This window comes from Streptomyces sp. NPDC059740 (assembly GCF_042733155.1).
In the GTDB taxonomy this organism is placed as follows: Bacteria; Actinomycetota; Actinomycetes; order Streptomycetales; family Streptomycetaceae; genus Streptomyces.
The window spans coordinates 1-57,671 of sequence record NZ_JBHWGP010000024.1 but is presented as its reverse complement, the minus strand read 5'-3'; the positions used below and the strand labels follow the sequence as shown (position 1 = coordinate 57,671).

At 73.9% G+C, this 57,671-nt stretch carries 45 protein-coding genes (1 of these 45 running past the window's edge); 30 read left to right on the top strand and 15 right to left on the bottom strand.

Annotated elements, in window-relative coordinates; all coding sequences use genetic code 11:
* The 5 genes in view from ACFV3R_RS23890 to ACFV3R_RS23870 are tightly spaced (at most 5 nt apart) and all read left to right on the top strand, a layout consistent with a single transcriptional unit that may run on beyond the window.
* Window positions 1–1,493 carry the 3' portion of an ABC transporter substrate-binding protein gene (locus ACFV3R_RS23890; RefSeq protein ID WP_385586663.1) on the top strand. It extends 118 nt beyond the left edge of the window, so only the last 1,493 of its 1,611 coding nucleotides appear in the window; the start codon falls outside the window, past its left edge; its stop codon occupies window positions 1,491–1,493.
* A gap of 5 nt (window positions 1,494–1,498) precedes the next feature.
* Entirely contained in the window at window positions 1,499–2,452 is a 954-nt protein-coding gene (locus ACFV3R_RS23885; RefSeq protein ID WP_385586661.1) for an ABC transporter permease, read from the top strand.
* Window positions 2,449–3,324: an ABC transporter permease gene (locus ACFV3R_RS23880; RefSeq protein WP_385586658.1), complete on the top strand. Its 876-nt coding sequence runs from the start codon at window positions 2,449–2,451 to the stop codon at window positions 3,322–3,324. The genes ACFV3R_RS23885 and ACFV3R_RS23880 overlap by 4 nt, the downstream gene beginning before the upstream one ends.
* Window positions 3,321–4,373, top strand: coding sequence for an ABC transporter ATP-binding protein (locus ACFV3R_RS23875; RefSeq protein ID WP_385586655.1), 1,053 nt, complete (start codon window positions 3,321–3,323; stop codon window positions 4,371–4,373). The genes ACFV3R_RS23880 and ACFV3R_RS23875 overlap by 4 nt, the downstream gene beginning before the upstream one ends.
* Window positions 4,370–5,461 (top strand): ABC transporter ATP-binding protein, encoded by a 1,092-nt coding sequence (locus ACFV3R_RS23870; RefSeq protein ID WP_385586652.1) that lies wholly within the window; start codon window positions 4,370–4,372, stop codon window positions 5,459–5,461. Before ACFV3R_RS23875 ends, ACFV3R_RS23870 begins: the two co-directional genes overlap by 4 nt.
* Before the next feature lie 121 nt (window positions 5,462–5,582).
* On the opposite strand, the gene ACFV3R_RS23865 is transcribed toward ACFV3R_RS23870, so the two are convergent.
* On the bottom strand, window positions 5,583–6,164 hold the full coding sequence (locus ACFV3R_RS23865) for a TetR/AcrR family transcriptional regulator (RefSeq protein ID WP_385586649.1): 582 nt from the start codon (window positions 6,162–6,164) through the stop codon (window positions 5,583–5,585).
* A 277-nt stretch (window positions 6,165–6,441) separates the two neighbouring features.
* Between ACFV3R_RS23865 and ACFV3R_RS23860 the strand changes: the two genes are divergently transcribed.
* The 7 genes from ACFV3R_RS23860 (at window position 6,442) to ACFV3R_RS23830 (ending at window position 16,072) form a co-directional block, all read left to right on the top strand.
* Window positions 6,442–6,993: a 2Fe-2S iron-sulfur cluster-binding protein gene (locus tag ACFV3R_RS23860; RefSeq protein WP_385586645.1), complete on the top strand. Its 552-nt coding sequence runs from the start codon at window positions 6,442–6,444 to the stop codon at window positions 6,991–6,993.
* Window positions 6,990–7,982, top strand: a complete 993-nt coding sequence (locus tag ACFV3R_RS23855) for an FAD binding domain-containing protein (protein ID WP_385586642.1) — start codon at window positions 6,990–6,992, stop codon at window positions 7,980–7,982. Before ACFV3R_RS23860 ends, ACFV3R_RS23855 begins: the two co-directional genes overlap by 4 nt.
* Entirely contained in the window at window positions 7,979–10,114 is a 2,136-nt protein-coding gene (locus tag ACFV3R_RS23850) for a xanthine dehydrogenase family protein molybdopterin-binding subunit (protein WP_385586639.1), read from the top strand. The genes ACFV3R_RS23855 and ACFV3R_RS23850 overlap by 4 nt, the downstream gene beginning before the upstream one ends.
* Complete coding sequence (locus tag ACFV3R_RS23845) at window positions 10,107–11,279, top strand: XdhC family protein (RefSeq protein WP_385586636.1); 1,173 nt, start codon at window positions 10,107–10,109, stop codon at window positions 11,277–11,279. Before ACFV3R_RS23850 ends, ACFV3R_RS23845 begins: the two co-directional genes overlap by 8 nt.
* A 187-nt stretch (window positions 11,280–11,466) precedes the next feature.
* Window positions 11,467–13,047: a PucR family transcriptional regulator gene (locus tag ACFV3R_RS23840; RefSeq protein ID WP_385586633.1), complete on the top strand. Its 1,581-nt coding sequence runs from the start codon at window positions 11,467–11,469 to the stop codon at window positions 13,045–13,047.
* A 183-nt stretch (window positions 13,048–13,230) separates the two neighbouring features.
* On the top strand, window positions 13,231–14,502 hold the full coding sequence (locus ACFV3R_RS23835) for an aminotransferase (RefSeq protein ID WP_385586631.1): 1,272 nt from the start codon (window positions 13,231–13,233) through the stop codon (window positions 14,500–14,502).
* Between the two features lie 157 nt (window positions 14,503–14,659).
* The gene (locus ACFV3R_RS23830) at window positions 14,660–16,072 is read left to right on the top strand and encodes an amino acid permease (protein ID WP_385586628.1); all 1,413 of its coding nucleotides are present in this window, start codon (window positions 14,660–14,662) and stop codon (window positions 16,070–16,072) included.
* Window positions 16,073–16,144: 72 nt separating this feature from the next.
* Here the strand turns inward: ACFV3R_RS23830 and ACFV3R_RS23825 are convergent, their stop codons facing one another.
* Together ACFV3R_RS23825 and ACFV3R_RS23820 are read right to left on the bottom strand one after the other, a co-directional pair.
* Window positions 16,145–16,741 carry a nuclear transport factor 2 family protein gene (locus ACFV3R_RS23825; protein ID WP_385586625.1) on the bottom strand — a complete coding sequence of 199 codons (597 nt, stop codon included), beginning with the start codon at window positions 16,739–16,741 and terminating at the stop codon, window positions 16,145–16,147.
* Between the two features lie 133 nt (window positions 16,742–16,874).
* Complete coding sequence (locus ACFV3R_RS23820; RefSeq protein WP_385586622.1) at window positions 16,875–17,852, bottom strand: amidohydrolase family protein; 978 nt, start codon at window positions 17,850–17,852, stop codon at window positions 16,875–16,877.
* Between the two features lie 99 nt (window positions 17,853–17,951).
* Between ACFV3R_RS23820 and ACFV3R_RS23815 the strand changes: the two genes are divergently transcribed.
* The 4 genes from ACFV3R_RS23815 to ACFV3R_RS23800 all read left to right on the top strand — a co-directional run bounded on the left by ACFV3R_RS23815 (window position 17,952) and on the right by ACFV3R_RS23800 (window position 23,489).
* Window positions 17,952–18,761, top strand: coding sequence for an IclR family transcriptional regulator (locus ACFV3R_RS23815; RefSeq protein WP_385586619.1), 810 nt, complete (start codon window positions 17,952–17,954; stop codon window positions 18,759–18,761).
* A 166-nt stretch (window positions 18,762–18,927) separates the two neighbouring features.
* Complete coding sequence (locus tag ACFV3R_RS23810) at window positions 18,928–19,623, top strand: PepSY domain-containing protein (protein ID WP_385586616.1); 696 nt, start codon at window positions 18,928–18,930, stop codon at window positions 19,621–19,623.
* A 480-nt stretch (window positions 19,624–20,103) separates the two neighbouring features.
* Complete coding sequence (locus tag ACFV3R_RS23805) at window positions 20,104–21,942, top strand: gamma-glutamyltransferase family protein (protein WP_385586613.1); 1,839 nt, start codon at window positions 20,104–20,106, stop codon at window positions 21,940–21,942.
* Between the two features lie 221 nt (window positions 21,943–22,163).
* Window positions 22,164–23,489, top strand: coding sequence for an ammonium transporter (locus ACFV3R_RS23800; protein ID WP_385586610.1), 1,326 nt, complete (start codon window positions 22,164–22,166; stop codon window positions 23,487–23,489).
* Window positions 23,490–23,508: 19 nt separating this feature from the next.
* Here the strand turns inward: ACFV3R_RS23800 and ACFV3R_RS23795 are convergent, their stop codons facing one another.
* From ACFV3R_RS23795 to ACFV3R_RS23770, 6 genes are all read right to left on the bottom strand, one after another.
* Window positions 23,509–24,351, bottom strand: coding sequence for a carbohydrate ABC transporter permease (locus tag ACFV3R_RS23795; protein WP_385586607.1), 843 nt, complete (start codon window positions 24,349–24,351; stop codon window positions 23,509–23,511).
* A complete protein-coding gene (locus ACFV3R_RS23790; protein WP_385586604.1) occupies window positions 24,344–25,330 on the bottom strand; it encodes a carbohydrate ABC transporter permease in 987 nt (328 codons plus the stop codon). Before ACFV3R_RS23790 ends, ACFV3R_RS23795 begins: the two co-directional genes overlap by 8 nt.
* Window positions 25,327–26,598, bottom strand: coding sequence for an ABC transporter substrate-binding protein (locus tag ACFV3R_RS23785; protein WP_385586601.1), 1,272 nt, complete (start codon window positions 26,596–26,598; stop codon window positions 25,327–25,329). Before ACFV3R_RS23785 ends, ACFV3R_RS23790 begins: the two co-directional genes overlap by 4 nt.
* A gap of 566 nt (window positions 26,599–27,164) precedes the next feature.
* Window positions 27,165–27,878 (bottom strand): DedA family protein, encoded by a 714-nt coding sequence (locus tag ACFV3R_RS23780; protein WP_385586598.1) that lies wholly within the window; start codon window positions 27,876–27,878, stop codon window positions 27,165–27,167.
* 260 nt (window positions 27,879–28,138) lie between these two features.
* Entirely contained in the window at window positions 28,139–29,698 is a 1,560-nt protein-coding gene (locus ACFV3R_RS23775) for a PTS ascorbate transporter subunit IIC (protein ID WP_385586595.1), read from the bottom strand.
* 22 nt (window positions 29,699–29,720) lie between these two features.
* Window positions 29,721–30,545 (bottom strand): PTS sugar transporter subunit IIA, encoded by an 825-nt coding sequence (locus ACFV3R_RS23770; RefSeq protein WP_385586578.1) that lies wholly within the window; start codon window positions 30,543–30,545, stop codon window positions 29,721–29,723.
* A gap of 382 nt (window positions 30,546–30,927) precedes the next feature.
* Between ACFV3R_RS23770 and ACFV3R_RS23765 the strand changes: the two genes are divergently transcribed.
* The 7 genes from ACFV3R_RS23765 to ACFV3R_RS23735 all read left to right on the top strand — a co-directional run bounded on the left by ACFV3R_RS23765 (window position 30,928) and on the right by ACFV3R_RS23735 (window position 41,129).
* Window positions 30,928–33,471: a polysaccharide lyase family 8 super-sandwich domain-containing protein gene (locus ACFV3R_RS23765; RefSeq protein ID WP_385586575.1), complete on the top strand. Its 2,544-nt coding sequence runs from the start codon at window positions 30,928–30,930 to the stop codon at window positions 33,469–33,471.
* Between the two features lie 126 nt (window positions 33,472–33,597).
* A complete protein-coding gene (locus tag ACFV3R_RS23760) occupies window positions 33,598–34,716 on the top strand; it encodes a substrate-binding domain-containing protein (protein WP_385586572.1) in 1,119 nt (372 codons plus the stop codon).
* A gap of 293 nt (window positions 34,717–35,009) precedes the next feature.
* Window positions 35,010–36,293, top strand: coding sequence for an ABC transporter substrate-binding protein (locus ACFV3R_RS23755; protein ID WP_385586569.1), 1,284 nt, complete (start codon window positions 35,010–35,012; stop codon window positions 36,291–36,293).
* A 21-nt stretch (window positions 36,294–36,314) separates the two neighbouring features.
* The gene (locus ACFV3R_RS23750) at window positions 36,315–37,304 is read left to right on the top strand and encodes a carbohydrate ABC transporter permease (protein WP_385586566.1); all 990 of its coding nucleotides are present in this window, start codon (window positions 36,315–36,317) and stop codon (window positions 37,302–37,304) included.
* A complete protein-coding gene (locus tag ACFV3R_RS23745; protein WP_385586563.1) occupies window positions 37,301–38,197 on the top strand; it encodes a carbohydrate ABC transporter permease in 897 nt (298 codons plus the stop codon). Before ACFV3R_RS23750 ends, ACFV3R_RS23745 begins: the two co-directional genes overlap by 4 nt.
* Window positions 38,198–38,247: 50 nt before the next feature.
* The gene (locus tag ACFV3R_RS23740; RefSeq protein WP_385586761.1) at window positions 38,248–39,225 is read left to right on the top strand and encodes a hydroxyacid dehydrogenase; all 978 of its coding nucleotides are present in this window, start codon (window positions 38,248–38,250) and stop codon (window positions 39,223–39,225) included.
* Window positions 39,222–41,129 carry a DUF2264 domain-containing protein gene (locus tag ACFV3R_RS23735; protein ID WP_385586560.1) on the top strand — a complete coding sequence of 636 codons (1,908 nt, stop codon included), beginning with the start codon at window positions 39,222–39,224 and terminating at the stop codon, window positions 41,127–41,129. Before ACFV3R_RS23740 ends, ACFV3R_RS23735 begins: the two co-directional genes overlap by 4 nt.
* A 101-nt stretch (window positions 41,130–41,230) precedes the next feature.
* On the opposite strand, the gene ACFV3R_RS23730 is transcribed toward ACFV3R_RS23735, so the two are convergent.
* From ACFV3R_RS23730 to ACFV3R_RS23720, 3 genes are all read right to left on the bottom strand, one after another.
* On the bottom strand, window positions 41,231–41,716 hold the full coding sequence (locus ACFV3R_RS23730) for a DUF6098 family protein (protein ID WP_385586556.1): 486 nt from the start codon (window positions 41,714–41,716) through the stop codon (window positions 41,231–41,233).
* Window positions 41,717–41,804: 88 nt separating this feature from the next.
* A complete protein-coding gene (locus ACFV3R_RS23725) occupies window positions 41,805–42,668 on the bottom strand; it encodes an SDR family NAD(P)-dependent oxidoreductase (protein ID WP_385586553.1) in 864 nt (287 codons plus the stop codon).
* Window positions 42,669–42,974: 306 nt separating this feature from the next.
* A complete protein-coding gene (locus ACFV3R_RS23720) occupies window positions 42,975–43,619 on the bottom strand; it encodes an ADP-ribosyltransferase (protein ID WP_385586551.1) in 645 nt (214 codons plus the stop codon).
* A 235-nt stretch (window positions 43,620–43,854) separates the two neighbouring features.
* Between ACFV3R_RS23720 and ACFV3R_RS23715 the strand changes: the two genes are divergently transcribed.
* Together ACFV3R_RS23715 and ACFV3R_RS23710 are read left to right on the top strand one after the other, a co-directional pair.
* The gene (locus ACFV3R_RS23715; protein ID WP_385586548.1) at window positions 43,855–44,274 is read left to right on the top strand and encodes a GNAT family N-acetyltransferase; all 420 of its coding nucleotides are present in this window, start codon (window positions 43,855–43,857) and stop codon (window positions 44,272–44,274) included.
* Window positions 44,275–44,522: 248 nt separating this feature from the next.
* Window positions 44,523–45,128: a dienelactone hydrolase family protein gene (locus tag ACFV3R_RS23710; protein WP_385586545.1), complete on the top strand. Its 606-nt coding sequence runs from the start codon at window positions 44,523–44,525 to the stop codon at window positions 45,126–45,128.
* A gap of 319 nt (window positions 45,129–45,447) precedes the next feature.
* Here the strand turns inward: ACFV3R_RS23710 and ACFV3R_RS23705 are convergent, their stop codons facing one another.
* Window positions 45,448–47,043, bottom strand: coding sequence for a glycoside hydrolase family 43 protein (locus ACFV3R_RS23705; RefSeq protein WP_385586542.1), 1,596 nt, complete (start codon window positions 47,041–47,043; stop codon window positions 45,448–45,450).
* A gap of 675 nt (window positions 47,044–47,718) precedes the next feature.
* Between ACFV3R_RS23705 and ACFV3R_RS23700 the strand changes: the two genes are divergently transcribed.
* Entirely contained in the window at window positions 47,719–48,942 is a 1,224-nt protein-coding gene (locus ACFV3R_RS23700) for an MFS transporter (protein WP_385586539.1), read from the top strand.
* 261 nt (window positions 48,943–49,203) lie between these two features.
* On the opposite strand, the gene ACFV3R_RS23695 is transcribed toward ACFV3R_RS23700, so the two are convergent.
* The gene (locus ACFV3R_RS23695) at window positions 49,204–50,172 is read right to left on the bottom strand and encodes an aldo/keto reductase (protein WP_385586536.1); all 969 of its coding nucleotides are present in this window, start codon (window positions 50,170–50,172) and stop codon (window positions 49,204–49,206) included.
* 377 nt (window positions 50,173–50,549) lie between these two features.
* Here ACFV3R_RS23695 and ACFV3R_RS23690 point away from each other — a divergent pair, with 377 nt between their 5' ends.
* The 3 genes from ACFV3R_RS23690 to ACFV3R_RS23680 are packed head-to-tail and all read left to right on the top strand — an operon-like array spanning window position 50,550 to window position 55,324.
* On the top strand, window positions 50,550–52,412 hold the full coding sequence (locus ACFV3R_RS23690) for an MBL fold metallo-hydrolase (protein ID WP_385586533.1): 1,863 nt from the start codon (window positions 50,550–50,552) through the stop codon (window positions 52,410–52,412).
* On the top strand, window positions 52,409–54,262 hold the full coding sequence (locus ACFV3R_RS23685; protein WP_385586530.1) for a hypothetical protein: 1,854 nt from the start codon (window positions 52,409–52,411) through the stop codon (window positions 54,260–54,262). Before ACFV3R_RS23690 ends, ACFV3R_RS23685 begins: the two co-directional genes overlap by 4 nt.
* A 9-nt stretch (window positions 54,263–54,271) precedes the next feature.
* On the top strand, window positions 54,272–55,324 hold the full coding sequence (locus ACFV3R_RS23680) for a LacI family DNA-binding transcriptional regulator (RefSeq protein ID WP_385586527.1): 1,053 nt from the start codon (window positions 54,272–54,274) through the stop codon (window positions 55,322–55,324).
* Window positions 55,325–55,390: 66 nt separating this feature from the next.
* On the opposite strand, the gene ACFV3R_RS23675 is transcribed toward ACFV3R_RS23680, so the two are convergent.
* A complete protein-coding gene (locus ACFV3R_RS23675; RefSeq protein WP_385586524.1) occupies window positions 55,391–56,827 on the bottom strand; it encodes an MFS transporter in 1,437 nt (478 codons plus the stop codon).
* A 189-nt stretch (window positions 56,828–57,016) separates the two neighbouring features.
* Here ACFV3R_RS23675 and ACFV3R_RS23670 point away from each other — a divergent pair, with 189 nt between their 5' ends.
* A complete protein-coding gene (locus tag ACFV3R_RS23670; RefSeq protein ID WP_385586521.1) occupies window positions 57,017–57,355 on the top strand; it encodes an ArsR/SmtB family transcription factor in 339 nt (112 codons plus the stop codon).
* The last annotated feature ends 316 nt before the right edge of the window (window positions 57,356–57,671 follow it).

Sequence of the window (57,671 nt, the reverse complement as noted above, 5' to 3'; positions counted from 1 at the left end):
GACCGGTCCGCGACGGCGGCACCCTCACCGTCGCCCTCAACGCCGACCCCGACAAGCTCGACCCGACCCTGGGGCAGACCCTCGCGGGACGCACCGTCTTCGCCGGCATGTGCGAGAAGCTCTACGACGTGGACGCGGAGGGGAAGGCCGTCCCGCAACTCGCCACCGCCGCGCCGAAGATCACCGACGGCGGGCGCACCGTCACCTTCCACGTGCGGGGCGACGCCACCTTCAGCGACGGCACCCACCTCGACGCCGCGGCCGTGGTGACCTCGCTGACCCGCGACCGCGACCTGCCCGGCTCGGCCCGCGCCACCGAACTCGGCCCCCTCAAGCGCATCGAGGCCGTCGGGCGCTACGGCGTCCGCCTCACCCTCAAGCAGCCCTACGTGCCGCTGACCGCGGCCCTCGCCGACCGGGCCGGCATGGTGATGTCCCCCGCCGCCCTGCACCGGTACGGCAAGGACTTCACCAACCACCCCTCCTGCGTCGCCCCGTTCCGCTTCGTCGAACGCGTCGCCGGCGACCGCATCGTCCTCGCCAAGGACCCCCACTACTACGACGCCGACCAGGTCCACCTCGACCGCATCATCTACAAGTCGATACCCGACGGCACCGTCCGCCTGGCCAACCTGCGCTCCGGGGACGTCCAGGTCGGCGACCAGATGACCCCCGTCGACGTCCGCAGCGCCCTGACCGAACCCGGCCTCCAGCTCTTCAACTCGCCCTCACTGGGCTACCAGGGCATCGGGCTCAACGTCGGCAACACCCGCGGCCTCGGCCGGCCACCCGGACACCTCGACACCCCGATCGCCCGCGACGTGCGGGTCCGCGAGGCCTTCGACCTCTCCCTGGACCGCGAGACCATCAACAAGGTCGTCTTCCAGGGCATGTACGAACCCGCCTGCGGGCCCGTCTCACCCGGCTCGGCCCTCGCCCCCGGACCCGACCCCTCCCGCTGCCCCCGCCGTGACGTGGCCAGGGCCCGCCGGCTGCTGAAGGAGGCAGGCGTCCACACGCCCGTCCCCGTCGAGCTGAAGGTCTCCACCACCCCGGAGTGGAACCGGATCGGGCAGGTCGTCCAGTCCATGGCCAAGGAGGCCGGCTTCCAGGTGACGCTGCGCCCCACCGAGTTCACCACCATGCTCCAGGAGACCGACGACGGCCACTACGACGCCTTCAACAGCGGCTGGTCCGGCCGCCTCGACCCCGACGGCAACATCGCCAACTTCCTCCAGACGCAAGGTGCCATGAACGCCTACGGCCTCTCCGACAAGCGCGTCGACGCCCTCATAGCCCTCGGTCGCACCCAGACCGACCCCCGGGCCCGCGCCCGCACCTACGACGAACTCACCCGCCGCGTCGTCGCCGACCACGCCCTCATCTACCTCTACCGGCAGAAGAACTACGTCGTGGCCGGCAAGGACGTGGCGGGCGTGCGGGTCTACGGCGACGGACTGGTCCGTGTCGACCGGGCGGGGTACGTCAAGTGAACCCCATGGCCCACCACCTCCTCGTCCGCCTCCGGCAGTCCCTCATCACGCTGGTCCTGGTCTCCCTCGTCGTCTTCGCCGGCGTCCGGGCCCTGCCCGGCGACCCGGCGCTCGCCCTCGCCGGCGAGGAGCGCAGCCCGAAGGCGCTCGCCGCCGTCCGCCACGCCTACGGCCTCGACGACAACATCGCCGTCCAGTACTGGCGTTTCCTCTCCCACGCCGTCACCGGCGACCTCGGCACCTCCTCCCGCACCGGGCAGCCCGTCACCCACGCCATCGCCCAGGCACTGCCCGTCACCCTCGAACTCGCCGCCCTGGCCCTGCTGCTGGCAGTGGTCCTCGGCATCGGCGCGGGCGTGGTCGCGGCGGTGCGCAAGGGACGGCCCGCCGAGTGGTTCGCCAACGCGCTGGCCCTGCTGGGACTGTCCATCCCCTCCTTCTGGCTCGGCATCGTCTCGGTCCTCCTCTTCGCCATCGCCGTGCCCGTCTTCGCCGCCTCCGGCTTCGTTCCGTTCGGCAGCGACCCGCTGGACAACCTCCGCCGCATGGTCCTGCCCGCGATCGTCCTGGGTGCCGGCCTGGCAGCCGTGGTCATGCGCCAGACCCGGGCCGCCATGCTCGACTCCCTCTCCGCCGACTACGTGCGCACTGCCCGCGCCAAGGGCCTGGCCCGCCGGCAGGTCGTCGGCGGCCACGCCCTGCGCAACTCCCTGGTCACCGTGGTCACCGTGCTCGGGCTGCAACTGGGCCACCTGATCTCCGGGGCTGTCGTCACCGAGCAGATCTTCGTCCTGCCGGGCTTCGGGAAGCTGACCCTGGACGCCGTCTTCACCCGCGACTACGCCGTCCTGCAGGGCGTGGTGCTGTGCACCTCCACCGCCTACATCCTCATCAACCTGGTCGTCGACGTCGTCTACTCGCTCATCGACCCCCGCATCCGGATCGGAGCCGACCGATGACCGCCGTCGCCGCGGGACCCACCCGCCCCCGCCGCGCCGGTGCCGCCCGGCTGGGCGCGCTGCGCCGCAACCCCCTCGCGCTGACCGGCGCCGCTCTCGCCGCGCTCTTCGTCCTCGTGGCGCTGGCGGCCCCCCTGGTGGCGCCGGCCGACCCGGCCGCCCCCGACTTCGCGCACGTCCTGGCGCCGCCCGACGGCAGCCACTGGCTGGGCACCGACGACCTCGGCCGCGACCAGCTCTCCCGCGTCGTCTACGGGGTGCGCGCGTCCCTCCAGGTAGGGGTGCTGGCCGTGGCACTCGCCTTCGTGGCCGGCGTCCCTCTCGGCCTCCTCGCCGGGTACTACCGCGGACCGGTCGACGCGGTCGTCTCCCGGGTCACCGACACCCTCCTCGCCTTCCCCTTCCTCGTCCTGGCCGTCGGGCTCGCCGCCATCCTCGGCCCCTCCCTCGCCAACGCCACGATCGCCATCGGCGTCTCCCAGGTGCCCGCCGTCATCCGCATCACCCGGGCCGAGACGCTGCGGCTGCGGAACGCGGACTACGTGGCGGCGGCGATCGCCGGGGGCGGCGGGGACGGCACCGTGCTGCTGCGCCACGTCCTGCCGAACACCACCTCCGCGCTGCTCGTCCAGGCCACCGTCGGCATCCCCACCGCGATCCTGGGCGAGGCCCTGCTCAGCTTCCTCGGCCTCGGCGTGCAGCCGCCCGCCCCCTCCCTGGGCGTGATGCTCTCCGACGCCCAGTCCTTCCTCGCGCCCGCGCCCTGGATGGCCGTCTTCCCCGGCCTCGCCGTCGTCGCCGCCACCCTCGCCTTCAACCTCCTCGGCGACGGGCTGCGCGACATCCTCGACCCCCGTGGAGCCACCCGATGACCGCCCCCGCGACCGAGCCCGCCCTGAGCGTGCGGGACCTCTCGGTGACCTTCACCGCCAACCGCCCCGGTGCGCCCGAGGTCCACGCGGTCGACCACCTCTCCTACGAGGTCGCACCCGGCGAGATCCTCGCCGTGGTGGGGGAGTCGGGCTGCGGCAAGTCCGTCACCTCGATGGCCGCCATGGGGCTGCTGCCCGGCAACGCCCGCGTCGAGGGCTCCATCCGCCTCGCAGGACGCGAACTGGTCGGCGCCGGAGAGCGGGAACTGGGCCGGGTGAGGGGCCGGGACATCGCCATGGTCTTCCAGGAGCCGATGACCTCCCTCAACCCCGTCCTCACCGTCGGCCGGCAGATCACCGAGGTCCTCCGCCGCCACCAGGACCTCACCCGGGCGCAGGCACGCGAGCGTGCCGTCGAACTCCTCGACCTCGTCGGCATCCCGGCACCCGGCAGCCGGGTGCGCGAGTACCCCCACCAACTCAGCGGCGGCATGCGGCAACGCGTCATGATCGCCATCGCCGTGGCCTGCGACCCGGCCGTCCTCATCGCCGACGAACCCACCACCGCCCTCGACGTCACCGTCCAGGCCGGCGTGCTGGACGTCCTGAAGTCGCTGCGCACCCGCCTGGGCACGGCCGTGGTCCTCATCACCCACGACCTGGGCGTCGTTGCCGACAGCGCCGACCGCGTCCTGGTGATGTACGCCGGCCGCTGCGTCGAACAGGCCCCCGTGCAGCAGCTCTTCGACGCCCCGCGCCACCCCTACACCCGCGGGCTGCTGGCGGCGGTGCTGCGTCCCGGCGGCGAGGGCAAGCGGCGGCTGTCGGAGATCCCCGGCCTGGTGCCGAGCCTGGACACGCAGCCGGACGCCTGCACCTTCGCCCCCCGCTGCGTCCGCGCCGACGACGCCTGCACCGCCGCCCGCCCCCCGCTGGCCGCCCCCGCAGCAGCCGGCGCCCCCGCCCCCACCACCGGGGCCCCGCACCGGGTCGCCTGCCACCACCCCCACGACGCCCTCGTCCCGAGCCCCCAGGAGGCGGCGAAGTGACCACAGCCCCGACCACCGGCACCGGCCGCCCGCAGGAACGGCCGGACCCGGTCCCGCCCGTGCTCGAACTGCGGGACCTCACGCGCCACTTCGGTGCGGCCGGACGGGCCGTACGGGCAGCGGACGGGGTGACCCTGACCGTCGGCCGCGGCGAGGTCCTCGGCCTCGTGGGCGAGTCCGGCAGCGGGAAGTCGACCGTCGGACGGTGCGCCGTACGCCTGGACGAGCCCACCTCCGGAAGCGTGCTCATCAACGGCACCGACGTCACCCGCCTCTCGCGCAGGGCCCTGCGCCCGCTGCGCCGCCACTTCAACCTCGTCTTCCAGGACCCCTCCGCCTCCCTCGACCCGCGGATGACGGTCGGCCGCATCGTCACCGAACCCCTGCGCCTGCACGGCATGCTGCGCTCCACCGCGGCCCGGGAGCGGGCCGTGGAACTGCTCTCCCAGGTCGGCCTGCGCCCCGAGTACGCCGACCGCCACCCCCACCAGCTCTCCGGCGGCCAGCGCCAACGCGTCTCCATCGCCCGTGCCCTGTCCGCCGAACCCGACCTCCTGGTCGCCGACGAACCCACCTCCGCGCTCGACGTCTCGGTGCAGGCCTCCGTGCTGAACCTGCTCGCCGACCTCCAGCGCGACCGCGGCTTCGGCTGCCTGTTCATCACCCACGACCTGGCGGCAGTGGAGTACCTGGCCGACCGGATCGCCGTGATGTACCTCGGCCAGATCGTCGAACAGGCCCCGGTGGCCGAGCTGTTCGCCGCCCCCAAGCACCCTTACACCCAGGCGCTGCTCTCCGCCGCCCCGCTGCCCGACCCCAGCGCCCAGCGCACCCGCCGCCGCATCGTCCTGACCGGCGAGCTGCCCAGCCCCCTCGCCCCGCCGCCCGGGTGCCGCTTCCACACCCGCTGCCCCCTGGCAACCGACCGCTGCCGCACCGAGGTGCCACGCCTGCGCCCGTTGCCCGGCGTGGGCCGCGAGGTCGCCTGCCACCTGGTCGCCGACGACGGCACCGCCCCGGACGCGGCGGCGCCGCGGGGTGCGGAGGAGGCCGGGGACCCGGCGGAACGGGAGGGGACGGCGGGCTGACGGTGGGACCCCGGCCACCGGGCCGGGAGCGCCCACCGGTCCAGAGGCGTGACCGGTGCGGACGGGGCTACCGCACCACCGCTTGCCGCCGGGGACCGGTGCCGCCGGGGACCGGAGGCCCTCAGCCCCCCGCCGCCCCCGCCCGCAGCCCGTCCATGACGAGGTCGAGCAACCGGGTGGCCTGCGCCTCCCGTTCGCCCGCCGTGCCGAGCTGCCACAGGCCGGCGATGGCCAGGAGGAAGTCCTCCGCCGAGACCCCCGGCCGGATGGTCCCGGCAGCCTCGGCGGCGCGGAGCAGGAGGTCGGCCGCCGCGGTGAGCGGGGCGTGCCCGGGTTTCGCCCGGCCGCTGCCGGGAGCGCTGGTGGCCAGCCGCAGCGCGTCGGCGAGACCGGCCTTGGCCATGGCGAACCCGGCGAGGCGGTCCATCCACTCCCGCAGTGCCCGGTCGGGCGAGTGGTCCGCCAGCAACACCGTCGCGCTCTCGGCGACCTGGTGCATCTCGTGACGGTAGATCTCCAGGACCAGCGCCTCGCGGTTGGGGAAGTTGCGGTAGAACGTACCCTGCCCCACCCCGGCCGCCTTCGCGATCAGACTCAACGGCGTCTCCGCACACCGGGTCAACTCCACCAGGGCGACGGCGAGAATCCGTTCGCGGTTGCGTTGTGCGTCGGAGCGCAGCGGTGTGCCTTTCGACTGTGACACCGGTTCTCCTCTCGGGGGCTCGCCGCGAGCCCGGGCCTTGCTGAGCGGACAGTTGTCCGCTAACTTCTGGAAAGCGGACGGCTGTCCACTTGTCTTTACCACAGTGCGCCCCGAGCGGCGAGTCCTTGTGGCTCACATCCCGGGGCGCGACGCCCTCACCCACCGTCCGTGACACGACAGCGCCACCGGCGGACACCCCCGCCCTCCGCTTTCCCGACTGGTCCGCCCGCCGGCACTGAGCCGGTACACGCTCCCACTCCGCGAAAGAAGGCTGCACATGGCCGCATCGACGACCAGCGCCGTCACCCTGCACGTCAACGGCGACACACACTCGCTGACCGTCGACCACCGCACCACCCTGCTCGACGCACTGCGCGAGCGACTGTCGCTCACCGGCACCAAGAAGGGCTGCGACCAGGGGCAGTGCGGGGCCTGCACCGTCCTGGTCGACGGCCGCCGGACCGTGGCCTGCCTGCAACTGGCGGTCGCGAGCGAGGGACGTGAGATCACCACCGTCGAGGGACTCGCCGACGGCGCAGACCTCCACCCGGTGCAGCAGGCCTTCCTCGACCTCGACGGGTACCAGTGCGGATACTGCACCCCCGGGCAGATCTGCTCCGCCGTGGCCGTCATCCAGGAGCACGCCGCCGGCTGGCCGAGCGCCGTCACCGAGGACGTCCGCCCCGAAGCCGGGCCCCCTCCACTGACCGCCCAGGAGATCCGCGAGCGGATGAGCGGCAACCTGTGCCGCTGCGCGGCCTACGTGTCCATCGTCGAGGCCGTCGCCCAGGCCGCCACCGCCGAGCAGGGCAAGGGGGCCGCGGCGTGAAGGAGTTCGGATACCAGCGGGCCACCGACGTCGCCGGTGCCCTCGCGGCGCTCGACACCCACCCCGGGGCCCGGTTCCTGGGCGGCGGCACCAATCTCGTCGACCTGATGAAGACCGGCGTCGAACGCCCGGCCCACCTGGTCGACGTCCGCGACGTGCCGCTGCCAGGCATCGAGCCGACCGCCGACGGCGGCCTGCGCATCGGTGCGACCGTCACCAACAGCGACCTGGCCGCCCACCCCGAAGTGCGGCGCCGCTACCCGGCGTTGACGCAGGCAGTGCTCGCAGGCGCCTCCGGGCAGCTGCGCAACATGGCCACGGTCGGCGGCAACCTCCTCCAGCGCACCCGCTGCGGTTACTTCACCGACGTGTCCAAGGCCTGCAACAAGCGGGTGCCGGGCAGTGGCTGCCCGGCGATCGAGGGGGAGCACCACAACCACGCCGTCCTCGGCGCCTCCGCGCACTGCGTCGCCGTGCACCCCTCGGACATGGGCGTGGCACTGGCCGCCTTCGACGCGGTCGTCTCCTACGAGACCCAGGACGGGCCGGGCGAGACCCCGATCACCGAGTTCTACCTGCCCGTCGGGGACACCCCGCACCTGGAGACCGTGTTGCCGCCCGGCGCCCTGATCACCGGCGTCACCCTGCCGCCGGCCGCCGTGGCGAGCCGCTCCCGCTACCGCAAGGTGCGCGAACGCGCCTCGTTCGCCTTCGCGATCGGCTCGGTCGCCGCCGCGCTGGACATCCGGGACGGCGTGGTGCGCGAGGCCCGGGTGGCCCTCGGCGCAGTCGCCTCCCGGCCGTGGCGGGCCCGGACGGCCGAGCAGGTGCTCACCGGGGCCGCAGCCGACGCCGAGACCTTCGCCGCCGCCGCCGAGGCGGAACTCGCCCCGGCCCGGCCGCTGCCCCACAACCGGCACAAGGTTCCCCTGCTGCGCAACCTCGTGACGGCCGTGCTGACCGAACTCGCCGAGGAGGCCGCCCGATGACCACCGCCACCACACCGAGCACCACGACCGCGGGCGCCGTCGGCACCTCCCACACCCGGGTGGAAGGCCGCGACAAGGTCACCGGAGCGGCCCGCTACGCCGCCGACATCCCGTTCGCCGGCCTCGCACACGGCTGGCTGGTCCTCTCCACGGTGGCCCGTGGCCGCGTCCTGGCGGTGGAGGCCGACCCGGTGCTCGCCATGCCCGGTGTCCTGGCCGTCCTCCACCACGGCAACGCACCCCGCGTGAACACCGACTACGTCGGGATGCTCGGCACCCCCGACAAGACCATCGCGGTCTTCCAGCACGACCGGGTGCCGCACGCGGGCTGGCCCGTCGCCCTGGTGGTCGCCGAGACCCCCGAGCAGGCCCGGGAGGCGGCGGAGACGCTGCAGGTGCGCTACGAGGTGGAGCCCCACGACACCGATTTCGCCGCCGACCGCCCCGACGCCTACTCGGCGGACGGCCACATGCCGGGAGTGACCGAGAAGGGCGACCTGGCGGCCGAACTGGCCGCTGCGAGCGTGGTGGTGGAGGCCGAGTACACCACGCCCGAGGAGCACCACGGCATGATGGAGCCGCATGCCGCGACGGCCCGGTGGGACGGCGGACGCCTGGAGGTGGTCGACTCCAACCAGGGCGCCACCTGGGTGCAGGGGGAGCTCGCCAACCTCTTCTCCCTCGACCCGTCCTCGGTCCGGGTGCGCTCCGAACACGTCGGCGGCGGCTTCGGCAGCAAGGGCATCCGCGCCCACCAGGTGGCCGCCGTCATGGCCGCCACCGTCCTGGACCGGCCGGTCCGCGTCACCATGACCCGCCGGCAGATGTTCTCCCTCACCGGCTACCGCAGCCCCACCCGGCAGCAGGTCCGGCTCGGCGCCGACTCGGAGGGCCGGCTGCACGCCTTGGAGCACTCCTGCCTCAACCTCACCTCCAGCTTCCACGAGTTCGTCGAGCCGGGCGCCGGGGTGCCGCGGGTGATGTACGACGCGGACGCCCACCACACGGCCAACCGGGTCGTGCGACTGGACGTGCCCACCCCGACGTTCATGCGGGCCCCGGGGGAGGCTCCCGGGTCGTTCGCCATCGAGTCGGCGCTGGACGAACTCGCCGAGAAGTGCGGCCTGGACCCCATCGAACTGCGCGCCCGCAACGAACCCGAGCGCGGCCCCGTCTCCGGACTCCCCTTCAGCGGCCGCAACCTGCTCGCCTGCTTCCACGAGGGCGCCCGCCGGTTCGGCTGGGCCGACCGCGACCCGCGCCCCCGGGTGCGCCGGGAGGGGCGCTGGCTGGTCGGCACCGGCACGGCGGCGGCCTCCTTCCCGTCGAACGCCGGGCCCTCCACGGCGGTGCTGACGGCGGAGGCCGACGGCACCTTCACCGTCCGCATCGCCGCCGCCGACATCGGCACCGGAGCCCGCACGGCACTGACCCTGGTCGCCGCCGACGCGCTGGAGGTGCCGCCGCAGCGGGTACGGGTGCGCATCGGGGACAGCGACTTCGGCCCGGCGATGATCGCCGGCGGTTCCATGGGCACCCGCTCCTGGTCCTGGGCGGTCTCGATCGCCGCCGCGGAACTGCGCGAGCGGATCGGCCCGGGCACCGACATCCCGCCCGAGGGCATCACCGTCCGATCCGACACCACCGAGGCCCTCGGCACCCTGGCCCGCAAGGAACGGCACTCCTTCGGCGCCCAGTTCGCCGAGGTCGGCGTGGACACCGCCACCGGCGAGGTGCGGGTACGCCGCATGCTGGGCGTGTTCGCCGCAGGCCGCATCGTCAACCCGCTGACCGCGCGCAACCAGCTCGTCGGCGGCATGGTCTGGGGCATCTCCATGGCCCTGCACGAGGAGGCGCTCCGCGACCAGGCCTCGGGGACGCACGTCGGCGCCGACCTCGCCGGCTACCACGTCGCCACCCACGCCGACGTGCCGCGCGTCGAGGCGCACTGGGTGGACGACCCGGACCCGGCCGACCCGGTGGGCATCAAGGGCGTCGGCGAGGTCGGCATCGTGGGGGCCGCGGCCGCGATCGCCAACGCCGTCTGGCACGCCACCGGGGTACGCCACCGCCACCTGCCGATCCGGCCCGACCGTGTCCTGTCCGCCGAACCGGGGGCGCCGGATGCTTGACCTCGCCGAAGACCTGCTCCGCTGGGTCGAGGAGGGGCGCGGGTTCGCGGTGGCCACCGTCGTCGGCGTCACCGGCAGCGCGCCCCGCGGGCCGGGCGCGGCGCTCGCCGTCGACAGCGAGGGCACGGTCATCGGCTCGGTGTCCGGCGGCTGCGTCGAGGGAGCGGTGTACGAGCTGTGCGCCCAGGCGCTCCGCGACGGGCGCAGCGTCGTCGAACAGTTCGGCTACGACGACGAGGACGCCTTCGCCGTGGGACTGACCTGCGGCGGCACCATCGAGGTCCTCGTCACGCCGGTCACCGCGGACGCCCCCGCCAGAGGGCTGCTGCGCTCGGCGCTCGCGGCGGCGGCCGAGGCGGCCCCGGTGGCCCTCGTCCGGGTCGCCGCCGGTCCGCCCGAACTGCTCGGCGGCGCCCTGTTGGTACGCCCCACCGGGGCCGGCGAGGGCACGCTGGGCGGCACGCCGGAGCTGGCGGCCGCGGCGGTGGCGCAGGCCCGCCCCCTGCTGGAGGCGGGGAGCACCGGCACTATCGCGGTGGGGGAGGACGGGTCGTACTGCCCCGGCGGCCTCACGCTCCTCGTCGAGACGTCCACCCCGCCGCCCCGCATGATCGTCTTCGGGGCGGTCGACTTCGCCGCGGCCCTGGTCCGCGCCGGCAAACTCCTCGGCTACCACGTGACGGTGTGCGACGCCCGACCCGTCTTCGCCACCCGGGCCCGCCACCCCGAGGCGGACGAGGTGGTGGTCGACTGGCCGCACCGCTACCTCCGCCGCACCACCACCGACGCCCGCACCGCCCTGTGCGTGCTGACCCATGACGCGAAGTTCGACGTCCCCCTGCTCCAGGAGGCGCTGCGCCTGCCCGTCGCGTTCGTCGGCGCGATGGGCTCCCGCCGCACCCACGAGGACCGGGCCCGCAGGCTGCGCGAGGCGGGCGTGAGTGAGGCGGAGCTGGCCCGGCTGCGGTCGCCGATCGGTCTGGACCTGGGAGCCCGCACCGCGGGGGAGACCGCTCTGTCGATCGCCGCCGAGATCGTCGCGACCCGCCGGGGCGGCACCGGGACGCCGCTGACCGGTTCGGCGAGCCCGATCCACCACGAGGAGCGGGAGAGCGGAGCGCTCCTGACGCGCGGCGCCGTCCGGTCGACGCCCCGGACAGGGTGACGCCCGGGCCGCGCGGACTCGCGCCGGCGGCGGCGTGCCTCCCCGTCCCGGCGGCCGGCCGGGGTGCAGCCGCCGCCGTCCGGGGCCGGCCGCGGGGCGGGGGAGCGGCGTCTTGTAGCATCCCCGCGTCCGTGGCGGTCCAGTAGGCAGGCGGCTCGTGGAACCCTGTGCGCGATACGGCTCCTCGGTGCCCCTGGAGCGACTCGTGGAGCGGCTGGGCCCGACGCTCTCGCCCGGGCCCGGCCAGGGGCCGGCCGCCGGCCGGAGCGTCAGCTCGGTGGTGCTGCACGACCCCGTCGACCCGCCGTCGGTCACGCCTGGGGCCTTCGTGCTCGGAGCCGGCCTCGCGGATCCGGGTGAGGTCGCGGCGGCCGTCCGCTCCTTCGCCCGGGACGGGGCCGTCGCCCTCGTCCTGCGCGAGCCGGTGGAGCGGGAGGCGGCGGTCCGCGCGGCGGCCGCCGAGACCTCGGTGGCGCTCTACGGCCTCCCCCGAGGGGCCTCGTGGCTGCAGGTCGCCTCCCTGGTGACCGCCTCCCTGAGCCCGCTGCCGACCCACGTGAGCGGCGGGCACGAGCCGGGCACCGATCTCTTCGAGCTCGCCAACTCCCTGGCGGCGCTCCTCGACGCCCCCGTGGCGATAGAGGACCCGTCCTCCCGCGTCATCGCCTTCTCCTCCGACCAGACGGGGGCGGACGACGGGCGCCACCGCACGATCCTGAGCATGCAGGCGCCCACGGACGTCGGTGAACTCCAGCGCCGGCACGGGATGCTGCTGCGCATCCACGCCTCCGAACGCCCCGTCTACATCGACGGCGTGATGCCGGGGGCGATGCCGCGGGTTGCGCTGCGCATCCGGGCCGGCACCGAGCCCCTCGGGGTGATCTGGGCGGTCGTCAAGGAGCCGCTGACGGCCCGGCGCGAGCAGGGCCTGATCGAGGCCGCACAGGTCGTCGCCCTGACGATGCTCCGGGCCCGGCTCGACGCCGACGCCCTGACCCGGATGCGGCTCGGGCTGGTGCTGAGCCTGCTCGACGGCGGACCGAACGCCCGCCGGACCGCCCGGCAGCTGGACTTCGGCCGCAGCCCCGTGTGCGTACTGGCCTTCGGCGCGCGGGCGGTGGCGGAGGGGGACAGCTGCGCAGCCGAGGCCGACCAGCAGCGCACGGCGAGCGCGCTCACCATGTACCTGGCGCCGGTCTGCCCCCGGGCGGCGGCGGCGCTCGTCGGTTCCGTCCTGTACGCCGTCGTCCCGCTGCGGGAATCCGGTGAGCCGGGCAAGCGGGAGGCGGTCCGGATCGCGGAGGAGTTCCTCGCGCGGCTGGACTCGCCGCAGCCGTACTACGCCGGGGTGGGAACGGTGCTCGCCGACGTCACCGACCTCGCGTCCGCCCGGTCGGCAGCCGACGCCGCACTGCGCGTCCTGCGGGAGCGAGCCGCCGAGGGCCGCCGGGTGGCGGCGCTGGAGGACGTGCAGGTGGAACACATCCTGCTGCGTGTGACCGACGCCATGGCGGACGAGCGCACGGTGGTCGGCGGCCCGCTGCGCGCACTGCGGACCTACGACGCGGAACACGGCGGCTCGATGGTCGCGACACTGCGGGCCTGGATCGACGCCTTCGGGGACGTGACGAAGGCCTCGGCAGCCGTCCGCGTGCACAAGAACACCTTCCGGTACCGCCTCGCACGCCTGGAGCAGATCGCCCGGGTCGACCTCTCCGACCCCGACGTCCGCTTCGCACTCGACCTGCAACTGCGCGTCCTCACCTGAGGTCCGGCCGCCTGGCCCCTTCGTGCGCACGCACAAGGACGGGCGGGTTTTTCGTCCTGCTGCACGGAGATCGCCACCGGGGCGGCAGCCAGGATGACTGCCACCGGGACGACGGGCCCGCCGGCACCTCCCACCGCGCGCTCCGCCGCCCCCGGTCGCAGAGCCGACAGAAGGGAAGACGCGGTGGACATCCTCACCCGCACCGACGAACCGTCCGCACACCTGGAGCGCGCCCGGGCGGACTACGCGGCGCTGCGCGCACGCGGCCTCGCCCTGGACCTCACCCGCGGCAAGCCGTCCGGCGCACAACTCGACCTCTCCGCCGGTCTGCTGAGGCTGCCGGCCGGTCACCACCTGACGCGGGACGGCCAGGACACCCGCAACTACGCCGGGGACCGGGGGCTGCCGGAGCTACGCGAGATATTCGCCCCCCTGCTGCAGGTGCCGGTGGACCAGCTCCTCGCAGCGGGCAACTCCAGCCTGGCGCTGATGCACGACTGCCTGGTGCAGGCCCTGCTGGACGGTGTGCCCGGCGGCCCGGGGCGCTGGCTGGAGCAGGACCGCCCGGTCTTCCTCTGCCCCGCCCCCGGCTTCGACCGGCACTTCGCGCTGTGCGAGCGCTTCGGCATCTCCATGACCGCGGTCCCCATGACGGACGAGGGCCCCGACATGGACGTCGTCGAGCGCCTGGCGGCCGCCGACCCCGCGGTGAAGGGCATCTGGTGCGTACCCAAGTACAGCAACCCGGAGGGAGTGACCTACAGCGACCGGACCGTGCACCGGCTCGCCCGCATGCGGACGGCGGCGCCGGACTTCCGGATCTTCTGGGACGACGCCTACGCCGTCCACCACCTGACCGAGGAGCACGTCGAGGTCGCCGGCATCCTCGACGCCTGCGCCGAGCACGGCAGTGCGGACCGGGCGCTGGTCTTCGGCTCCACCTCCAAGATCACGCACGCCGGAGCAGGCGTGGCCTTCTTCGGTGCCTCCCCCGCCAACGTCGAGTGGAAGCTGGCGTACGACCGCGGGCGTTCGATCGGGCCCGACAAGATCAACCAGTTGCGGCACGCCCAGTTCCTGAAGTCCCCGGACGGCGTGCTCGCGCACATGGCCCGCCACCGCGCGTTGCTGCGGCCCCGGTTCGAGACCGTGCAGCGCCTGCTGGAGGAGGAACTCGGCGGCACCGGCCTGGCGCAGTGGACCCGGCCCCGGGGCGGCTACTTCGTCACGCTGCGGGTCCCGCGGGGCTGCGCGAAGGAGGTGGTGCGGCACTGCGCCGAGGCCGGGGTGCTGCTGACCCCCGCCGGGGCCGCCCACCCCTACGGAGACGACCCCGACGACAGCCTCATCCGCATCGCGCCCAGCTACGCGGACGTCGAGGACCTGGCTCAGGCCGTCCGGGCCGTCACCGTCTGCGTGCGGCTGGTCGGCTACGGCAGGCAGCTCCAGGACTGAGCCCCGCGCCCCGCCCGCCTCACCCCACCTCCCTCCCCGCCATTCCCCGGAGCAGGACGAAAGGCAGGTCCTTCGTGACGACCCACCCGGAACACCGCGGCTTCCCACCGCCAGGCGGCAAACTGGCCGAGGCCGCCGAACCGCGAGGAGCGCGACGGTGACGGCCGGCCCCGCCCCCACCGGGCTCCGCAAGGAGCTGAGCCGCCGCCAGGTGACCATGCTCGGGCTGGGCTCGGCCCTGGGCACCGGGCTCTTCCTCGGCGCCGGCACAGCGATCAGGACGGCCGGCCCCGCGGTGATCGTCAGCTATGCGGCCGGCGCGCTCATCGCCCTCACGGTCGCCTTCGGGCTCGCGGAGATGGTGAGCGCCCTGCCGGTGCGCGGCACCTTCGGGACCATCGCCGCCCGCTACCTGGGGCCCTTCGCCGGGTACACCGTGCGCTGGCTGTACTGGATCGGGGTGATCCTCGCGGTGGGCGGCGAGGTGGTGGCGGCGGCGATCTACCTGACCTACTGGTGGCCGCAGCTCCCCCTCGCCCCCGTCGTCGCGTTCTTCGCCGTGCTGGTCACCGCCGTCAACCTGGCCGGGGTGAGGTCCTTCGGCTCGGTGGAGTCGGTGCTCAGCACCGTCAAGGTGACCGCCATCGTGGTCTTCCTCGTCATCGGCGTGGTGCTGGTCCTCTTCGGGCTGCCGGGCCGGGAGGCGAGCGGCGTCGGCAACCTCACGGCGCACGGCGGTTTCTTCCCGCACGGCGGGCTCGCCGTCTGGCTGGTGATGGCCGTGGTCATCTTCAGCTTCGCCGGCATCGAGCTGATCGCCGTCTCCGCCCCGGAGACCGAGGACGCCCCCCGCGCCCTGCGCAGCGCGATGCGGTCGATGATGGTCCGGCTGGCCCTGTTCTACCTCGGCGCCCTGGCCGTCATCCTGTCCGTCACGCCCTGGCAGCAGACGCGGTCCGGCCAGACCGTGGCGAGCAGCCCCTTCGTGACGATGTTCTCGGCGGCCGGGATCCCGGCCGCAGCAGCCGTCACCAACGCCCTCGTGCTGGTCACCGCACTGTCCTCGGCCAACGCCAACCTCTACGCCGGCGCCCGCATGCTGCACTCGCTGGGCGGGGACGGGCTCGCCCCGGCCTCCCTCTCCGTCACCGACTCCCGGGGCGTTCCCCGGCGGGCGGCGCTGGTCTCGGCCTCCGGGACGGCCCTGGCCGCCGTGGGCAGCGGCTTCCTGGGCTCCGGCGTGGCCTCCTTCATCATGGCGCTCGCCGGCATGGCCGTCATAGCGACCTGGATCATCATCCTGCTCACCCTGCTGGCCTTCCGCCGAGACCCCGGCCGGCCCGCCTCCGCACTGCGGCTGCGCGGTGGCCGCGCCGTCCCCCTCCTGGCCGTCGCCGCCCTGCTGTCGGTCCTCGCCACGGGCGTGCGGGTACCGCAGATGCGCACGGCCGACATCCTGGGCATCCCGGCGCTGGCCGTTCTCAGCGGTGTCTACTACCTCCGCCGCCACCGGCCCGGCACCAGGCGGACGGTGCAGGGAGCGGCGCACGGCCCGCACCCCCGGCCGTAGCACCGCCCACCGCGGGCAGGCCCCGTACCTCACCGTGTGCGCAGGCGTCGTCCGCGCGCACGGTGCCGCCCCTCAGGCAGCGCGCAGCCAGGCGTAGGCATCGGCGAGGAGCGCCGCGACACCCTCCGGACGGTCGTCGCCGTGGAGGTCCCGGGCCACCGGGTGCCCCTGCTCCTCCAGGCAGTAGCCGAGGAACCGGTACGAGGGGCGGTGCGCGGCCAGCCGGTCACGGTCCAGCCGCGGGACCTCACCCGGGACGACGGGGGAGAGCGTGTCGCCGGCGTACACCGGGTCCAGGGCCGTCAGCCACCAGCGGCCCGCCCGGCGCTCGGCGCGGTACAGCAGGCGGGTGTGCGAGGTCAGGTCCGCCTCGACGGCGTCGAGGTGCAGCCGCAGGCAGATGGCGGCGGGGGCCTCGACCACCGCCCGGTCGCCGGCCACGTCGACGACGGGCGGCCCCATCCGGTGCACGGCCTGGGTGCCGCCCTTCGCCATCGCCTCGGAGGCGGTGACGAACTCCTCGCCGCTGCCCCGGAACCAGCTGATGGCCACCCGTGCGTCCGGTGCCAGGCTGTCGCGCATCCGCTGCCACCAGCCGCGGTCGCGGCCCTGCCGCTCCCGCAGGACGAGTTGGGTCACGGCGGTCATGTCGGCCTCGACGGCTGTCATGGGTCTCCTCTTCTCCGGGTGCCTCCCGGTGGCGCGGGAGGGGGCTCCAGTGGACGGAACGGGCCGCCGTGACACGGTGCTTGCACGCGGGCGCACGCAGCGGGCGGCAGGAAGGGCGCGGTCGCAGGGCCGGTCAGGCGACCGGGGGCACCGCCCCTCCCGCGCCCAGCAGACGGCGGGCGTTGCGGCCGGTCAGCTCGCGCCAGGTGGTGCCGGCCGGCTGCGGGGCGGCGTCGACCGAGGCGACCTGGGCGAGGACCGCGGTGTCCGGCGTCCAGCAGGCGTCGCTGCCGTAGAGCAGCCGCCCCGTGCCGAAGACCCGCTCCAGCACCGGGACCTGGTCCGGGAAGGGCGTTCCGGCCATGTCGTACCAGAGCTTGCCCAGCTCCTCGCGGACGGCGGTCCCGGGCGCGCCCGGCGCCACGGGAAGCAGTCCGCGGAACAGCTCCAGGCGCTCTACCAGCAGCGGCAGCACGCCGGCACCGTGCGTGAAGACCCACCGGATGCCCGGGTGGCGGACGGTGACCCCGCCGAGGACCAGGTCGCTCGCGGCGCGCGCCGAGTCGAAGAGGAACTCCATCATCGGCCGGGGGCGTCCCAGGGCGACCGCCTCGCTGCCCTGCGGTGAGGTCGGGTGGACGAAGACGACCGCGCCGCGGCGGCCCAACTCCGCCCAGAGCGGCTCGTACCGGGCGTCGCCGAGGTAGACGCCGTGGGCGTGGGTCTCCACGGTGAGCCCGTCCGCCCCCAGTACGTCGAGGGCATGCGCCGCCTCCTCGAGCGCCCCGGCCACGTCCGGCAGCGGCAGTGAGGCGAAGTGGCCGAACCGGTCGGGCCGCTCGCGGTGGAGGCCGGCCGCGAACTCGTTGACCTCGCGGGTCAGGAGGCGGGCGGCGGCGTCGTCGCCGAAGTGCGTACCGGGGGAGGAGACCGACAGCACGGACAACCCGATGCCCGCCTCGTCCATCAGCGCCAGCGCGCCCTCGGGGCTCCAGGACGGCCACCCCGGCATCCCGTCCGGATGCCCGTGCCCCGCCTCCCGGGCGGCAGCGACGTACCGCTCGGTGACGAAGTGGGTGTGCACATCGAGGAGGGGCGGGGTTTTCGTCATGGTATGCGTCCTGTGTCGCGTTGCTGGTGATGCCGTTACCGTAGAGGGCACGCCCGGTCAGAGGCACCAGGCGTTTCACTCAGTGGCACGGGAGATGGCGTGGACGTGCGCCGGGGCGGCGAGGGCGGTGACGGCCGGCGGCGGGCCGGCGGGGACTTTGCAGGTGCGGCGGTGGTGGACCGCGCCTTCGCCGTGCTCCGTGCCTTCGACGCCGAGCACCGCGCCCTCGGCCTGGCCGAGCTGTCCCGGCGCACGGGACTGCCCCGCAGCACGGCGCTGCGGATGGCCCGCCGGCTCGTCGCGGCCGGAGCGCTGGAGCGCCGCGGCGACGGACGGTACGTGATCGGGCTCGGGCTCCTGGAGATCGCCACGCTGGCACCGCGCGGCCACGGCCTGCGGGCGGTGGCCATGCCGTACCTGGAGGACCTCTTCCATGTGATCCGCCGCCATGTACTGCTCGCGGTGCTGGACGAGGAGGAGGCCCTGCTGGTGGAGCGGCTCTCCGCCCCGGAGGCCGGCCCGGTGCGCTTCCGCGTCGGCGGGCGCATGCCGCTGCACGCCGGCGGCGCCGGGCTCGTCCTCCTCGCCTTCGCCCCGGCCGCGACACAGGAGCGGGCGCTGCGCCGGTTCACCGCCGGCGAGAGCGTCGACGCCCTCCGCGACGCCGAGGACCTGCGCCGCCTCCTCGCCGAAGTGCGGCGCGGCGACTACGCCGTGGGCAGCCGGTCCCTCCCCTATCCGCGCGCCACCGCCGCCGCCCCGGTACGCGGTCCCTCCGGAGCCGTCGTCGCCGCCCTCTCCGTCGTCGGCCCCCTCGACGGCTTCGACCCCTCCGCCTGGATTCCCGCCGTCCGCGCCACCGCGCGCGCCGTCTCCCGGCGGCTGGCCGAGGACGAGGTACCGGAGTAGCCGGACCGCGTACCGGCGCGGGCCCCGACGCCCTGGGGCCGGGACGGGGGCGCTCACGCCCCGGACGTCGCCGGAAAGCAGGGGCGCGCCGACCTCACACCGTGTGCGTGCGAGTCACCCTGAGTCGTTACGGGAGGGAGGCGTACCTGCCGCATAACGTCCTCACATGAACGTCCGCAACAGCGTCACCCCAGCCGGCCCGACCCCCTCTCGGCCACTGCTCACCGGCGCGCGAGGTGCCCGAACCGCCGGCCTCCTCGCCGCCGGGATGCTCCTCGGCGGATGCGCGACCGGGACACATCCCACCGGTTCCGGCGCCTCCACCCAGGGTGCCCCGGCCGCCTCCGCCTCGGCGTCCCCCTCCGGCGAACTCACCGAGGACCAGCGGGAGAGGAAAGCGCTCGTACCGGCCGCCAAGGTCTCGGAACGCCAGGCAACCCGGATCGCCACCAGGGCGGTGCCGCACTCCCGCCTCGTCAGCATCGAGCTCGACCGTGGCCCGGGCGGCCGGCCGAGTTGGCAGACCGAGGTCGCCACCGACGACGGGGTCGCCAGTCACGTCCGGGTCAACGCGGTCTCCGGGGACGCCTCCCGCCCGCGCCGCTCCGGGGACGAGGACGCCGACGACCGCCACGACCTGGCCCACCTCCTCAGTCGCGCCAGGATCTCCCCGGACCGGGCCGCAGCCGTCGCCACCGACCACACCCGGGGCACCGTGACCGCTCTCGAACTGGACGACGAGGACCACAAGGGCCCGGCCTGGTCCGTGGACGTGGTGTCCCCCCACGACTGGCGCAAGACCACGTACGACATCGACGCCACCAACGGCAAGGTCCTGCGACGCCACGTGGACCGGGACTGACGTCCTCCCCCCTCCCGGACCGCGCCCTCCCGGCTTCGGGCCCGACTCCCGAGCCGGGCCGGTGCGCCGGGCGGACCGCCGCCGGTGGAAGGCCCCGACGCGGCGGCGCAGGAGGGCGGTTGGCCCGGCCCCGCTCCGACGCCCGCCCTCCGCCCCCCGGTTGCCCGGCCCGCCCTCGCTCCGACGCCGCCGCCGGGGCCGCCCGCGCCCCGGGACCAGGTCGCCCCACCAGAACCGCCCACCCGCGCCCGACCGCGCAGGTTTCTCCGTCCCGGCTTCCGCCCCGTCACCGGGCGCCGACCCGGCCACTGCGTCCACTTCCTGGTGCAGGTGGGGCGGGTGGGACGCAAGGTGATAGACAGCCTGCTGATGCATCGGACAGACCAGAGCCCTGGCGCGGACTCCCCGGAGTCCCCCAGGATCGTTCCCGAGCGCCGCTCGGACTGGCCGATATGCGCAAACAGCGAGGTGAGAGGCAGTATGTTCACTACCCGACCCACTCTCCAAGGCACCTTCGGCATGGTATCCTCGACCCACTGGCTGGCCTCCCAGTCGGCCATGGCCGTGTTGGAGGAGGGCGGCAACGCCTTCGACGCCGCCGTCGCCGCCGCGTTCGTGCTGCACGTCGTCGAGCCGCATCTGAACGGCCCGGCAGGCGAGGTGCCGATGATCCTCGCGCCGGCCGACGGCGAGGTGCGCGTCCTGTGCGGTCAGGGGGTGGCGCCCGCCGGCGCCACCGTCGAGCACTACCGCTCCCTCGGACTGGACCTCGTCCCCGGCACCGGCCCGCTGGCCGCTGCGGTCCCCGGCGCCTTCGACGCCTGGATGCTGCTCCTGCGCGACCACGGCACCAAGCGGCTCGCCGACGTCCTGAAGTACGCCGTCGGCTACGCCGCCGACGGCCACGCGCCGGTCGAACGGGTCACCGCCACCGTCGAGACGGTCCGCGAACTCTTCGAGACCGAGTGGACGTCCTCGGCCGAGGTCTACCTGCCCGGCGGGCGCGCCCCGCAACCCGGTGAGCTGCTGCGCAACCCGGCCCTGGCCGCCACCTGGCGCCGCCTGATCGCCGAGGCCGAGGAGGGCGCGGCCGGCGACCGGACCGCCGAGATCGAGGCGGCCCGCACCGTCTGGAGCGAGGGCTTCATAGCCCAGGCGCTGGTCCGCCAGGCCCAGCGCCCCACCATGGACACCACCGGCACCCGCCACACCGGCACCCTCACCGCCGCCGACCTCGCCGGCTGGCGCGCCTCCTACGAGGCCCCGCTCACCTACGACTGGAACGGCTGGACGGTGTGCAAGGCCGGCCCCTGGAGCCAGGGCCCCGCCTTCCTCCAGCAGTTGGCCCTCCTGCCGCCCGAACTGCCGGCCTACGGCTCCGCCGAGTACCACCACCTGCTGCTGGAGGGCTGCAAGCTCGCCATGGCCGACCGGGAGGCGTGGTACGGCGACAGCGCCGAGGTGCCCACCGCGGATCTGCTCTCCCCCGAGTACAACGCCGAGCGCCGGGCGCTGGTCGGCGAGCGGGCCTCGCACGCGCTGCGGCCCGGCAGCCCCGGCGGACGCGCGCCCCGCCTCAGCGCCCACGCCCACGCGGTCGCCGCCGGCGAGGCCGTGGGCGGGCCGGTCGCGGCGGGCGCCGGGGAGCCGACGATGGCGAAGGAGGGGGCGCCGCAGCACCACGGTGACCCCGTCGTCGAGCCGGACGGCGAGACCCGCGGCGACACCTGCCACGTGGACATCGTGGACCGCTGGGGCAACATGATCTCCGCCACCCCCAGCGGCGGCTGGCTGCAGTCCAACCCGGTCGTGCCCGAACTGGGCTTCCCGCTCGGCACCCGGCTCCAGATGACGTACCTGGACGAGGGCCTGCCCGCCACGCTCACCCCGGGGCGCCGCCCGCGCACCACGCTCAGCCCGTCCCTCGCACTGCGCGACGGCGTCCCGGTGCTCGCCTTCGGCACGCCCGGCGGCGACCAGCAGGACCAGTGGCAGGTCCACTTCTTCCTCGCCGTGGCGCTGGCCGGCACCGTCCGCGGCGGCCTGGACCTCCAGGGCGCGATTGACGCCCCCAACTGGCACAACGACAGCTTCCCCGGCTCCTTCCACCCGCGCGGCATGCGGCCCGGCAGCGTCACGATGGAAGGCCGGACCGATCCCGGCGTCGTCGAGGAGCTGCGCCGTCGCGGACACCTCGTGGAGGTCGGCGAGGACTGGTCCGAGGGCAGGCTGTGCGCGGTGGCCCGCGACCCGCGCACCGGCGTCCTCTCGGCGGCGGCCAACCCGCGCGGCATGCAGGGGTACGCCGTCGGCCGGTGACACGACCCGGGAGGGGCGGCGGCCTGCCACGGCAGGTCCCGCCCCACGGCCGGTGACGGCGGCCGGCCGCTTTGCCGCAGGCCGACGGGCCGGCGCGCCCGCCGGGAGGTGAAACACCGCCGAAACACCGGCGTTCGTTACCGGAAATCCCGGCGGGACACCCTCTCCTCAGCCCGGCGCAGCGACGGCCATCACCCCGCCGGGTGGGAAGGTAGAGACACATGCCCCCCGGGATCGACTCCGGAGACACCGCCTGGCTGCTGGCCGGAACAGCGCTCGTCCTGCTGATGACGCCCGCCCTCGCCATCTTCTACGGGGGCATGGTGCGCGCCAAGAGCGTGCTGAACATGCTCATGATGAGCTTCGCGGCCATCGCCGTGGTCACCGTCGTCTGGCTCCTGGTGGGATACAGCCTCGCCTTCGGCGAGGACCTCGGCGGCGTCGGCCTGCTGGGCGATCTGGCCCATGCCGGCATGCACGGCATCGGCCCCGGCAGCCGCACCGGCCACGTCCCCACCCTCCTGTTCGCCGCCTTCCAGCTGACCTTCGCCGTCCTCACCGTGGCGCTCGTCAGCGGCGCCATCGCCGACCGCGCCCGGTTCGGCGCCTGGGTCGTCTTCACCGCGGTGTGGACGGTGCTGGTGTACGCGCCGGTGGCCCACTGGGTCTTCGGCGCCGGTGGCTGGATCACCGCCCACCTCGGTGCCCTGGACTTCGCCGGCGGCACGGTGGTCGAGATCAACTGCGGGGCCTCCGGCCTCGCCCTGGCCCTCGTCCTCGGGCCCCGGCTCGGCTTCGGCAAGGAGGCGATGCGACCCCACAACCTGCCCCTGGTCGTCCTCGGCGCCGGTCTGCTCTGGTTCGGCTGGTTCGGGTTCAACGGCGGCTCGGCGCTCGCCGCGAACGGTCTGGCCGCCGCCGCCGTCCTCAACACCCAGGCCGCGGGCTGCACCGGGCTGTTGGGCTGGCTGCTGGTGGAGAAGCGCCGCAACGGCCACGCCACCACCCTCGGCGGGGCCTCGGGGGCCGTCGCCGGACTCGTGGCCATCACCCCCTCCTGCGGCTCGGTGGACGTCCCCGGGGCGCTGGTGGTGGGGCTGGTGGCCGGCGTCGTCTGCTCCTACGCCGTCAACTGGAAGTTCCGCCTGGGCTACGACGACTCCCTGGACGTGGTCGGAGTCCACCTCGTCGCCGGCGTCACCGGCACCCTCCTGATCGGACTGCTCGCCACCTCCACCATGACGGACGGCCCCGAGGGGCTCCTGTACGGCGGCGGACTCGCCCAACTCGGCAGGCAGGCGGTGGCGGTGCTCGCGGTGGGCGCCTACGCCTTCTGCGTCACCTACGTCATCGGCAGGGCCATCGACCGCCTCATGGGCTTCCGGGCCTCCGCCGACCACGAGCGCGGCGGCCTGGACCTGGCGCTGCACGCCGAGACCGCCTACGACCACGGTGTCCTCAGCCACGCCACCGGCCGCCGCGACCCGGTGGCGAGCGCGCTGCACCGGCACCGGGAGCACGGTACGGCCGGCCTCCCGGACGAGTAGGGCACAGGAAACCGGCCGTTCAGCCCTTGACGCCGGAGAGCGCGATCCCCTGCACGAAGTGGCGCTGCATCACCACGAAGACGGCGATGACGGGGAGGGTGGCCAGCACCGAACCGGCCATCAGCACCGGGTACTCGGTCAGGTGCGCCCCCTGAAGCGTGGCGAGCCCCGCCGACAGCGGCATCTCCTCCGGCGCGGTGTTGACCACCAGCGGCCACATCAGGTCGTTCCAGGACCACAGGAACGTCAGGACGCCCAGCGCCAGCAGCCCCGGCCGGGCCAGCGGCAGCGCCACCCGCCAGTACACGGTGAACGGGTTCGCGCCGTCCAGCCGCGCGGCCTCCTCCACCTCCTGCGGCAGACCGAGGAAGAACTGGCGCAGCAGGAAGGTGCCGAAGGCGCTGAACATCCCCGGCACCACCAGCGCCTGGAGGGAGTCCAGCCATCCCAGGTCCTGCATGATCTGGTACTGCGGCAGGAGGAACAGCTCGCCCGGCACCATCAGCACCGCGAGGAACGCCAGGAAGATCGGGCCACGGCCGGGGAAGCGGATGCGGGCGAAGGCGTACGCGGCCATCGAGCACAGCAGCAACTGGGCCCCCGTCCGCAGCACCGTCATGGCCAGGGTGTTCAGGAGCTGGTGGGCGAAGGGGATCGAGGTGAACACGGTGACGTAGTTCGACAGGTGCCAGTATTGGGGCCACAGAGTCGGCGGCACCCGGGTGGACTCGCCGAAGCTCTTGAACGACGTCAGCACCTCCCACAGCAGCGGGAAGACCGTCACCACCGCACCGGCCGACAGCACCAGGTGCGCCTGCCACAACCGCCCCTCGCGACGTACCGGCCGCCTCGCCTCAGGCATAGTGGACCCACTTCCTCTGGAGCCGGAACTGCAGCGCGGTGAGCGCCATGATGAGGAGGAACAGCACGCAGACGATCGCCGCCCCGTAGCCGCGCTGGTTGTCGAAGAAGGCCTTCTGGAAGAAGAGCATCACCACCGTCTGCCCGTCCCCGTAGGCCGGGTTGGTCAGCCCGTACGTGGTGTTGGAGCCCATGATCATGTAGACCAGGTCGAACACCTGGAGCGACTGGATCACCGACAGCACGGTGGTGAAGAAGAGCGTCGGACTCATCAGCGGCAGCGTCAGCGAGAAGAACTGCCGCACCCGCCCGGCCCCGTCCAGGGAGGCGGCCTCGTAGTAGTCCTGCGGGATGCCCTGGAGCCCGGCCAGGAGCAGCACCATGTTGTAGCCGACGGTCATCCACACCCCGACCGCCGCCACCGCGAACCGCACGGTGCCCGGGTCGGACACCCAGTAGGTGCCGTGCAGACCGACCGCCGAGAGCGCCTCGTTGAGGATGCCGGTGTCCCCGCTGTACAGCCACCGCCACACCACGGCCACCGCCGCCGGCATCGTCACCACGGGCACGAAGTACAAGGTGCGGTAGACGCCGGTGCCCCGCAGGCCCCGCTGGTTGAGCAGCACCGCCAGCACCATGGCCAGCGGTATGCCCAGCAGCACCAGGGCGGTGTACAGCAGCGTGTTGCCCAGCGACTCCCACACCTCCGGATCTCCCACCAGGGTGCGGTAGTTGCTCAGCCCGATCCAGGTGGTGCCGCCGAACGCACCCCACTCGGTGAAGCTGTACCAGAGGGTCTGCACGACCGGCCACAGGTAGAACACGGCCAGGCCCAGCCCGGCCGGCGCGATCAGGGCGTACCCCCACCACTTGTCCCGGTGCAGGAACCGGCGGTGGCGCCGCCGCAGCAGACGCTCCCGCTCCCGGTCCGAGGGGGACGGGGGCACCGCGGCCGGGTGTTCCTCCAGGTCGGTGCTCATCGTTTCTCCCCGCTCTGTTCCTGCGCTAGCAACAGGTCCATGGCGCGGCTCAGTTCACCGGCCACCTCGGTCAGCTCCTGGTCGCCGCTCCAGGCCCGGGCCAGCATCCGCTGCTCGGTGTGGGACCAGGCCGCGGTGTTCTTCGAGATCGGGTACGGCGCGGCGTGGTCGAGGGCGTCGAGGTGGACGCGCAGGTCGAAGCGGGGCATCGCGTCCAGCCACGGCTGCTGGGCACCCCGGCGGGCCGGGATGGCGGTGCCGTACCGCCCCTGGATGAGCGAGGCCTGCGAGCCGGAGAGGAACCGGACGAAGGCGCGTGCCAGTTCGGGCTGCGCGGTGCGGGCGTACACCACGTTGGCCAGGCCGTGCAGGACGGAGGCGCGCTTGCGGTGACGCGGCAGGGGGGCGACGTCCACCTTCGCCCGCAGCTCCGGGTCGGCCCAGAACGTCGCCGCGTTGTAGGAGCACTCCTGCACCATGGCGAGCCGGCCCGACTGGAACATCTGGGTCGGGTCGGTGTCGGTGACCTGCTGGAGGGTGGGTGCCGCGCGGTGGCGGTGGATCAGGTCGACCCAGAGCCGCAGTCCCTCGACCGTCCTGGGTTCCGCATAGCCCGAGCGGGTGCGGTCCTCGGATATCACCCAGCCGCCGGCCTGGGCTATGGAGTCGTAGTAGTTCTCCTGGGCCCACACCGGGGCGGCGATCCCGTAGGTGCCGCGGCGCCGGTCCGTCAGGCGCCGGGCGTTCCCGACCAGGTCCTCCCAGGTCCACTCGCCGGTCGGATGGTCCACGCCGGCGCGGTCGAAGAGCTCCTTGTTGTACCAGAGGGCGACGGTGTCGAAGTCCTTCGGCGCCCCGTACTGCACCCCCTGCCACCGGTAGAGGGAGACCAGGTCCGCGGGGAAGTCCCCGGGGTCCAGCACCGCCTGCGGCCCCCCGGTCTCCAGCGGCAGCAGCTGCCCGGCGTCGGCGTACAGGCCCAGGTTGGGCCCGTTCATCCAGAACACGTCGGGGGCCGAGCCGCCGGTGCAGGCGGTGCGCAGTTTGGTCCAGTACGTGCCGTTCGGGGTGAGCTGGACGTCGACCGAGACGCCGGGGTGGAGGCGTTCGAAGGCGCGGGCCGCCCGCCGCATCGCAGGCAACTGGTACACGTCCCACACGCCGTAGGTCAGCCGGCGCCGGCGGGCGCCGGAGGAGGCGGAGGGGCTGGAGCACCCCGCGGCGAACGCCGTGACGGCGGCCGCCGCGAGCAGGGATCGTCTGCGCACGCGGACCCTTCCTGAAAGGACCGGGGGCGGGCGGCGCGGTCCGGGCTGCGGCGGCGCCGCCCTTCCCGGTTGCCGGCGCCGAGGGCCGACCGGTCGTCCGTACCGGGAGCCCACGGCCGCGGCGACCGGAGCCGGGGCCCCCTTAGGGGTCCTTGCCATATGCCCGCCCGGGCCGCGTGGTCTGGCACCGCACCTCGCGGCGTTGCCGAAAAGCCCTGGTAGCTCCGCTACGAGGACTCTCCGGCGCCTTGCGATGCACGGCACCAGACCACGCGACCTCATCGGACGCTCATATGGCAAGGACCCTGAGCCGGTGGGCCCCCAGCGAGGTTGCCGTGACGCTAATTGCTCAATAGTGACGCGTCAATATCGGCTGCGAGCAACTTCGTTCATTCTGGGGGCGCGAGGCTCTGTGCAGGACTGCTCGACCACCCGTGTCACCCGGCAACCGTGACACCCGTCGGCCGTGTCACCTGGCAGCGGTGTCACCCGTCGGCCGTGGCCGCCTGGTGGTCCCGCAGCACGAGGGCTCCGCACTCGGCCCCGCTGCCTCGGCGTCCCGTCACTCAACCGCGCGGTCGCGAACCGTCACCGGCATCGCCGCCGGTGCCCGGGGCGCCGCCCCCGCGTGCGCCGCTCTCCTGCCCGCCGGACTCCGGTCCGCCGTCCTCGCTGCTGCGCTCCTGCCGCCGCCTGCGCAGCCGCCACGCGACCAGGGCGGCCACCACGACCACGGCGACCACCACCGCGGCGATGCCGCCCGCCTCCCGTTCCACCTGCTCGTAGGCCGAACCTGCGAAGTAGCCGAGCAGGACGCACCCCACTCCCCACACCAGCCCGCCCAGGGCGTTGAACAGCAGGAAGAGCGGGTAGTGCATGCGGGAGGCGCCGGCCAGCGCCGGCATCAGCGCCCGGAAGACGGCGATGAACCGCCCGAGGAACACGGCCGCCGGACCGCGCCGGCGGATCAGGCGTTCCGCTCCCTCGATGCCGTGGCGGTGCCGTTGCAGCGGACGCAGCTCCCGCAGCCTCGGACCGAGCCGCCGCCCGATCTCGTACCCCACCGAGTCCCCGACGATCGCGGCCAGGACCACGACCACGGCCAGCCAGAACACCGAGACCCGGTGCTGCGAGGCGATCACCCCGCCCAGGACGGCAGCCGTCTCGCCGGGCAGCACGAACCCGACGAACAGCGCGTCCTCGCAGAAGACGAGGGCTGCGACCACCCCGTAGACCGCCGCCCCCGACAGACCGGCCAACCAGCCCGTGACCGTGCCCACAGCCGGACACCTCCTGAAGCTTCCGCGACCCGCACCGGACTCCAGTGTTCTCACCGCACCCGGCCCACGCGGGTGCGGACGCGCCGGGTGGCGGCGGAAGAGGTCCCCAAGACGCACCGGGCGGGTCCACGCGACCGTGGGCAGGCAGCGGGGCGAGGTGACGGGCGGGAAGCGGGCGCCCCGCTGCCAGGCGCGCTCCCGGGACGGGCCGGCCCCCGGGAGCGGGTGCGCTCCGGGGGCCGGGTGCGGCGGTGCGGGCCTCAGCCCTCCTCGGGGGGCGGTGGGGGCACCGGCGCACCCGCCGGGGGTGCGATGCGCGGGTAGCGGCCGCCCGGCCCGGCGTCCGCACCACCGCGACGGGGCGCGGGGACGCTTGCCTCGACCCGCCGCGCACCGGGGACCCAGCCGGTCGCCACGACCCGCTTCTGCACCACCAGGGCCCCCGCGAGCACCACCAGCCCGGTCACCAGCATCAGCACCAGGCTCGCCGCGCCACCGACCTTCGCGACGTTGCCGATCACCGAACCGAACCAGCCGAAGTCGGCGTCACCGAAGGTCGTGTTCGCCTTGCCGAAGGAGCCCAGCACCTTCAGCAGCAGCGCCGGGAGGAAGGTGATGAGCAGGCCGTTGAGGAACGCCCCGACGGCCGCGCCGCGCCGGCCACCCGTGGCGTTGCCGTAGACGCCGGCCGCGCCGCCGGTGAAGAAGTGCGGCACCAGGCCCGGCAGGACCAGGGCCAGTCCGAGCGCGGGGTGGAGCAACCAGATCAACGCGGCCAGCCCGAGGAGCCCGCCCGCGAAGGAGCAGACGAATCCGACGAGGACGGCGTTCTGCGCGTGCGGGAAGACGATGGGGGCGTCCAGGGCCGGCTTGGCGCCCGGCACCACCCGCGCGGCGACCCCCTGGAAGGCGGGCACCAGCTCGCCGAGGATGGTGCGCACGCCGAAGAGGATGACGGCGACCGCGATGCCGAACTGCAGGCCCTGCATCAGCGAGTGCATCAGGTAGTCGCCGACGTCCGTCGCCCGGTCGCCACCGCCGGTGGCGAACGCCGCGAAGGCGGCCCGGCGGCCCACCCTGACGAGGAAGAGCACCGCCATCACCAGGTAGATGACGACCATGGACAGTGCGGTCGCCACCATCGAGTCACGCAGGAAGCGCAGCCCCTCGGGCAGCCGCATCTCCTCGGTCGACCGGCTGCGCCGCCCCACCAGCTGGCCGGCGGCCCCGGCCACGATGTACCCGGCCGTCCCGAAGTGCCCGATGGCCACGGTGTCGTCGCCGGTGACGCGCTTGGTCCAGGGGTGGGCGAAGGCGGGCATCGAGACCAGCAGGATGCCCAGGAGCAGACCGCCGCACGCGACCACGGCGAACGCGGACAGTCCCGCGCCGGCCATCACCATCGTCAGCAGGGTGGCCATGAACAGCATGTGGTGGCCGGTGAGGAAGACGTACCGCAGCGGGGTGAAGCGGGCCAGCGCCAGACTGACCACGAAGCCCACGATCATCAGCCAGGCCACCCGCGCGCCGAACTGCTCCTGGGCGATGCCCACGATCGCCTCGTTGGTCGGGATCACCCCGTGCGCGCCGGTCGCGCCCTGGATCATCGTGCCCAGCGGTGCCAGCGCGTCGGTCACCAGCCCCGCCCCGGCGTCGACCAGCAGCAGACCGAGCGTCGCCTTCAGCGCCCCGCCCACGACCTGCCCGACCGGTCTGCGCAGCGCCAGCAGGCCGGCGGCGGTGATGAACCCGATGAGGTAGGCGGGTTGGCTGAGTATCTCGTTGACGAGGAACCTGGCCAGGTAGATGAGCGCAGTCATGGGTGTGGATGCTCCCCCGGTGTCAGACGCGGTAGGTGGCGCGCAGCACGCGGTCCACCTCTGTCGTGCTCGTGAAGTCCTCGACCACCTGGACGGGGACCCCGAGGTCGCCCAGGGCGCGGGCGATCTCCCGCGAGGTCAGGACGGCGACCGCGTCGGCGGCCTTGCCCCTGGCGGAGATGGTGTCGGTCGCCTCGACGGTGACGTGGCCGGACCAGCCCCACCGCTGAAGCACCTGTTCGAGGGTGTTCTTCAGGAACAGGCTGGTGCCGACGCCGTTCCCGCACACGGTGAGAAGGGTGTGGTGCTCGGCACCACGGGTCTGCGCCGGCTCCGCGGTCTCCTCGGTCTCCGAGGGCTCCTCGGGCTCGGCCGTCCCGGCGTCGGCGGTCTGCGCCGTTTTGCCCCCGAGGACCCGCAGCAGTTCGCCGGGCGTCGCGGCGGAGCGCAGGGCCGCTTCGGTGGCCGGGTCGGTCAGCAGCCGGGCCAGGGCGGCCATCGCCTCGGTGTGCGCGGCCGAGTCGGCCGCCGCCAGGGCCACGACGAGGTCGACGGGGTCGTTGCTCTCGTGTCCGAACTCCACCGGCTGCGTCAGCCGCACCCAGGACATTCCGGTGCGGCGGACGGCGGGGGAGGGGCGGGCGTGCGCGAAGGCGAAACCGGGAGCGAGAACGATGTAGGGACCGTTCTCCTCGACGCTCGCGACCATCTCCCGCGTGTAGGCCTCGGTGGCGCTACCGGAGCGGGTGAGGGCCGCCCCCGCCAGACGTACCGCCTCCCGCCAGTCGCGGGCGGACGCCTCGAATTCCATGGCCTCCGGGGGGAGGAGGCCCGTCAGTGCAGTCATAAAAGCATATGGTGACATGATTAAGGGAGGCTCTCGGTTCCCGTCTGCGCGCACACACACCGTCCAGGTCCCAGAGGCGTTCGCCGGCGGGGGCAGGGACCCGGTTGCGCTCCTGTCGGGAGTCGGCAAGCTACTGACCACCGGTGCCGTCCTCCCCTCCTGGCCGTCCCGTCGCCGCCGTCGCCTTCCGCCGCGGGGCGGGTGCACCCCAGGCCGTTCCTGCGGCGCAGGCCCGCACCGGCTGAAACCGTCCGCACGGCCCGTCGGCGCCCGCTGCCGCCGCAGCCACGAGCGGGAGGGGCGGCGCAGACCCTGGTGACAACCGCCCGCCGCCCTGGTTGGATGCCGCAACCCACTCCCGGCCGCGTCCCTGGAGCCTCCCGTGCCGCTGTCCCGTCGCGCCCTCCTCTCGGTCGTCCCCGCCTCCGCCGTCCTCGCCGCGGCGCCCCACCACGCCGCAGCGGCGGCGGGGAGCCCGGCAGACACCGCCTCCTCGACCCGGATCCTCACCAACACCGTCGCCCTTCTCGCGGGCACGGCCGAGTCCAACACCCGCCCCGAGGTGGCCGCCAAGCTCGCCGCCATGGACACCACCGCCCGGCAGCGGCTGACCGCCATGGCCGCCGCGGGGTCCGGCGAGCTCTTCGCCGGGCTCCGGCTGGGCACCAGCGACACCAACCTGACCACGACCTTCCAGTACCTCTACGAGATCGCCCTGGCCACCGTGGCCCCCGGCCGGAGACCTTCGGGCCCGGCGGGCGACCGGGGCGTGCAACTCCGCGTCCTGGAAGCCCTGGCCACCCTCCACGAGGACTACTACGGCGACCAGTCCCGGGGTTACTACGGCAACTGGTTCAACTGGGAGATAGGCATCTCCACCCACGTCAGCCGGACCCTCGTCCTGCTCCACGAGCTGCTGCCCGGCCACGCACCCGACCTCGCCGCGACCTACACCGCCTCGATGGACGCCTACCTGCGCAACGGCCGCAACGGGGACGTCGACCTCGACTCGCGCTTCCACACCGGCGCCAACCTCGCTGACATCACCGCCAACCGCATCCTGCAGGGCGCGGTGCTCGGCGACGACGCCCGGGTGGCGAAGGCGGTCTCCGACCAGTCCACCGTCCTGGCCACCATCGACCCCTACCACCTGCAACACCAGGTCACCGACGGCTTCTACGCCGACGGCTCCTACCTCCAGCACGGCAGCGTCGCCTACACCGGCACCTACGGGGCGGGCCTGCTCTCCCGCATGGTGCAGACCCTCGCCGTGCTCGACGGCACGGACCACGCGGACGGCGGGGAACGCGCCGCCACCGTACTGCGCTGGGTGACCGACGGCTTCGCGCCGCTGGTCTTCGAGGGATGGCTGATGGAGGCGGTCAAGGGGCGCGGCGTCTCCCGGCCGACGACGGGCTACGCCGACACCGGCACCGTCGCGGAGGCAGTCGTGGGGCTGCACGACCACGTGGCCGCCGCGGACGCCACCGCCCTGGCCTCCTGGGTCACCTACGTGTGGCAGACCTCGAAAGCCGCCCCGGACCCCACCGCCTTCACCTCCCCCCTCACCGTCGCGCGCCTCGCCGACCTGCTCGCCGACCCCTCGGCACCGGCCCGCGACCTCGGGCCGGCCGTCCGGAGCACCGCCTTCCACGCGATGGAGCGCACCGTCCACCGCCGGCCCGGCTGGGCCTTCACCCTCTCCCGCAGCTCCTCGCGGATCAGCCGCTACGAGTACATGAGCGGCGAGAACCTGATGCCGTGGTTCCAGGGGTACGGCACCCACCACCTCTACCTGGGCGGACAGGACCAGCGCACCGCCTACGGGGTGGACCACCTCACCGTCGTGCCGCCCCAGCGTCTCGCCGGGGTCACCGCCCCGGTGGAGGAGCGCCGCACCGTTCCCGAGCTGTACGGCACCGCCTGGTACGACAACCCCGCGGCCGGGTTCACCGCCTCCTCGGAGTCCCAGAACACCTACGTCTACTTCCCGCGCGGCACCCAGGACTTCTCCGGCGGGGCCACGCTGGGCGCCCACGCGGCCGTCGGCATGGTGCAGTCCGACGACGCGGCGTGGGCGGCCAAGGCGGCGGGCGCCCTCCCCGAGGACTTCACGGCCTACCGCGACGCCGACGCCGTCAAGTCCTGGTTCCTGCTGGACGAGGAGATCGTCGTGCTCGCCGCCGGCGTGGGGGACCGGGCCGGCCGGGCCGTCTCCACCACCCTCGACACCCGCGTCGCCGCCCCCACCGACACCGTCACGCTCACCGGAGCCCTCCGCGACGGCCGCCGCTGGTCCGGCACCGGCACCGCGCCGCTCGCCTGGCTCCACTACGCCCTCGCGGACCAGGACCTCTCGGTCGGCTACCTCCTCCTGGACGGGCCCCGCCCCACCGTCACCCTCGACACCGTCACCCGCAGCCGGCGGTTGGTGCGCACCGCCAACCCGGACACCCCGGTGACCCGGCAGGTCTTCTCGCTCTCCGTGGAGCAGCCCGCGGGCGCCGCGCACACCCGGCTCGCCTACGCCCTGCTGCCGCGCGCCACCCAGCGGCAGGTACGGGACGCGGCATCCCGTGCCCCCGTCACCGTCCTGGCCAACAGCGTGACAGCACAGGCGATCAGCCACCGGCGCCTGGGCCTCCTCGCCGTCAACACCTTCACGCCGGGCCTGCACCGCGCCGACCGTCTCACCGTCGACGGGCCGGCCTCGGTGGTCCTGCGGCGCAGCGGCCCGGACCTCTCGCTCGCAGTGGCCGACCCCACGACCGGACGCGACCGGGTCACCCTCTTCCTGCGGGGGCGCACGCTGCGACCCGCCGGCCTCGACGAGGGCGTCCGCGTCAGCCGGGCCCCGGGCGGCACCCGCGTCGAGGTCACGACCCGGCACGCCTACGGACGCAGCTTCCGGGCGAGGTTGCGGTGACCGGTACGGACGAGGCAGTTCCGGCGCCGCCCGAACCAGCGTGACCAGACCTCACCGAACCGGCCGGCTGATCCGATCAGTATGCTGTCGGCTGGAACGGTCAAACGAACATCGCGGGGGGCCTGCGTGCGGGAACCGGTCGACGGGCGGCGGCAGCGCATCCTCGACGCGGTGCGGGAGCGCGGTGCGGTCAAGGTCGCGGCCCTCGCGGCCGAACTCGGGGTCTCCGTGGTCACCGTGCGCCGGGACATCGAGGAACTGGCCCGGGCCGGCGCCCTGCGCCGCGGGCACGGCGTCGCCCGATCCCTCACGCACCTGCCCGGCGCTGCCGAGGCGGCCCCCGGGGACGCGGCGACCGTCGCCCTGCTCGTCCCCGACCAGCACGCCTACCTGATGGGCTTCGTGCCCGGTGTGCGGGCGGTGCTGGAGGCCCGGGGCGTCCGCCCGGTCCTGCACCTGACACCCCAACAGGGCGGGGACCTGCGGGCGACGGTGGAGCGTGCGCTGGCCGAGGGGGCCCGCGGCCTCATCCTCGCCCCCCGGTGGCGCAACGTCGCCGAGGAGGAGCGGGAGGCGGAGTGGATCGCCGGGCTGCGCGCCCCCACTGTCCTGCTGGAGCGCCGCCCGGCACCGGGGAGTGCGCTGCACGCCGTCGACTCGGTCTGCTCCGACCACGCCTACGGCGTCCACCTCGCCGTGGACCACCTGGTGCGCCACGGCCACCGCCGGATCGTCCTGGCGGCACGTGACGACAGCCCCACCGCCCGGTCGGTGCGCCGCGCCTTCCGGCGACTCGCCGAAGAGGGCGGCGCACTGGAGGACTGGGCGGTGGTGCTCAGCGCGCCGGACGCCGGGGGAGAGGAGCCCGACCAGGCCGCCGCCGGCCCCGGGGACCTCGTCGACCTCGTCGCGACACTGCGGTCCCGGCGCGCCACGGCGCTGGTCGTGCACAACGACATCACCGCGCTCGCCGTGGTGCGCCGGCTGGAGGAGCGCGGGGTCCGGGTGCCGGGCGACTGCTCCGTGGTCGCCTATGACGACGTGGTCGCCGCGCTGGGCACCACCCCGCTCACCGCCATCGCGCCCCCCAAGACGGCGGTGGGCCGCGCCGCCGCCCAACTCCTGCTGCAACGACTGGACTTCGTAGCCGGTGACCCGGCCGCCGCGCCGTCCCTCCCCCCGACCCGGCAGGAACTGCTGCCCTCGCTGGTGGTCCGCGGCTCCACGGCGGCGCTCGCGGACTGAAGCGCCGGCCGGCACCACGCGGGCGCCCCGGCCGGTACGCCGGGCGCCCTCCCCCCACGGCGCCGCCAGGACCGGCGTCCCGGAGGCCGCCGGCGGAGGGTCCCGCCGCCGGCCCGTCAGGCACCCTGACCCCGGCGGACCCTGACTGATCGTTCGACCGTTTTGGTTTCCACTGAACGATCTATTGACCCGGTGGGCGCCTGCCCGCAGGATGCCGGAAGTCCCCCAACGCCGCGGGAGGCCCCGTGCACCGTCGTCCGCGTACACTCCTGGCACTTCTGGCACTCGCCGCCATGGCGCCTCTCCTGCTGGCCGGCTGCTCCGGCGGCGCGTCCGGCGGCGGGGGCACGGCCGCCGGCAGCCCGGTCCACATCCGGTTCTGGTCGGCGCTGCGCGGCGCGGCACAGGTCGTCGACGCCTTCAACCGCACCCACCACGACGTCCAGGTCGACTTCGAGCAGATCCCCGGCGGGGACCAGGGCGGCTACGCCAAGCTCAGCACCGCCGCCCGCGCCGGCAACGCCCCCGACGTCGCCACCATCGAGTACCCGCAACTCCCCGGCTTCGCCATCGACGGCGTCACCCGCGACCTCACCCCGCTCATCAGCGACCGCCTGCGCCGGCAGATCCTCCCGCAGGCACTCGCCCTGACCACCTTCGACCACCGCACCTACAGCGTGCCCCTGGACGTCGAACCGATGGTCTTCCTCTACCGGCGGGACGTGTTCACCGCGCACCACATCAAGGTGCCCACCACCTGGGCGGAGTTCCGGCGCGCCGCGCAGCAGGTCAAGGCGGCCGTGCCCGGCTCGCGGATCGTCAACCTGCCCACCGACGGCGGCGCGGTCATCGCCGGACTCGCCTGGCAGGCCGGCGCACGCTGGTTCCGCACCGACGGCGGCACCTGGCGGGTCTCCATGACCGACGCCCCCACCCGCCGCGTCGCCGCCTACTGGCAGCGGATGGAGGCCGACGGCCTCGTCCTGCACAACGCGGGCACCGGCCAGCACGCCACCGCCCAGTTCGCCAGGGGAGAGGTACTCGGCAAGCTCACCGCGGCCTGGGACGCCGGCGGCATGATGGGCGCCGCCCCGCAGATGAAGGGCAAGTGGGCCATCGCCCCGATGCCGCAGTGGGACCCCGACCACCCCGCCGTGGGCGTCTTCGGCGGCTCCACCTTCGCCGTCACCAGGGACAGCGAACACCCCAGGGCGGCAATGGAGTTCATCGACTGGCAGGTCACCTCACCCGAGGCGATGCGGGCCCGGCTCTCCAGCGGCGTCAGCAGCGCCTACCCGGTCGTCCCCGCGCTGCTGCCGGTCTGCCGCAAGACGATGGACACCTCCTACTACGGCGGCCAGGACATCTACGCCCTCTTCCACCGGCAGGCCGCCCTGATAAGCGACCAGTGGACCTGGGGGCCCCGGATGAGCGCGACCACCCGCGTCATCCAGGACGGCCTCGCCCGTTCCGACGGCCGGGCCGGCGGCATCACCGACGCGCTCCGCAACGCCCAGCACGCCACCATGTCCGACCTGAAGAGCCTGGGCCTCGCCACCGGCGAGTCCGACTCCTGACCGCCGCCCACGGGAGCCGCCGTGACCACCTCGACACCACTGCCGGCCGCCGCGCCCGCACCCCCCGACGCGGGGGCCCCGAGCCCCGCCCGACCCCGCCGCGACCGCACCGGCCCACGCGACCGACGGCTGGCGTGCACCGCCCTGATGGCGCCGTTCTTCACCCTCCTGGTGGCGGTCTTCCTCGTCCCCGTGGCCACCGCCGTCTACCTCTCCTTCTTCGCCGACGACCAGCCCGGACTCGGCTTCGGGCCCGAACGCACCGTCTTCGTCGGCCTGCGCGCCTACTCGGCCGTACTGACCGACCCGACCTTCCTCGCCGGCCTCGGCACCATCGGCCTCTACTGCGTGCTGTACGTACCCGTCCTGGTGGTCCTCTCGCTCGGCCTCGCGCTGCTCCTGGACTCCGGGATGGTCCGGCTGCGCCGCACCGCCCAACTGCTGCTCTTCCTCCCGCATGCCGTCCCCACGATCATCGCCGCCCTCATCTGGCTCTACCTCTACACACCCGGCCTCAGCCCCGTCGTCGGTCTGCTCGCCCGAGGCGACCTGCACATCGACTTCCTCGGCGTGCACACCGTCCTGCCGTCCATCGTCAACATCGCCGTGTGGAGCAACCTCGGCTACGAGGTGGTGGTGTTCTACGCCGCCCTGCAGGCCGTACCGCGCGAGGTGCTGGAGGCCGCGGTGGTCGACGGCGCCGGACCGGTGCGCACCGCCCTGCGCATCAAGACCCCGCTGATCCGGGCCTCCGTGGTGATGGTGGCGATGTTCAGCCTCATCGGCGCGCTCCAGCTGTTCACCGAACCCACGCTCCTGAACCAGACGGCGCCCCTGGTCGGCACCCGCTACACGCCCAACATGTACATCTACGACGCCGCCTTCACCCGCAACAACTACGGCCTGGCCGCCGCCGCCTCGGTGGTGCTGCTGGCCGTCACCGTCCTCGCCTCCTACGGCGTCACCCGCTGGACCTCCCGCGCCGGCCGGCTCCAGGAGGGCGCCGCGTGACCACCCTGTCCGCCACCACCCGCCGCGCCCCGGCAGCCGCCGCACCCCCCGGCCGCCGCCCCCGCGTCCTGGGCCGCGCCACCGTCAACACCCTCGTCACCCTCTCCGCCCTCTACACCCTGCTGCCGGTCGGCTGGCTGCTGCTGGGCGCCGCCAAGAACCCCGCCGCCCTCTTCAGCAGCGACCTGATCTCGTTGCGCGGGTTCTCGCCCCTGCACAACCTCTCGGTCCTCTTCACCACCGACGGCGGGGTCTACGGCCGCTGGTACCTCAACAGCCTGCTGTACTCCGTGCTCGGCGCCGCCCTCGGCTCGATGATCTCCCTGGCCTGCGGGTACGCCTTCGACAAGTACCACTTCGCGCACAAGGAGAAGCTGTTCGGCCTCGTCCTGGCCGGGGTGATGGTGCCGCCCACCGTGCTGGCGCTCCCGCTCTACCTGGTGGCGTCCTGGGCCGGCGTGGTCAACACCTTCTGGTCGGTGTTCGTCCCCGTCCTCTTCAACCCCTTCGGCGTCTACCTGGGACGGCTGTTCAGCCAGGGGTACGTCCCCGGCGAGGTGCTGGAGGCCGCCCGGCTCGACGGCGCCGGCGAACTGGGCGCCTACCGGCGGGTGGCGCTGCGCATGATGACGCCCGGCCTGGTCACCGTCTTCCTCTTCCAGCTCACCGCCATCTGGAACAACTTCTTCCTCCCCATGGTCATGCTCTCCGACCACCGGCTCTACCCCGTCAGCCTCGGCCTGTACTCCTGGAACAGCAACGCGGTGGTCACCCCCGACTACTACCCCGTCGTCGTCACCGGCTCGTTCCTGGCCGTCCTCCCCCTCATCCTCGCCTTCGTCCTGCTCCAGCGCTACTGGCGCTCGGGCCTGACCGCCGGGAGCGTCAAGTGACCACCCCCACCGACCCGTCGGTGCCCCGCCGCCCCCGGGCCGCCCTCGCGATGCGCCCCTCCGCCGCCGCGGCCGTGCTCACCGAGGACTTCACCGCCGCACTGGCCCACCGCACCGACCTGGCACCCCTGCCAGCCCTGGACCGCCTCGACACCGACCGGGCCCGCCGCGTGCTGGCCGGCACCGAACTCCTGGTCACCGGCTGGGGCTGCCCACCGCTGGACGAGACGGTGCTGGCCGCCGCCCCCGCCCTGCGGGCCGTCGTCCACACCGCGGGCAGCGTCAAGGACTTCGTCACCGACGCCCTCTTCCGCCGCGGCATCGCCGTCACCTCCGCAGCCGCCGCCAACGCCGTACCCGTCGCCGAGTACGCCCTCGCCGTCATCCTGCTGCACGGCAAACGCTTCCGCCAGGCCGTGCGCACCTACCGCGCGACCCGCTCCCGCGAGGCCTGGTCCGCCGACCCCGCCCTCGGCAACAACGGCCGCACCGTGGGCCTGGTCTCCGCCTCCCTCGTCGGCCGGCGCCTGCTGGAACTGCTGCGCCACCACGACTTCCGGCTGCTCCTGCACGACCCCTACCTCTCCCCGGAGGAGGCCGCCGCACTGGGCGCACGCCTGGTACCGCTGGAGACCCTGTTCGCCGAGAGCGACGTGGTGAGCCTGCACACCCCGCTGCTGCCCGCCACTCGCGGCCTGGTCGACGCCGCCCTGCTGGCCCGGATGCGGCCCGGCGCCCTGCTGCTGAACACCGCGCGCGGCGCAGTCGTGGACGGCCCCGCCCTCACCGAGGCGCTGCTGGCCGGCCGCATCCAGGCCGTCCTGGACGTCACCGACCCCGAACCCCTGCCGCCGGAGCACCCCCTGTGGGAGTGCGACGACGTCCTCCTCACCCCCCACATCGCCGGTTCGCTCGGCAACGAACTGTCCCGCCTGACCGACCTGGCCCTCCAGGAGGTCGACAACTGGCGCGCCGGCCGCGGATTCGCCCACCCCGTAGAGCAGGAGAGGCTGGCCTTCCTCGCATGACACCCCGCACCTTGCGCACCCCCTTCCCGCTGCCGCCCGCGGACCGCACCCTCAGCCCGCACACCGGTTTCACCCGCGACCACGTCGAGGCACTCGCCGACGGACTCCTCGCCGCAGCCTGGCGCTGGGCCTCACCCGGCGGCGCACGCCTGGACCTGCCCGGACCCCCGTCGAAGTCGGGCGTGCGCTCGGACGGGCTGGAGGGCTACGCGCGCACCTTCCTCGCCGCCGCCTTCCGCACCGCCGGGGCCGGCGGCAAGGACCCGCACGGCCTGCTCACCCGCTACGCCGACGGCCTCGCCGCCGGCACAGCCACCCCCGGCCGCCCCGACGCCGACTCCTGGCCGCGGATGCGCGACTACACCGTCTTCGGCCAGCCGACGGTGGAGTCCGCCTCCATCGCCCTCTCCCTGAACCTGACGCGGCCGTGGCTGTGGGACCGGCTGGAGCAGGACGTCCAGGACCGCGCCGCCGCCTGGCTGCGCGACGCCCTCACCGTCGCCTGCCCGCCCAACAACTGGCTCCTCTTCCCCCTCACCGTGGCCGCCTTCCTGGAGTCCGCCGGCCGCGGCGACGAGACCACCCGGCGCGTCATCCAGCGGGGACTGGACGCCTGCGACCACTGGTACCAGGGCCAGGGCTGGTACCGCGACGGCGACCTCGCCGCCTACGACCACTACAACGGCTGGGCCCTCCACCTCTACCCGGTCCTCCACGGCCACCTCACCGGCGACCCGGCCGTGGCCGACCGCTACGGCGACCGCCTCACCGAGCACCTGCGCACCTTCGCCCTCACCTTCGACGCCGACGGCGCCCCCCTCCACCTCGGACGCTCCCTCACCTACCGGTTCGCCGCCGCGGCCGGCGTCGGGCTCGGCGCCGTCACCGGTCACACGCCGCTCACGCCGGGCACCTCCCGGCGCCTGATCACCGGGGCGATGCGCTACTTCCTCGAACGCGGCGCGCTCAGCGAGGACGGGCTGCTGACCCTGGGCTGGCACGGTCCCCACCCGGCGACCCTGCAGAACTACTCCGGCCCCGGCTCCCCGTACTGGGCCTCCAAGGCCTTCGTCTGCCTGCTCGCCGGCCCCGACCACCCGCTGTGGACCGCCACCGAGGAACGCGCGCCCGTCCAGGAGCGCGACCGGCTCGTGGCCGTCCGCGCTCCGGGCTGGCTGATCCACACCACCGCCCGCGACGGCCTGGTCCGCGTCCACCAGCACGGCGACGACCACGTCCCCGAGCACGCACCGGCCACCCACGAGGGAGTCGACGTCCACTACGCGCGGCTGGCCTACTCCACCCGCACCGGGCCCACCGCCCCCGCCAACGCCCCCGACAACCACGTGGCCGTCGTCCTCGCCGACGGCACCCGCAGCGCCCGCCGCAGGGTGCGGGAGCTGGGCTGCGGCGCCGACGAGGCGGAGGGCTGGGGCTGGGCGGCCTCCGCGCACACCCCCGTCTTCCCCGAGGGCACGCCGGTGCCCGCCGGGCTGGAGGTGCAGAGCGTGACGGTGGCGCGGGGACGCTGGGAGCTGCGCGTCCACCGGGTGCGCCGCGGCCCCGAGGACAGCGCCGTGCACCTGACCGGCTGGGCCGTGGGCCCCGAGGACGGTCTGACCAGCGTGCTGCACCCGCTGACCGGCCTCGTCGAGGAGCAGGCGATCAGGGCTCCGCAGGGCACCGCCTTCACCCGCTGGGCGGTCCTGCCCCACCTCTCGGGGCCGGCCGCCGGCGACCGTGTGGTGGCGGCCCTGGCCTGCCTGTCCACCGAACCGGCCGACCCGGCGGACGTGGTGGAGGTGCTGCCCTCCCAGGGCGCGGTGCTGCGGGTGCGGTGGCGTGCGGACGACGCGGTGACGACGGTCGCCTTCGCACCGGAGCTCTCGGTCACCACCGGCTGAAGCAGCCCCCGTGCGGGGCCGGCCTCCGCTCGGCCCCGGACGGGCCCGCCGGGAGACGGGGGCGCGGGCCGGCACACGCCGGGCCGCCACCGGGCGGCAGGTCAGCGCTGCGGGTGCTCCCAGCCCTCATGGCCGAGGTGGGTGGGGCGCCGCAGCGGCCCCCACGCGCCCCGCTGCCGGGCCACCTCGTCCACCGCCTCCGCGATCACCCGGTCCCCGACCCAGGCCACCGGACGGGCATCGGTGACCAGCGGCTCGTTGTCGGGGCCGCGGCCCACCTCGCGTCCGGTCAGCGTCCAGGGCCGCACGTCGGGCCCCTTGACCTCGCGCAGGTGGCTGTAGTCGTACACCCGCCGGGCCACCCACAGCTCCAGCGGGCGGTCCTCCCACCACTCCTCGACGCCCAGCGGGCTGGCGGACAGACCCGGCATGGCCACCCCGGTCAGCTCGTCGGTGCTCACCTGCCCCGGGGCCAGGTCGTAGCGCGGCCCCCGGGACCAGCGCACGAAGACGCGTCCCCCCTCGGCCCCGACGAGGTCGACGAGTTGACGCAGCGAGGTGTACGTGGGAAGTCGCGCATGCTCCATGACGCGAGGGGGTACCCACGGCCGGGCTCCTTCCACCCCGTCGGCCGGGTGAGGTGGGCCGCGGGGGCGCCCGGCCCCGGGCCGCCGGTCAGCGCAGCGCGTCGGCGGCCGGCCGGTAGCGGGACGCCAGCGGTGCGCCCGCCCCACTGCGGACGCCGGCCTCCGCCTCCGCCAGCCGCTCCAGGGCCCGCGCCTCCTCCAGCCCGGGGACGCACACCGTCTCCCCGGTGCGCAGGGCGGTCAGCGAGGCCGTCACCACATCGGGGGCGGGCATCCCGCCGTCCCGGTGCACCTGCGGCGCTGCCCCGGACACGGGCTCCCGGCCGGTGGTCAGGTGGAACTCGGTCGCGGTCAGCCCGGGGCACAGCACCTGGAGGCGGACCGGGCCGTCCCCCAGCTCCGCGGCCAGCACCCGGGTGAAGGTGACCGCGTAGCCCTTCGTCGCCGCGTACACCGCACGCTGCGGCAACGGGTCCGGCGGCAGGTCCCCGGAGAAGGCGAGCAGCGAGGCGACGTTGACCACCGCGCCCCGGCCCCGGGCCTGCATTCCGGGCAGCGCCGCACGGGTGAGCACGGTGGGCGCCGTCACGTTGAGAGCCACGACCTTCGTCAGCAGCGCCGGGTCGACGTCGGTGAAGAGGCCGTACCCGTTGATGCCGGCATTGTTGACCAGCAGGGCGACGTCCTCGCCCGCGACGCGTGCGGCGACGCGGGCCAGGTCCCCGGCGTCGGCCAGGTCGGCCACGCACTCCTCGGCGCGCACCCCGTGCTCCTCCCGGAGCCGCCGCGCGAGCGAGGCGAGCCGTTCGGCCCGGCGTGCGACGAGCACCACGTCCCAGCCGGCCGCCGCCAGCCGGCCGGCGTACTCGTGGCCGATGCCCGACGAGGCTCCCGTGACCACGGCCGTGGCCGGCCCCCCGGCGTCCGGTCCCCACTCCTCGTGCGTGTCCACAGCTCCGCTCCTTCTCCCTGTCCGCTGCCAGGCGACCCCGTTCCCGCCGCCGGCGACGCCCCACGCCCGCCGGGAAGCGTGCCCGGTCGGCATCCGTGCCCGCCGGGTCCGGGGGCGAGAGGCGCCCCCGAAAGGCTGCCATGCGGCGGACGGCGGCCGGACGGCGCCCCGGCCCGTCCGCGTCCCGCCCGGCCGGGCCGTTTCCGGGCGGCCTCACGACGGCGGACGGCCCGCCCCTGCGGTGGGGCGGGCCGTCGTGGTGCGGATGCCGGGCCGCCGGCAGCCCGGCGGTGGGGGAGCGCGGGGTCAGCCGCGCCAGGGGACGTAGTGCGGGTTGTCCACGCACCCGGCCATGACCTCGCGGCGGGTCTCCTTGTCCACCGGGCAGGCCCCCACCACGTACTGGCTGCGGATGCCGCCCGCGAAGGCCACCTCCTGCTGCTCCGCCCACCGGTGGGTGTCGCCGATGGTGCGGTTGACGTCGATGCCGCCCGGCGCGTCGACGTAGTAGTTCCACCCGCTCTTCCACTGCTTGTACAGGTCGTGGTCGTAGCTCGTGGAGACGTACGGCGAGGGCTGGTTGACCAGGACGTACTGCCTCAGGTCGTACTGGCCGTCCAGGGTGTCCTTCGGCCGGAAGCCCTCCTTGAAGATGACGGCGGGCGTACGTCCGTCGGCGCGGTAGAGCTGACGGCAGTTGTCGCGGTAGACCGGCTCCGGTGTGATGCGGGACCGGTCCACCCGCGGGTCCGCCGCAGCCATCAGCGGGTCGGCGACCCGAGGACACCGCGCCGCGGCGGCCGCGGCGGCCCGGGCGGGGCGTGTGGGGGAGGCTGCGGCCCGGTCGGCCTGTGCCGGGGTGGCCGAGCTCGCGCCGGCCGGGGCGGCCAGCAGGGCGGTGAGGGAGAGGGTGAGGAGTGCGGCACGGAACCGCGAGCGCGTGGTGATCATGCAGGCACGATCGGGCCCCGGAGGGTGTCAGGGGTGGATCGTCACCTCATGGTGGTGTGTCCCCGGCGCACGACTGACGCCGCCACAGCCCAAAGCCGCTCTCCGCCCCCGCCACCACCCGCCCTGGACGACGGGAGCCGCACGCGGGTCACCGTGGACGCCGCGCACCGCATCCGTCTGCCGGGGGCCCCGCAGGAGTTTGCCGCAGCCCGCTGCCGCCCGTAACCTGTAGCGGGTGAACACGGATAGTGACCCTTACGAGCTGCGGTCGGGGCCTCCCCCCACGGACACCTACCTCCACCTGCGGGTCGCCGCGGGGCTGAGCCCCAAGACCGCCGAGGCCGCCGAGGCCGGTCTGCCGAACACCTGGCACGGGGTGACGGTGCTGCACCAGGAGGAGCCGGTCGGGATGGGCCGGGTCATCGGTGACGGCGGGTGCTTCTTCCAGATCGTCGACATCTGCGTGACCCCCGAGCACCAGGGCAGGGGCCTGGGCAGGCGGATCATGGCGGAACTCCTCGGCGAGCTGCAACGACGCGCCCCGCAGGGCGCCTACGTCTCGCTCATCGCCGACGGCGACGCCCGGTTCCTCTACGAGAAGTTCGGCTTCCGGCAGACGGCCCCGGCCTCCGTCGGCATGCACCGCACGGTCTGAGACGTGCGGGGCGGCCGGCCGCAGCGCGGGCACGCGGGCCAGTCCGGGCCGGTGCTGCTCCTGCGTCTTTCGCGGCCTCCGCCACCGGTCGACTGGCCCTGCATGCACGGCCGTTGCCAACGGGGCACCGGAGGAGGTCACACGAGGGGACCGGCCGGCCCTGCCCGGCCGAGACCATGGATGTCAGTGCTGCGGCCCATACTCGTGCCGCGGCGTCATCCCCGGCACCGCGGCGCGAGGGGAGCAACATGGCTGAGGTGCTGGTCTTCCACCACGGGCACGGGCTGACCGCCGGTGTCCGCGAGTTCGCCGAACACCTGCGCCGGGCCGGACACACCGTCCACGTCCCGGACCTGTACGAAGGGCGGGTGTTCGCCGATCTGGACGAGGGGGGCGGTTACGCCGAAAAGGTCGGGTTCGACACGATCATCGCGCGCGGCACCGCCGCTGCCGAGGAACTGCCCGCGGAACTCGTCTATGCCGGGTTCTCGCTCGGTGTCCTGCCGGCGCAGAAGCTGGCCCAGACCCGCCCCGGGGCAGCGGGTGCGCTGTTGCTCGAGGCGTGCGTCCCGGTCTCGGAGTTCGGGGGAGCCTGGCCGCAGGAGGTGCCAGTCCAGATCCACGGCATGGACGAGGACCCGTTCTTCGCAGGGGAGGGCGATGTGGAGGCCGCCGGTGCGCTCGTCGAGACGGCGACGCATGCCGAGCTGTTCCTCTACTCCGGCAACAGGCACCTGTTCACCGACAGCAGCCTCCCGTCCCACCACGAACACGCTGCAGAACAGGTCAGCCATCGGGTGCTCAGCTTCCTTCAGCGCATCGATCAGGGGACCGACGGCCTGGTGTCCGGCTGACGACCCCGCGGCCCCCGGCAAACGGACCGGTCACGAGATTCCGCGGACGAGCTGCGGCGACGGCCCGGCCCCTCCGGCCTCGTTCCGGACCCCGCCAAGGGCCCGGTGCTCAGGCCGGCCAGGTCGGGTGGCCTTCCCCGCGTTCTCGCCACCTCCCCGGCTCCGTCGCGGCAGGCCAGGCCCGGCACGTCCGCCCGTGTGCGCCAAGTGAGCGCCGTGAGGGGGCCCTTGAGGCACGTCACCGGACGGCAACGCCTGCGCCGGCCCGCCCCGGGCCGCCGCCGGTGCGGCAGGGCCTCGGGGCGGCCCGGCGTGGTCTTCAGTGCCGGGACGGGGTCGCGGCCGTGGTCTGCGTGGTGGCGGAGTGGATCGCGAGGTCGTCGAAACGGGCGAGAGGCGCGGGGGAGCGGGGGTGGCCGGCGCCCTGCCGGGCGGGAGCCGCCGGACGGCTGACCCGGACGCCGTTCGCGCCGGAGGTGTAGGTGGTGTCCGTGACGCTGATCCTCGGTGTGGTCATGTCGTCGACGTACACCCGGAGACAGGAGCCCACGGCCTCGACCTTCACCTGGTGCGCCCGGCCGGCCGCCACCCGCATGCGTGCCGTGGCCAGCAGCTTCGGGGCGTCCCCCGCCCGGCCGAGTACCACACCGTCCCGGGTGAGGTCGGCGTAGTAGCCGTCGAAGCCGTCGCTTCCGGTTCCCGGCTGCGTGACGCGGAAGGCGAGGCCCGCCTCGCTCCGGCCGCGCGTCAACGTCACCTCGCCCCGGTAGGAGAGGTCGGAGAAGTCGGTGTCCTGGAGGGCGAGGCCGCTGGTGGCCGAAGCGCCGGAGTAGGCACCGCCCTTCGCGGTCCAGTCCGCGTCACCGTAGGTGTGCCAGCCCACCGCGTTGCCGTCGTCGAAGTCGTCGTGGACCTTCATGGTGACCGGCAGGATCGTCCCGTCGGGGCCGAAGTACATCCGGTCGTAGGCCAGCGCCCGGTGGTTGCCGTCGGTCTCGCTCAGCGGGCGGCGGTGGTAGAAGATGTACCAGACGTCCGTGCCGGGGATGTTGACGACCGCGTTGTGACCGGAGCCCCGCGCCACCTCCGGGTCCTGTTGCAGTACCTTGGCCGCCCGGTGGAACGGTCCGGTCGGCGAGTCGGACATGGCGTAGGAGACGGAGTAGTCGGGTCCGGTCCAGCCGCCCTCGGACCACATCAGGTAGTACCTGCCGTCCCGCTTGAACATCTGCGAACCCTCGACGTAGTTCTCCGGCGTGATCTCCCGGAACGTCGTGCCGTCCTCGAACGTCCCGAGGCTGGTCATGTCGGGGTTCAGCTTGACGACGTTGGCATGGCCCCAGCCGCCGTAGTACATGTACGCCTGGCCGTCGTCGTCGACGAAGACGTCCTGGTCGATCGGTTGGGCTCCGTTGTGGAAGGCACCGATCAGCGGATGGCCGATGGCGTCGACGTAGGGCCCGCCCGGCTTGTCGGCCACGGCCACGCCGATACCGCCGAGCTGCTGGTCGTTCTGGATGTCGTTGGCGGCGAAGTAGAGGTAGTACTTGCCGTTGCGGGCGACGGGCGCCGGGGCCCACAGTGCGCGCTCGGCCCAGGAGACGTTCGCGACGTCGAGGACCCTGGGGTGCTTCGTCCAGTGCACCAGGTCGGTGGAGGAGAAGGCGTCCAGGTAGGTCTGGGCGTCGTACTCCTGCGAGGTGGTGGGGTAGAGCCAGTACTGGTCGCCGTAGCGCGCGATGTCGGGATCGGCGTACCAGCCGTCGACGATCGGGTTGCCTGCCTCCGCCGTGCCGTAGTCCAGCGGCGGACCGGCCGGTGGGGCGGAGGCCGGGCCGGCCGCCTGGGCCGGGGGCGAGAAGCCGAGCAGGAGGACGGCTGTCAGTGCGAGGGCGAACCTGCGGAGTCTGTGCATGGCTACCTTTCCCCGGGCACAACGGTCCTCGGACCGGGTGGGGCCCAACCCGGTCGCAGGTCCGTCACTTGGGAATCTGACAACGTTGTCTGCGGTGCGCGACACAGCTTCGACGACCGCCGTCGGCGCGTCAAGACCGTGGGCGCTCCACGGAGCGCCACACCGGACCGGTACGGCGGCCCGGCGCGGCAGTGCGCAGCCGTTTCCATGGCGCGTCACCGGGTCACCGGCGAGGTGCGCGTCGGCCGCCACGGAAACCGGTGCCCTCCCGGAGCCGTGGCAGCGGCGCCCCACGCCAACGCGGGGCTTGCGGCCGGAGCGCAGCCGTCCCAACGCCGAGGAGGCGGTCCGCGGGCACCGACGGCGTGTGGCAGGGCGTCGGACGGAGCTGTCGGCCGTCCGGCGGGGGCAGTTGTCCGAGGGCCGGGCCGAGGCCGCGGGAGAGTGTGTACGTTGAGGTGACGTACGGGGTGCCGGCCGGGTCGACCGGAGGGGCGTCGCGGCGGTGGCGAGGCAGCGCGTCCGAGGGGGGAAGAAGTCGTCCTCCTCCGTCGGCACGGGATGCTCCGGCTGTCCCCGCCACCGGGTGAGCCGGTCGGTGGACAGGCCGGACCGGCCGCGTGAGCCGCCGGCTGCCAAAGGTCGCCTGTCCGGCCGGCGGAGGAAGAGGACGGGATGACGAAGGCACCTGAGGCGGTCTGGCGCAGGGTGACGGTGGTCGCGGCGCTCATGGTGGCGGCGTTCAGCTTCAACACCACCGAGAACCTGCCGATCGGTCTCCTTGAGCTCATCGCGACCGACCTCCACGTCTCGGTGCCCTCGGTGGGCTACCTCGTCACCGGATACGGCCTCACGGTCGCGGTGGTGTCGCTGCCGCTGGCGCACGTGACGCGCTCGTTGCCCCGCCGGCACCTGCTCGCCGGGCTGCTCGCCGCCCTGGTGCTGGCGAGTTGGGGTTCCGCGCTGGTGTCCTCCTACCCGCTCCTGCTGGCCGCCCGGGTGGTGACGGCTGTCGCCCAGGCTCTGTTCTGGGCGGTCATGGGGCCGGTCGCCGTGGGGCTCTTCGCACCCGAGCGGCGCGGCCGGGTGATCGGGATGCTGTCGTTCGGCGGCTCGCTGGCGACGGTCGCCGGGGTGCCGGCCGGCACCTGGCTGGGGCAGCACGCGGACTGGCAGGCGCCCTTCTGGGTGCTGAGCGCACTCGGCCTGGTCGCGCTGGTACCGGTCGCCGGCCTCCTGCCCACCTCCCGGCCGGAGGAGGGCCACGCCGCGTACGGGGTGGCCCCCGACACCCGGAGCTTCGGCATCGTGCTGGCCACCACCGCGTTGTCGGTCACCGGAGCCTTCGCGGGCTTCACCTACGTGGTCGGGTTCCTCCACGAGGTCGCGGGCTTCTCGGCCGCTTGGGTCAGCGGACTGCTCTCGGTCTTCGGCGTGGCAGGCGTGGTCGGGGTGAGCGTCACCGGCCCGCTGCTGGACCGGTTCCCGCGGGGGACCCTCACCGTGCCGGTCGCCGCGCAGGGCGTGGCGCTGCTGGTGATGTCCGGCGCCGGAACGGACCGGGCGGTGGCCGTCGCCATGCTGGCCTTGCTGGGCGCCGCCGTCGGCCCGGTGTTCATGGCCACGCAGAACCGGGTGCTCCGCGTCGCTCCCGGACGCACGGAGATGGCGCTCGCGGGAAACTCCGCCGCCTTCAACCTCGGTGTGGCCGCGGGCGCACTCCTGGGCGGCCTGGTGCTGCCCCTGGTGCACCTGCGCGGCACCTTCCTCGTCGGCGGCCTGCTGACCCTCGCGGCGCTCGCCCTGCTGCTCGGCGAAGGCATGCTGCCGACGCCCGGCCGGAAGGCCTCCGCCCCCAGCGCACCCGCTCTCCGCACCGGCACGGCAGAACAGGGCTGAGGCCCTCGCCGCGCGGTCGACGGCGTCCCCGTGACGGTGGCCGGGTCAAAGGCGGCTACGCCGCCGGGCGCCCCGCCCCCGGTGGGCGGCCCCTGCGCACCGCACCGCCGGGGGCCGGCCCGCTTCCGGGTGCACGCCTGCGCGGAAACCGGCGGAGTCGGTCCAGGGACGCACGGCCCCCTCGGGCGGGTCCGGCGGCAGGGAGCTGCCGGGTGGGGGAGCGGGTGCGGGCGTGGTCACGCCGACGGGGTGCGGGCTCGGTCAGTGGCCGCTGATCGGCCTCGTCCGGTAGTTCTCGCCGAGCAGTTCGCGCTCCTTCTCGCTGAGCTGCACCTCGACTGCGGCGAGGGCGTCCTCGAGGTGCTGTTCACGGGTGGCGCCGACGATGGGGGAGGTCACCGTGGGCTGGTGCAGCAGCCATGCCAGAGCCACCTGGGCACGGGTGATCCCCCGTTCCTCGGCCACGCGGGCCACCGCGTCGACGGTCGCGCGGTCGCCCTCCTGGTAGAGGGTGCCGCCGAAGGTGTCGGTGCGGCTGCGCTCGGTGTCCGTCCCCCAGTCGCGGGTCAGACGCCCCCGCGCCAGCGGACTCCACGGCAGCACGCCCACGCCCTGGTCGGCGCAGAGCGGCAGCATCTCCCGCTCCTCCTCGCGGTAGAGGAGGTTGTAGTGGTTCTGCATGGACACGAAGCGGGTCCAGCCGTGCAGCTCGGCCGTGTACTGGGCCTTGGAGAACTGCCAGGCGTACATGGAACTCGCCCCGATGTAACGGGCCTTGCCCGCCTTGACCACGTCGTGGAGGGCCTCCATGGTCTCCTCCACTGGGGTCGCCGGGTCCCAGCGGTGGATCTGGTAGAGATCGACGTAGTCGGTGCCCAGGCGGCGGAGACTGGCGTCGATCTGGGCCATGACGGCTTTGCGGGACAGGCCTGCTCCGCCCGGCCCCGGGTGCATCCGGCCGTGGACCTTCGTGGCGAGCACGACCTCCTCGCGGCGGGCGAAGTCGGCCAGCGCACGGCCGACGATCTCCTCACTGGTGCCGTCGGAGTAGACGTTGGCGGTGTCGAGGAAGGTGACGCCGCCCTCCAGTGCGCGGCGGATCAGCGGACGGGACCGCTCCTCGTCGAGGGTCCAGCTGTGGTTGCCGCGGTCCGGGGAGCCGAAGCTCATGCATCCCAGACACACGCGGGACACCTCCAGGCCGGTGTTTCCCAGTTTCACGTACTCCATGAACGCCTCTCTCGCTGTGCGGACGACGCGGTGGCATCCGTCGGTGCCGGATGGGCTCTGCCCGACCGGCCGTCGTCCGCAAATATCCATGTCACCGGTGCGCAGTTCAAGCGTCCGCGGCCGTGGCGCAGGCCCGTGGCCCGGTCGCAGTCCCTGAGGGCCGCCGGGTCGCACAGCGGGGAGAACTGCCGACGGCCGTGGTCCGTGGGCGTGTCCAGAGCCTCCGCGGCCCCGTCCGATACCTGCCTTTCCGCGGCCGGCGCATGCGTTGACGTGGCGTGAGGCGAGTGGCATCGTTCCCATGTGGGATCGATGCCACAGCGCACCGGTACCGCCACAGCGAAGGTCGGGCCCACGGCGGGCGGTAAGGGGCGGGAATGCGCTGCGAGTTGATGACCGAGGACGTCTACCGCTTCCAGGACACCTGCCACGTGTACGTGCTCCGCGACAGCCGGGACGGAAGCGGTGGCCGGGAGGCCGTCCTCGTCGACTTCGGGTCCGGTGACGTCCTGGACCACCTCCACGAGATCGGCGTGGAGCGGGTGACCGACGTGCTGGTCACCCACCACCACCGCGACCAGGTGCAGGGGCTGGCCCGGGCGGTGGAGCACGGTGCCAGGATCTGGGTCCCGCCCGTGGAGCGCCATCTCATCGACCAGGTGGACGAGCACTGGCGCACCCGGCCCCTGGACAACGACTACGACGTCCGCCAGGACCGGTTCTCCCTGTTGCGCCAGGTGCCCGTCACCGGGTCGGTGGCCGAGTACCGCACCCGCCGCTACGGCGGCTTCGACGTCCACACCCTTCCGCTGCCCGGCCACACCGTGGGCTCGGTCGGGTACCTGGTGGAACACGCGGGGCGCCGGCTGGCCTTCACCGGTGACCTGGTCCACGGTGAGGGGCGGCTGTGGTCGCTGGCCGCCACGCAGTGGGCCTACACCGGCTTCCACGCCAACGCCGGGCTGGAGGGCGTCGCGGCGACCGTGCTCTCCTGCCGCACGCTCCTGCGCGAGGACCCGGACCTGCTGCTGCCCTCCCACGGCGACCCGGTGACCCGGCCGCGGGGTGCCGTGGCCCGGCTGGAGGGACGCCTGCGCGAGCTGCTGGACATGCGCCGGCGCACGCCCTGGGACCCCGCCGCGATGCTGGAGCGGCCCTGGCAGGAGGTCACCCCCCATCTGCTGCGCAACACCACGAGCATGGCCCACTCCTACGCGCTGCTCTCCGAGAGCGGCACCGCGCTGCTCCTCGACTTCGGCTACGACCTGACGACCGGCCTGCCCGGCGGCCACGACCGCTCCTCCCGGCGCCCGCTCCTCGCCTCCGTCCAGGCGCTCCGCCGCGACCACGGCGTCGAACGGGTCGAGGTGGCCCTGCCCACCCACTACCACGACGACCACGTGGCCGGGTTCAACCTGCTGCGCGAGGTCCACGGGACGGCGGTCTGGTCCCCGGCGCACATCGCCCCCGTGCTGGCCGCCCCGACGCGCTGGGACCTGCCCTGCCTGTGGTACGAGCCGATACCCGTCGACCGCGTCCTGGAGTGCGAACGCCCCTTCCGCTGGCGGGAGTACGAGATCGGCGTGCACGCGCTTCCCGGCCACACCCTCTACGCCGCCGCCTACTCCTTCCAGGCCGACGGCCGGCGGGTGCTCGCCACCGGTGACCAGCAGAACACCTCCTGGGACCCCGCGACGGGGGAACCCGAACTGCTCAACTACCAGTACCGCAACCGCTTCCGCATCGACGACTTCGCCCGCAGCGCCGAGCTCTACCGGCAGCTGGAACCCCAGCTGATGATCAGCGGGCACTGGCCGCCCTTCGAAGTCACCGAGGACTACCTCGACATGCTCGACACCGAGGGCCGGCGCCTGGCCGCGCTCCACCGCGAGATCCTGCCCGCCGGACTGGACCTGGAGGCGGAGGGGTTCGCCGCCCGCGTCCAGCCCTACCGCAGCGAGGTCCGGGCCGGGGAGGCCGTGCGGCTCACCGTCGAGGCCCGCAACCCCTTCCCCCGGCCCGAGACCACCCGCGTCCAGCCCGTCGTGCCGCCCGGGTGGAAGGTCGAACCCGCCTTCAGCGAGGAGCTGTTCGCCCCCGGGGCGGTACGGGAGGTGCAGTTCGAGGTGCGCCCGCCGGAGGACGCCGGGCCCGAGGAGCGCGTCCGGCTCGCCGTGGACCTGACCGTCGGCCGCGCCCGGCTGGGACAGCAGGCCGAGGCCCTGGTGAGCGTCCGATGAGCGCGGAAGCAGCCCCCGGGACAGCGGCCGGTGCCGTGCCGGCCGCGCCCCGGGTGACCCGCCGCGCGGACGGCGCCGTCGAGGTGCAGGCCGCCGACTGGTCGATGAGGGTCAGCCCCGACGGACTCACCGCGCGGGTGCATGCCACCGCCGGCGGGCACCCGGTGCTCCTGTCCCTGTGCGGCGTGCTGGACCGCACCGACCGCACCGACGAGACCCTCGGGGTCCACCGGCCCGAGTGGACGGTGAACCCCGAGCAGGGTCTCCCCGTGATCACCGTCATCCGCCGCAGCACCGCCTGGCAGTCAGCCGACACCCGGATCAGGTGCACCGCCGAGGGCCCGGAGTTCCAGTGGTCGGTCCGGGGGGAGGGACGACTGCGCGACGTCCTGCCCTTCGCCACCCGGGCCGCGCTGGGGGGCCGTGGCGGCGGCCTGCTCCCCAGCGGTCACGCCTGGCAGACCCTGTTCACCCCCAACCCCGGCCCGCCGCGCCGACTGCTGCGCGGGGCCGGGGAGAGCGCGGCGATCGGCGCCTACGGTGACGCCCGCCCGGGGCGCGGCCACTGGTTCTTCACGCCCGCCCCGCTCTTCCTGGCCTTCACCGAGGACCAGCACCCCGAGGACACCGACCCGGGCGCCGCCCACGGCGAACACCCCTGGTGGACACTGTCGTTGGGTGCCCCCGTCGAGCGGCTGACCTTCACCGAGATGGTCCACGTCCCCAGTGACGGCGGCTTCCACCTGCGTCTGGCCCACGAGGGGCACACCGAGGTGGGCGGGGAGTACCGCACCCCCGCGGTGCTGCTCTCCCCGGGACACCGCGACCCCTACGCAGGTCTGCACGCGCACCGCCGTTGGCTGTCGCAGCGGGGCTGGGCCGCCCGGCCGCGGCACCGGGCCGGCGACCGCCCCGCCTGGTGGCGGCAGCCGATGTTCTGCGGCTGGGGCGCCCAGACGGCGCGGGCCCGCGACACCGGCAGGCCCGCGCCGTCGCTGAGCACCCGGGCCGAGTACGACGACCACCTCGGCCACCTGCGCAGTCACGGGCTGGTGCCCGGGACCGTCGTCATCGACGACAAGTGGCAGCGCCAGTACGGCTCCTGGGAACCGGACGAGGAGGCGGCCTGGCCGGACCTGCGCGGCTGGATCGCCGACCGGCACTCCCAAAACCAGCGCGTCCTGCTGTGGTGGAAGGCGTGGTCGACCGAGGGCGTACCCGACCACTGGTGCGTGCGCACCGCCGACGGCCACCCCGTGGCCCTCGACCCCGCACACCCAGAGGCCCGCGCCTGGCTCGGCCACTGCATGACCCGGATGCTTGGCCCGCACGGCCTGGCCGCGGACGGCCTGAAGGTGGACTTCACCGCCGACACGCCCACCGGCGAGAGCCTGCGGGGTCACGGCGATGCCTGGGGGATCGCACTGCTCCACCAGTACCTGGACGTCCTCTACCGCGCGGCCAAGAGCGCCCGCCCCGACGCACTGGTCGTCACCCACACCCCGCACCCGGCCTTCGCCGACGTGACGGACATGGTCCGCCTGAACGACATGCTCCGGCTGGACGACCCCGACCCCTACGCCCCCGTCGTCCCCCAGATGCGGCTGCGTGCCGCCGTCACCGCCGCGTCCTGCCCCGGCACCCTGGTGGACACCGACGACTGGTGCGCCCCCGACCGCGAGCAGTGGCGCGACTACCTTGCCGCCAAAGGGCAGCTGGGGGTCCCCGCGCTCTACGTCACGACCCATCTCGACCGTACCGGCGAGCCGTTGGAGGAAGAGGACTACGCCGCGCTGCGGACACTGTGGAGCCGATGGCGGACGGCCCACGGCGACGGGGAGAGGGAGTAGGGCATCTCGATGAGCAACGACGGGACCGCGCGGACCGGCACGCCTCGCGGGCGGCGGCCCAGGGCCACCCTGCGCGACGTGGCGGAACGGGCCGGCATCTCCCGGTCCACCGCCTCGCGGGCGCTGGGCGGCCACGGCTACGTCGCCGAGCACATCCGCGAGCGGGTCAGGGCCGCCGCCACCGAACTCGGCTACGTCCCGGACGTCTCCGCCCGCACGCTCAAGGGACGTTCCAGCGGCGTGGTCGGCCTCCTGGTGTCCGACCTGCGCAACCAGTTCTACGCCGAGCTCGCCGCCGGAGTGGAGCACACCCTGTCGTCCGCCGGGTACCAGGTCGTCCTGGTGGACGACCACGGGGATGCGGAGCGGGCGGCCGACGGCGCGCGTGCCTTCGTGGCGATGCGTGCCGAGGGCGTGCTACTGGCCCCGAGCGGGCGGACCGCCACGGAACTGCTGGTCGAGCACGGCACCCCGGTCACCGAGGTCGACCGCCGTTCGGGTGTGCGCGGCTGCGACGCCGTGGTGATCGACAACGAGCACGGCAGCCGGGCAGCCGTGGAACACCTGGTCGAGCTGGGGCACGAGCAGATCGCCGTGGTGATCGACGAGACGCGGTGGGACACCGGCCGGCACCGGTTGCGGGGATACCGGGCGGCACTCCTGGCCGCCGGCCTGCCCCGGACGCGGCGACACGTGCTCGACCTCGGTACCGCCGAGCGGCCCGCCCAGGAGGAGGTGGCCGCCTTCCTGGCGGACCGCCCCTCCCTCACGGCGGTCTTCGCCGCCAACAACGTGGTGGCCGAACTGGTCTGGCAGGAACTCAAACGCCGGGGCGAGGCGGTGCCCGGTGAGGTCTCGGTGGTCTCCTTCGACGACCTCGCCTGGATGCGGATGGTCGAGCCGGGCCTGACGGCCGTGCGCCAGCCGGTCTTCGACATGGGCGCCCGCGCCGCCGAACTGCTGCTGGGCAGGGTCGCGAGGGGCGGCGGCGGCCGGAGCACCACCGAGGTGCTCCAGCCCTCGCTGGTGGTGCGCGGCTCGACGGCCGAGCCGGGACGCTGAACCCGCCCCCTCCGGACGGTGCGCCTGGAGGGGCGGGGCCGGGCAGATGCAGTTCCGGTAGGTGCGTCACCGGGTGGCCCCGGCGGGTGCGGCGGCTTCGAGGCGTTCGGACCGGACGATCAGGAGCCCGGCGCCGGCCGCACCGGCGAGGTAGGCGGTGCCGGCCAGCAGGAAGCACAGGGCCGGCCCGCTGTCCCGGTCCGCGGCGGTGCCGAGCACCACACTCATTCCGGCGATGCCCACCATCGTGCCGATCTGCCGGTTGGCGTTGAGTACGGAGCCGGCCACGTTGGCGTGTTCGGGGCCTGCGGAATCCACCAGGGCGGCAGTCATCGCGGGGGAGATGACGCCCGCACCGATGTTGGCGAGACCGACGGCCACGGCCAGCACCCAGTAGGGCGTGGACGGGGTCACGGTGACCATCGAGAAGGACGCGACCCCGGCGACCAGGAGGAAGATCGTCAGCAGCGTCCCGTTGGAGAGGCGCGCAGAGATCCGCGAGTAGACGAGGTTGGCCAGCGGGAACCAGACCGTCATCGGCAGCAGTTCGAGACCGGCCCGGAAGGCTCCGGCCCCGCGGGACTGCTGCAGGTACAGGGCGAGCATGAACATGGTCCCGTACAGCGCGAAGTTGAAGAGGAAACCCACCAGATTCGCACCGGCGAAACCCGGGCGGCGGAACAGGCCCCAGGGCATGACCGGGTTGTCGGCCCGTCGTTCACGTACCACCAACGCGCCTCCGGCGAGGGCGAGTACCGCGTAGGAGGCCAGTGTCCCGCCGGCTCCCCAGCCCAGCCGAGGTCCTTCGATGAGCGCGAAGCTGAGTGCGGCGAGCGCCACGATCCACAGGGCGTGCCCGGGCACGGCCAGCCTGACGGTCCGCGCTTCGGTCGCAGCGATGTGACGCCTGGCCAGCAGGATGCCGGCGATGCCGACGGGCAGGTTGAGCAGAAAGATGCTCTGCCAGCCGAAAGCGCTGACCAGCAGGCCGCCGACGGTCGGTCCCAGACCGGCGGAGGTGGCGACGATCGCTGACCACAGGCCCAGCATCCGCGTGCGCAGCCGCCTCTCGGGAAACGAGAACACCAGCAGCGAGAGGGAACTCGGCATGAAGAGTGCCGCGCCGACGCCCTGGGCGAGACGAGCGGCGACCAGCACCGCGGCGTCCGGTGCGAGTGCGCAGCCCAGCGAGGCCAGGAAGAAGACGGCCATGCCCCACAGGTAGACCCGCTTCGCGCCGAGCCGGTTCGCCAGACCTCCTCCCAGGAGCAGGAGAGAGCAGAAGACCAGGACGTAACCGTCCACGATCCAGGTCAGCTCCGACAACGAGGCGTGCAGACGCTCCTGGAGGGCGGCACCCGCCACGTTGACGACGGTCACGTCGAGGGCGGCCATCACGAAGCCGGTGGCGAGGGCGGTGAGCCGCCACAGCGGTAACACCTCCCGCCGCTTCGGCGGCCCCTGGACGGGAGACGACATCGTGGCGGACGAGATGGCGGACATCGGGCACTCCTCCGGGAACGCGGCGAGGCGGGGACCCTCGAAGGACCGCGGTCCGGCCCGGCGGGCCTCCTCCGGTGACTGGTATGACGATGACCGTCAAACTTGATAACTGTCAACCTTCGATGACCGTCAACCTTCGATGACTGTCGTACGATGGGAGGGAGTCGAGACGCAGGGAGGTCGGCCCACGTGACCGCACAGACGGCCGGACGCATCACCGATCACGTCGCCGCCGAGGACATCGCGCTCCAGGACGTGCTGGACGCGCTGGTCGACCCGGTGCGACGCAGCATCGTCCGCCAACTCGCCGACTCCGACCGGGGTATCCCGTGCGGCGCCTTCGACATCAGCGTCACCCGCTCCACCAGCACGCACCACTTCAAGGTGCTGCGGCGAGCAGGCATCATCCGGCAGCGCTACGAGGGCACCGTGAAGCTGAACACCCTGCGCCGCGCCGACCTGGACCGGGCCTTCCCCGGCCTGCTCGACACGATCATCGACGCGGCGCGTCGCGAGGCGGAGGGGTAGGAGCCGGCCGGGCGCATGGTCGGCCCCTCGGCCGGTCCGGCACGCACCACACCACGAGCGGTCAGCTGCCTCGGCCTCCCGGGGGCGGGCTGCTCCCGGACCATGGCCGGGCCGGCGACGCCCGCGTCGGTGGTCAGGAGCCCGTGAACCGGCAGCGACTGCTCGCGGTCCCGGGGAAGTCGAGCGGACCGGCGCGACGACCGCCTACTTCCCCCGCCTGGCTGCGGCACCGCCTGAACTGGAAGCGCGCGTCGATGGCCGGGGCCTTGGGCTACCACTCCACCGACCCCGATCGCGGGGCCCGCCTCTGCTTCCA

Coding starts and splice junctions, on each gene's coding strand:
- ACFV3R_RS23885 (WP_385586661.1), top strand. CDS start 1,499: ATGGCCCACCACCTCCTCGTCCGCCTCCGGCAGTCCCTCATCACGCTG.
- ACFV3R_RS23880 (WP_385586658.1), top strand. CDS start 2,449: ATGACCGCCGTCGCCGCGGGACCCACCCGCCCCCGCCGCGCCGGTGCC.
- ACFV3R_RS23875 (WP_385586655.1), top strand. CDS start 3,321: ATGACCGCCCCCGCGACCGAGCCCGCCCTGAGCGTGCGGGACCTCTCG.
- ACFV3R_RS23860 (WP_385586645.1), top strand. CDS start 6,442: ATGGCCGCATCGACGACCAGCGCCGTCACCCTGCACGTCAACGGCGAC.
- ACFV3R_RS23850 (WP_385586639.1), top strand. CDS start 7,979: ATGACCACCGCCACCACACCGAGCACCACGACCGCGGGCGCCGTCGGC.
- ACFV3R_RS23845 (WP_385586636.1), top strand. CDS start 10,107: ATGCTTGACCTCGCCGAAGACCTGCTCCGCTGGGTCGAGGAGGGGCGC.
- ACFV3R_RS23825 (WP_385586625.1), bottom strand. CDS start 16,741: ATGACAGCCGTCGAGGCCGACATGACCGCCGTGACCCAACTCGTCCTG.
- ACFV3R_RS23820 (WP_385586622.1), bottom strand. CDS start 17,852: ATGACGAAAACCCCGCCCCTCCTCGATGTGCACACCCACTTCGTCACC.
- ACFV3R_RS23810 (WP_385586616.1), top strand. CDS start 18,928: ATGAACGTCCGCAACAGCGTCACCCCAGCCGGCCCGACCCCCTCTCGG.
- ACFV3R_RS23805 (WP_385586613.1), top strand. CDS start 20,104: ATGTTCACTACCCGACCCACTCTCCAAGGCACCTTCGGCATGGTATCC.
- ACFV3R_RS23800 (WP_385586610.1), top strand. CDS start 22,164: ATGCCCCCCGGGATCGACTCCGGAGACACCGCCTGGCTGCTGGCCGGA.
- ACFV3R_RS23795 (WP_385586607.1), bottom strand. CDS start 24,351: ATGCCTGAGGCGAGGCGGCCGGTACGTCGCGAGGGGCGGTTGTGGCAG.
- ACFV3R_RS23790 (WP_385586604.1), bottom strand. CDS start 25,330: ATGAGCACCGACCTGGAGGAACACCCGGCCGCGGTGCCCCCGTCCCCC.
- ACFV3R_RS23775 (WP_385586595.1), bottom strand. CDS start 29,698: ATGACTGCGCTCATCTACCTGGCCAGGTTCCTCGTCAACGAGATACTC.
- ACFV3R_RS23770 (WP_385586578.1), bottom strand. CDS start 30,545: ATGACTGCACTGACGGGCCTCCTCCCCCCGGAGGCCATGGAATTCGAG.
- ACFV3R_RS23755 (WP_385586569.1), top strand. CDS start 35,010: ATGGCGCCTCTCCTGCTGGCCGGCTGCTCCGGCGGCGCGTCCGGCGGC.
- ACFV3R_RS23740 (WP_385586761.1), top strand. CDS start 38,248: ATGCGCCCCTCCGCCGCCGCGGCCGTGCTCACCGAGGACTTCACCGCC.
- ACFV3R_RS23735 (WP_385586560.1), top strand. CDS start 39,222: ATGACACCCCGCACCTTGCGCACCCCCTTCCCGCTGCCGCCCGCGGAC.
- ACFV3R_RS23730 (WP_385586556.1), bottom strand. CDS start 41,716: ATGGAGCATGCGCGACTTCCCACGTACACCTCGCTGCGTCAACTCGTC.
- ACFV3R_RS23720 (WP_385586551.1), bottom strand. CDS start 43,619: ATGATCACCACGCGCTCGCGGTTCCGTGCCGCACTCCTCACCCTCTCC.
- ACFV3R_RS23710 (WP_385586545.1), top strand. CDS start 44,523: ATGGCTGAGGTGCTGGTCTTCCACCACGGGCACGGGCTGACCGCCGGT.
- ACFV3R_RS23705 (WP_385586542.1), bottom strand. CDS start 47,043: ATGCACAGACTCCGCAGGTTCGCCCTCGCACTGACAGCCGTCCTCCTG.
- ACFV3R_RS23700 (WP_385586539.1), top strand. CDS start 47,719: ATGACGAAGGCACCTGAGGCGGTCTGGCGCAGGGTGACGGTGGTCGCG.
- ACFV3R_RS23695 (WP_385586536.1), bottom strand. CDS start 50,172: ATGGAGTACGTGAAACTGGGAAACACCGGCCTGGAGGTGTCCCGCGTG.
- ACFV3R_RS23690 (WP_385586533.1), top strand. CDS start 50,550: ATGCGCTGCGAGTTGATGACCGAGGACGTCTACCGCTTCCAGGACACC.
- ACFV3R_RS23685 (WP_385586530.1), top strand. CDS start 52,409: ATGAGCGCGGAAGCAGCCCCCGGGACAGCGGCCGGTGCCGTGCCGGCC.
- ACFV3R_RS23680 (WP_385586527.1), top strand. CDS start 54,272: ATGAGCAACGACGGGACCGCGCGGACCGGCACGCCTCGCGGGCGGCGG.
- ACFV3R_RS23675 (WP_385586524.1), bottom strand. CDS start 56,827: ATGTCCGCCATCTCGTCCGCCACGATGTCGTCTCCCGTCCAGGGGCCG.